The sequence below is a fragment of the Massilia atriviolacea genome, from assembly GCF_003953935.1.
In the GTDB taxonomy this organism is placed as follows: domain Bacteria; phylum Pseudomonadota; class Gammaproteobacteria; order Burkholderiales; family Burkholderiaceae_D; genus Telluria_A; species Telluria_A atriviolacea.
Window position 1 is genome coordinate 1 of the sequence record NZ_RXLQ01000029.1, and the last position, 41,538, is coordinate 41,538.

A 41,538-nucleotide genomic window follows, 5' to 3' on the forward strand; every position below is an offset into this window, starting at 1 on the left:
CCAAACGCGCGCGCCGCGCCGCCGCCGCCATCGGCGCCGCGCTGGCGCTGCTGGCCGGACCGGCCTGGCTCACCGCCACGACCTATCGGCCGGCATGGCTGCTGGCCGACGTGCGCGCCGGCGCCGGCCAGTGGCACAGCCGCACCCTGGACGACGGCAGCCGCATCACCCTGGGCGGCGCCAGCGCCGTCAACCTGCGCTTCGACGCCGGCCGCCGCACGCTGGAACTGGTGCAGGGCGAGATCCTGGTCGACGTGGCCAAGGATGCGGCGCGCCCCTTCGTCGTCGAGACGGCGCAAGGCAGCATGCGCGCCCTCGGCACGCGCTTTACGGTGGCGCGCCAGGACGCGTCCACCGTCCTCACCATGCTGGAATCGCGCGTGGCGGTGCAGGCCGCTGCCGGTGGCGAAACGACGGTGGCCGCCGGCCAGCGCGTGCGCATCGACGCCGCCGGCATCGGCGCCCCGGCCCCGATCGACCCGGCCAGCATCGACGACGCCTGGCGCCTGCACCAGCTGGTGGTGTCCGACCGTCCGCTGGCCGAGGTGCTGGCGCAGCTGAACCGGCACCGGCGCGGGCGCATCCAGTACGACCCGGCGCAACTGGCCGGCATCCGCGTGTCCGCCGTGCTGCCGCTGGACGACAGCGACCGTGCCCTGCGCCTGCTGCGCGAGAGCTTCCCGCAACTGCGCATGCGCAGCGTGACGCCGTGGCTGGTCCTGGTCGACACGAACAAATAGAAAATTTTTGCGATATCGGGTTCCGGTTTTGTTTTTTGCTTCGTCATGTCAATGAAACCCATCAACAAGGAAGCATCGACATGTTTACATCATCCCCTTCGCGCAGCCTGCGCGCCTCCGCCATCGCCATCGAGCTCGCCTGCGGCGCCTTGCTCAGCGCCGGTCCGGCCCTGCACGCGCATGCCCAGGCCCAGGCCCAGGCGCGCCAGTACAGCATCGCTGCCGGCCCGCTGGCCGACGCCCTGAACCGCTACGCCCAGCTGGCCGGCGTCGCCATCGCGGTCGACGCCGCCAAAGTCCAGGGCTTGCGCAGCCAGGGCCTGTCCGGCAGCTACGGCGTGGAACAAGGTTTCGAGGTCCTGCTGCGCGGCACGGGCTACGCGGCCGGCAAGTCGGGCGCCGGTTACCTATTGATCGCGGCGCCGGCGCCAGCGTCCGCCAGGCCGGCCGTCGCGCCTCCTGTACCCGCGCAGACCATGCATGAAATCAAGGTCAGCGCCCAGACCGTGCGCAGCGCCAGCACCGAAGGCAGCAACTCCTACAACAGCAGCCTGGTGACCCTGGGCAAAGGCGAACTGGCGCGCAAGGAGATCCCGCAATCGGTCAGCGTCCTGACGCGCGAACAGATGGACGACCAGGGCCTGGCCGACCTGATGGACGCCGCCAACAACATCACCGGCGTGGTCGGCGTCAAGGGCGTCGGGCAAGGGATGATCATCAACGCGCGCGGCTTCCAGATCGATTCCTGGCAATACGACGGCGTGCCGATTCCGCGCAACACCTATGCGCTGGGCAACTGGGGCACCGAAGGCCTGGTCTATTTCGACCGCGTGGAAGTGCTGCGCGGGGCGGCCGGCCTGCTGCAAGGCACAGGCAGTCCGGGCGGCGTCGTCAACCTGGTGCGCAAGCGCGGCCAGGCCGAACGCACGGTGGCGCTCTCGGCCAGGGCCGGTTCCTGGGATCACGCCGGCGTCCAGCTCGACGCCGGCAGTCCGCTCAATGCCGACGGCACCCTCCGCGCGCGCGTGCTGGCCGATGTCGACAACAGCCACTCCTTCATCGACCAGGTCTGGGAAAAGAACCGCGCCCTGTACGCCGCGCTCGACTACGACATCAGCCGCGATACCAGCCTCGGCCTGGCCGTGAGCAGGACCGACAACCGCACGCGCCCGATGGTGCGCGGCCTGCCGCGCTATCCGGACGGCGGCGACATCGGCCTGCCGCGTTCGACCTACGTCGGCGCCCACTGGAACCGCGCCGAAATCGCGCAAACCACCGTCTACGCCGACCTCAGCCACCGCTTCAGCGCCAACTGGACCCTCAGGGCGGCCGCCGTCCACATGGACGAAAACAATTCCTCGGTACACCAGCGCATGCACGGCAAGGTGGCCGCCAACGGCAGCGGGGTCGACTTTGCCGACTGGTCCACCGACTTCAACTCGGCCAAGCTGGGCGCCGATATCTACCTGAACGGCCGCTTCGATGCGCTCAGCCTGCGCCATGACGTCATGCTCGGGGCCAATTACTCGAAATACACCTCGGACGACCGCTTCGCGCGCACCTTCAATCCGGGCGGCAACATCTTCAACATCGACCACGACCGTCCATGGATGGACTTCGACACCATCGTCGCGCGCGGCGGCCGGGCCACCTACGCCAATTACGATGTCCGCCAAAAAGGCGTCTACGGCAGCTGGCGCGCCAGGGTCGGCGACGCCCTGACCGCGATTGCCGGCGCGCGCGCAAGCTGGTACGACGAACTCTACCGCCAGCCGCGCCTCAACCAGCAGAGCACCGTCACGGCCTCGGGCAAGGTGACCCCGTACGCCGGCCTGGTGTACGCCCTGAACCCGCAATGGTCGGCCTACGGCAGCTACACCGATGTCTTCGAAACCCAGTCCGGGCGCAACGTTGCCGGCCAGGCGCTCGAACCGATCATCGGCAGCAATATGGAAGCCGGCATCAAGGGCGAACTGATGGACGGCAAGGTCAACACCTCGCTCGCCCTGTTCCGCTACGACCACAAGAACCGCTCGGTGGCCGATTACGCCGCCGGATTCGCCTGCGATGGCTGGTATTGCTACAAAGCCAGCGGCAAGGTGCGCAGCCAGGGTGTGGAAGCCGAGGCCAGCGGCGAAGTGCTGCCCGGCCTGCAACTGTCGGCCGGCTACACCTGGAACACCACCAAGTTCCTGCAGGATGCCGACAACCAGGGCAAGACCTTCAGCCAGTGGACCCCGAAGCACCTGCTGCGCGTATGGAGCCGCTACCAGTTGCCGGGCGACTGGAACAAGCTCAGCGTCGGCGCCGGTTTCAGCGCGCAAAGCCATTCCATCGGCTACGAGCGCACCTACAAGATTGCCGGCTTCAAGGTCTGGAACGCGCGCCTGGCCTGGCAGCTCAACCCGGAAGTGTCGCTGGCGCTCAACGTCAACAATCTGTTCGACAAGCGCTACTACATTCCGGCCTTTAACCAAACCGACGGCAACAACGACTACGGCACGCCGCGCAGCGTCATGTTCACCGTCAAATACACGCCCGCACTGTAAACCATGACCCTCAGCCCCACCCTGCAAATGTGGTCCCGCCTGCTCGCCGCCGTGCTCGGCGGCTATGCCTTCGCCGCCGCCCTGGCCGTGTTCCTCGGCGCGGTGTTGCCGATGGCGCGCGCCGAAGCCGTGCTGATGGGCACCTACGCCAGTTTCGCCGCTTACACGGCGGCCGTCGTCTGGGCCTTCTCGCCCTACCCGCTCGGCCGCGTCTGGCTGACACTGGCTGGCGCGAGCCTTGTCCTCGGCGGCGCCGGCATGCTGCTGGCGCGCAGCGGGAGCGGCGCATGAAGGCCGGCTGGCGCCAGTCCATGGCCTGGCTGCATACCTGGTGCGGGCTGTGGTTCTCGTGGCTGCTGTACGCCGTTTTCCTGACCGGCACCCTGGCCGTGTTCGACGAACCGATCACGCACTGGATGTCGCCCGAGCACGCGCTGGAAGAACACGCCGCCGCGCCGGCCGTGCCGGTGCCCCTGTCCGAGCGCAGGCAGCGCCTGGCCCTGGGCGCCGCCTTCATGGCCCAGGCCCACCCGCGCGCCGACATGTGGGAAATCTGGCCCATCAACCGCAACGACAACAACGCGCTGACGGCCTACTGGTTCAACCGGCAAGGCGGCTATGCCGAGGCAAAGCTCGACCCGGCCAGCGGCGCCCCGGTTGCCGCCAGCGCCGCCCACAAGCCGGTGCGCCCGACCCTGGGCGGCCACCACTTCGTCGATTTCCACTACGAGCTCCACGCCGGCAAGGTGGGCCTGTGGATCACCGCCATCGCCGCCATGGCGATGCTGGTGGCGCTGGTGTCGGGCATCGTCACGCACAAGCGCATCTTCAAGGACTTTTTCACCTTCCGCCCGGCCAAGGGCCAGCGCAGCTGGCTCGACGCGCACAACGCGATGGCGGTGCTGACCCTGCCCTTCCTGATCATGATCGCCTACACCGGCCTGGCCATCTCCAGCGTCACCCTGATGCCGGCGCCGCTGCTGGCCCGCTACGGTCCCGGCGTGGACAACATGAAGCAGTTCCTGGCCGACCTGGGCGGCCCGGCGAAACTGGCGCGCAGCGGCGACGCGCTGGCCGTGCCCGACCTGGAACGCTATGCCGCGCGCGCCGAGGCCCTGTTCAGGCAGCCGGTGCGCTGCATCGTCATCGACAACCCCGGCGACAGTTCCATGCGCATCGGCGTCTACGGCTGGGACGACGAAGCCGACTCCATGACGCGCATCGCCAACACCACCGGCATGGTCCTGTTTTCGGCGGCCAGCGGCGAGGTGCTGGCGGTGCGCCAGGGCGGCCAGGTCGACGGCGGCGCCGCCTCGCTGACCCGGCTGGTCATGGGCAGCCTGCACATGGCCAGCTTCGGCGGCCTGGCAATCCGCTGGCTGTATTTTGTGTGCGGCCTGGCTGGTACGGCGATGATGGCCACTGGCGCGATCCTCTTCATGGTCAAGCGCCGCAACAAGCATGGCGCCGAATTCGGCGCGGCCACGGCCCGTGTCTACCGCCTGGTCGAAGGGCTGAACGTGGCCGCGATTGCCGGCCTGGCCGTCGCCTGCATGGCATTTTTGTGGGCCAACCGCCTGCTCCCGCTCGACCTGGAACAGCGCGCCGGCTGGGAGCTGCGGGTCTTCTTCGGCGCCTGGGTAGCGGCGCTGGCGCACGGTTTGCTGCGCGCGCCGGCCGCCGCATGGCGCGAACAGCTAGGGGCCCTGGCCGGCCTGTGCCTGCTGCTGCCGCTGCTGAACTGGATGACCACGGGCGACCACCTGGTGGCGCAAATCGCCGGCCGCGCCGACTGGGAGAGCGCCGGCGTGGAACTGGCGGCGCTGCTGGCCGGTGCGCTGGCCGCATGGGCCGCCCTGAAGACCGGCCGGAGGACAGCATGAGCGACACCGCATTCGCCGGCGCTTTGGCGCTGGCCCTGGCCTACGCCGGCATGGCGCTGCTGTGCCTGGCGATGGACCGCCATCATCAACAGGTGTGGGGGCGCGAACCGTCGCGCAGGCAGCGCCTCGGCCTGCAGGGCGGCGGCTCGGTCCTGCTGGCGCTGGCCCTGCTGCCCTGCGTGGCGGCGTGGAGCGCGACCGTCGGCGTCGTGCTGTGGCTCGGCTTTCTGTCGGCCGGCGTGCTGCCGCTGGTGTTCCTGCTGCCGTACGCGCCGCGCGCCACGGTATGCTCGGCGCTGCTGCTGGCGCCCCTCGCGCTGGCCGGCCTGACGTCGCTCCTGTGAAAGCGGGGCCGTAAAAGCGATCGACTATAATTCGCCCGGAACAGGGCCGTCACTCCCCGAACGGCCCCGCACTGGCGGACATCGTTTTGACTACAGACTCCTTACCCTCCTTACCCTCCTTACCCACGCGCTGGCTGACGCGCAAATACCTCGTTCGCGCAGTGCTCTCGATCATCGCCGCCGGCCTGCTGGCGCTGCTTGGCCTGCTCGGCTACTTCTACGGCGTGATCGTGCCGCGCGTGCCGGCCATCGACGCCGTGGTCGACTACCGGCCCAAGATCCCGCTGCGCATCTACACGGCCGACAATGTGCTGATCGGCGAATTCGGCGAAGAACACCGCGACTTCATGCCGATCGAGAAGGTCCCGGCGATGATGAAAAACGCCGTGCTGGCCATCGAAGACACGCGCTTCTACACGCACGGCGGGGTGGACTGGATCCGCGCCGGCGGCGCCGCGCGCGCCAACCTGCGCGGGGGCTTCCGCGAGGGCGCGTCGACCATCACCATGCAGGTGGCGCGTAACTTCTTCCTCACGCGCGACAAGAAACTCGGGCGCAAGGCCGACGAGATCGCGCTCGCCTTCAAGATCGAGGACGCGCTCACGAAGGACAAGATCCTCGAACTGTACATGAACCAGATTTTCCTGGGACGGCGCTCGTACGGCTTTTCCAGCGCCGCCCAGGCCTACTTCGGCAGGCCGCTCGACCAGCTCTCGATCGCCGAAATGGCGATGCTGGCCGGCGTGCCGCGCGACCCGGTCGGCAACAACCCGGCGGTCAACCCGCGCAACGCCAAGAAGCGCCAGATGATCGTCCTCAAACGCATGCGCGAACTGGGCTACCTCGACGACGCCCAATACGCGAGCGCGAAGGAAGAACCGATCCGGGTCGCCGCCAAGCGCCAGGAATTCGACACCCACGCCGAGTACGTGGCCGAACTGGCGCGCCAGGCCGTGTTCGAACAGTACAAGGAAGAAGCCTACACGCGCGGCATCAGCGTCTACACCACCATCCTCAAGGCCGAACAGGACGCCGCCTACGACTCGCTGCGCCGCAACGTGCTGGCCTACGACCAGCGGCACGGCTACCGCGGCCCGGAATCGTTCATCGAGCTCCCGAGCGATCCCCAGGAACGCGCCGACGAGATTCGCGAAGAACTGCGCAAGCGCCCCGTCAGCGACGGCCTGACGGCCACCGTGGTCACCGACGTGTCGAGCAAGCTGGTGGCGCTGGAAACCATGGACGGCGAACGCATCGAGATCGGCGGCGCCGGCCTGCGCTTCGTGGCACCGGCGCTGGCCGCCAGCGCCAAGCCGGCCATCAGGCTGCGCCCGGGCGCGGTGGTGCGCATCGCCCAGGACAAACAGAAGGACAAGGACAAGGACAAGGACAGGGAGAAGAGCTGGTCGATCGTCCAGCTGCCGCAGGTGCAGGCCGGCTTCGTGGCGATCGATTCGGCCACCGGCGCCTATCATGCGCTGGTCGGCGGCTTCGATTACGGACTGAACAAATACAACCACGTGACCCAGGCCTGGCGCCAGCCCGGTTCCTCGATCAAGCCGTTCGTGTACTCGGCGGCGCTGGAAAAAGGCTTTTCGCCGGGCACCCGCATCCTCGACGAAGCCCTGTCCATGCCGAGCGGCGCGAACGGCGCCACCTGGACCCCGCAAAACGACGACGGCAAGTTCGATGGCGAGGTGACCATGCGGCGCGCCCTGGTGCACTCGAAGAACGTGCCGACGGTGCGCCTGCTGCGCGCCATCGAGGTCGGCTACGGCCATGAGTACCTCGGCAAATTCGGCTTCGACCTGGCGCGCCATCCGAAGAACCTGACCATGGCGCTCGGCACCGGCGCCGTCACCCCGCTGCAACTGGCGGGCGCGTATGCGATCTTCGCCAACGGCGGTTTTTCGGTCAAGCCCTACCTGATCGCCAGGATCACGGACGGCAACGGCACCATTTTGCAGGAGACGCCGGAGCCGGCCGCCGGCGACGAAACGCTGCGCGTGATCGACCAGCGCAACGCCTTCATGACCGACAGCATGCTGCGCGACGTTACCCGCTTCGGCACCGCCGCCGGCGCCACCCGCGCGCTGGGCCGCAACGACCTGGCCGGCAAGACCGGCACCACCAGCGACGCCATCGACGGCTGGTTTGCCGGCTATGCGGGCAATGTGGTGGGCGTGGCCTGGATGGGTTACGACGATCCGCGTTCGCTCGGCGGGCGCGAGTTCGGCGCCACCCTGGCCATGCCGATCTGGGTCGACTACATGCGCGCGGCCCTCGACAAGCGCCCCGCGAAGGAGCGCCCGGTGCCGGAAGGCGTGGTGCGCGAGGACGACGACTGGATCTACGCCGAATACGCGGGCAGCACCGAATTCAAGACGATCGACATGAACGAGCTGCCGCCGCTGCCGGACGACGGGACCGAGCCGGGCGAGCCGGGAGAACCGGACCAGCCGCCGCTGCCGGGTACGCCGCCGGCGCCGGCGCGCCCGCCCCAGCCGCAGTTCAACCACGGCGCCGAATCGCAGGCCGGCGGCTAGCCGGGGTCCCCGGACGCGTTCCCACCCGCGGTCGCGTCGCTCCCGCGCAGGCGGGAACCCAGGCGCGTCGTGCGGCGAGCGGCCAGGAACGCACGCATTTCGCTTTCCCGTTCCCGCTTTGCCAGCTATGATGAGACGCTTTTTTAGCACCCTCATACATACTGGAGCACTGGATGGCGATTGTCGCACTGGCGGGACCGAAAGAAATCACGATCCGAGGAGTCCTCCTCGGCATCGTCATCACCCTGATCTTTACAGCCGCCCAGGTCTACCTGGGCCTGAAAGTCGGACTCACCTTCGCCACCTCGATCCCGGCCGCCGTGATCTCGATGGCGCTGCTCAGCGCCTTCAAGGACGCCACCATCCAGGAAAACAACATCGTCCAGACCATCGCGTCGGCGGCGGGCACGCTGGCGTCGGTGATCTTCGTGCTGCCGGGCCTGATCATGATCGGCTGGTGGGCCAAGGTGCCGTTCTGGCCCGTGTTCGGCGCCTGCGCCATCGGCGGCGTGCTGGGCGTGATGTACACCGTGCCGCTGCGGCGCGCGCTGGTGTCGCAGTCCGACCTGCCCTATCCCGAAGGCGTGGCCGCCGCCGAAGTGCTGAAAGTCGGCACCTCCTCGCGCAGCGGCGCGGCGGAAGGCAAGCTTGGCCTGATGGCGGTGATCTGGGGCGGCCTGGCCTCGGCCTTTTTCGCGGCCGCCGCCGGCGCCAAGCTGATGGCCGCCGAAGTGGCCTTCTACTTCAAGACCGGCAGCGGCGCCACCGGCATCGGCGCGGCCAGTTCGCTGGCCCTGCTGGGCGCCGGCCACCTGATGGGCATCACCGTCGGCGTCGCCATGCTGGTCGGCCTGCTGATCGCCTGGGCCGTGCTGGTGCCGGTATTGACGTCGATGGAACCGGCATCGACCCTGTCGGCCGCCGACCAGGCGCTGGGCATGTGGAGTTCCAAGGTGCGCATGATCGGCGCCGGCGCCATCGGCACCGCCGCCATCGTGACCCTGGCCAGCCTCGGCAAACCGGTCCTGGGCGGCCTGAAATCGGCGCTGGAAGCGGCGCGCAAGGCCAAGGCCGAAGGCGCCGCCATCGACCGCGCCGACCAGGACCTGCCGATCTTCATCGTCGGCCTGGTGACCCTGCTGGCCATGGTGCCGGCCGGCTGGCTGCTGGCCAGCTTCCTGCAAGGCGGCGTGCTGGCCAGCCTGTCGCTGCCGCTGGTGGCGGTGGGCGTCGGCTACATCCTGGTGGCCGGCGTGTTCGCCGCCGCCGTATGCGGCTACATGGCCGGCCTGATCGGCTCGTCCAATTCGCCGGTGTCCGGCATCGCCATCCTGACCATCCTGGGCGCCTCGCTCAGCGTCGGCTTCGTCGGCAAGCACGTCATGGGCCCGGAAGTGGCGCACGCGCTGGTCGCCTACGCGCTGTTCGTCACCACCGTCGTACTGGCGGTGGCCGTGATCGGCAACGACAACCTGCAGGACCTGAAAACCGGCCAGCTGGTCGGCGCGACCCCATGGAAGCAGCAGGTGGCCCTGCTGATCGGCGTGGCCGCCGGCTCCACCGTGGTGCCGCTGGTGCTGGACCTGCTCAATAACGCCAAGGGCTTCGCCGGCGCCGCCAACGTCGGCGTGCCCGGCGACGATCCGCTGGCAGCCCCGCAGGCAGCTTTGATTTCGACCCTGGCCAAGGGCGTCATCGGCAATAACCTGGACTGGAAGCTGATCGGCTACGGCGCCATGCTCGGCCTGGCCCTGGTGGCGGCCGACTTCATCATCCGCAAGTCCAGCAAGGAGCGTTTCAGCCTGCCGCCGCTGGGCGTGGGCCTGGCGATCTACCTGCCGGCGGCGGTCACCTCGCCCGTCATCGTCGGCGCCGTGGCCGGCTGGCTGTTCGAACGCGCAGTCAGCAGCGCGACATGGGGCGAAGCGGCCAAGCGCATCGGCGTGCTGGTGATGTCCGGCTTTATCGTCGGCGAAAGCCTGTTCAACGTCGGCCTGGCCGGCCTGATCGTGGCCACCAACGTGGCCGAACCGCTGGCCATCGACAACGGCATGGGCGAAACCACGCACATGCTGATCGCCCTGGTGCTGGGCGGAGCGATCGTCAGCGGCCTGTATCGCTGGGCCGCCCGCAGCGCGCAAAAAGTCGCGGGCTGACCCTCATCCCGTCGCCATGACGCCGCCCGGTGTCGTGGCGAACCGGGGGCCGGCGTATTCGATGCTACACTTGTTGTCGTTCGAATACTATTTCTCGCGCCCCATGGCTCCCTCCCGTCTCAGTCTCCTCATTGCCGCGCCGGTCGCACTGCTGTCCGCGCTGGCGCTGGGACTGGGCGTCCTGCTGCACCTGTCCCGCCTGGACGAGGCCACCCGCGCCATCGACGAATCGCGCTTGCGCTTTACCTTGGGCGAGCTGCGCGCCGATGTCGAGGCGCGCATGGCGCTCGGCATGCCGCTCGCGGGCTTGCCCGGCGTCGGCGCCGCCCTGGAGCGCGAACTGGGACGCGACCCGGCCATCGCCGCCATCAGCGTCGTCGACAGCGCCGGCAAGACCGTCTTCCACGCGGGCGCCCCGGACCCGGCCGCGCCGGCGCTGCTGGCGCGGCAGACCGCGCGCGACTGGCTGCTGCGCGAAACGGGCGGCGTCACCCTGGGAGCGCGCCTGTCGCAGCGCGACGGCGCGCCGGCCGGCACGCTGCTGCTGCGCCACGCCATGCGCCGCCAGCAGGACGCCGTGGCGCTGGTGGCGCGCGAACTGGCCCTGGCCGCCGTGTGCGCCGCCCTCCTCACCACCCTGTGCTTCGTGTTCGGGGTCGACCTGCTGGTGCGGCGCATGCGGCGCACCCTGGCCGGGATGCACGCCGCCCTCGGCGACGGCGCACCGCCCAAGCAAGCCATACCGCATGCGAACGCGCTGGTGGGCGACGTGAATGTCATGGCGGCGAATGCCCTGCACGACCTGGCGGCGGCGCGCGACACGCTCGCCCCGGCGCACGCCAGCGCCCCGCTGGCCATCGAATGAAGCAGGTACTGCGGCGCGACCGCGAACTGTACGCGCGTCCCGTGCGCCTGCTGTGCGCTTTCATCCTGGGCGTGATGCTGCTCACCCAGGCGGCGCTGGCGGCGTATGCCTGGTCGCTCTCCGGCCAGCGCTTCCTGCCCGCGCTCGAACAAAAGGCGCTCACCATCGCCGAGGCGCTGGCGCAGCGCCAGGCGCGCGCCATCGGCCAGGGCGCGCCGCTGCCGGCCGGCGGCCCGGCCTGGGATGCGATCCTGGCGCAACACCCCGACATCGCCTACATCACGCTGACCGACGCCGCCGGCAAAGTCCTGTACCGGGGCGGCAAGGGCGCCGAAGTGGTCGCGCCAGAAGACCATCTCGACACGCGCGCCGACATCGTGCACCGCTTCGCCAGGCACGGCCAGGTGCACGTGGGCGTGGCGCGCGGCTACGTGCAAAGCCGCATGAGCGCCCTGCGGCCCGAGCTCGCCGTGCTGCTGGTGGCCAGCCTGCTGATCGCCTTCGAGGCGCTGTGGTTCATCCTCACCGTGCATTGTTCGGCGCCGGTGCGCCAGGTGATCGCGGTGATGAGCCGCATGGCCGCCGGCGATTTCCGCTTTCGGGCCGGCGATGCGCAGGCCGATGGCCTGGAGGCGCGCCTCGATCGGCTGGAGGCGCGCATCAACGCCGGCTTTCGCGAGGTGGTGCGGCGCGCCGGCGCGCCGGGACAGCAGGCGCTCGGCGCCATCGTGCTGCGCCGCCTGCGCGCCCGGTACCGCTTCAGCGAAGACGCCGACAGCGCCCAGCTGGCGCGCCAGCGCATCGCCGGCGTGCGCATCCTGGCCTTTTTGTGCGTCTTTTCCGCACTGCTGGTGCAGCCGGTGCTGCCGCAGCACGCCGTCGGCGCCGGCCTGCCTGGCGCCGCGCTGCCGGCCGGCGCCGGCCTGCTGGCCCTCGCGCTCGCGCTGCCCTGGGCCGCGCGCTGGTCGGACCGCGCCGGCCGCCGCCGTGCCTTCGTCGCCGGCGCGGTGGGCGCGGCGGCCGCCCTGGCCTGCGCCGCCTTCGCACCCGATCTGGCGGCCCTGGCACTGGCGCGCGCGGCAGGCGGCGCCGGCGTGGCGCTGATGCTCACAACCTGCCATGGCCACGTGCACGACCACGCCGACAGCGGCGCAACCGCGCGCGGGCTGTCCATGCTGGCCGGCGGCGCCGCGCTGGCGGCCTGCTGCGCCCCGGCGGCGGGCGCGCTGCTGGCCGACCACCTGGGCGTCGGCGGTGCTTACCTGGCCGCCGCCGGCACGGCCTTGCTGGCGGGGGCCGTGGCAGGCTTCGTGCTCGATCCACGCGGCGCGCGTCCGCGCACGGCAGACGGCCGGCGGCGCTTGCTGGCTGCGGCGGCATTGCCGTGCGCGGCGCTGCTGACGGTGATCGTCCCCTCGGCGACGGCGCTGCGCGACGGCGCCGGCCCATGGCCCTGGCTGTCCGGCCTGGCCGCAGCCTTGCTCATTACCCTGTTCGCGCGCGCTGGCCGCATGCCCCGGCGGGTGTCCTGAACCGGTTTTTGCCGTATTCCACCGGACAAAGCGGAACCTGCGTGCTAGGATGGCAATGCGCGAATGGCGTACGCCAGTCCATCTTCAGGAGCCGCCTTGTATTTTTGGAAGCAACTTTCACCGTCCACACCGCACCGCCTCGCCGCCGGTACGGCTTTCGGCATGACCGACACCGGCACCGTACGCCCCTCGAACGAGGATAATTTCCTGATCGATGCCGGGCTGGGCCTGGTGGCCGTGGCCGACGGCATGGGCGGCCACGAATCGGGCGAGATCGCCAGCGCCGAAGCGCTGACCTCGCTGGCCCATTACCTGCGCGCCGCCACCGACCCGGACAGCGGAGCGCTCGCGCCCAACTTCCGCGCCAGCCCGTTCGACCCCGAATCGACCGATCCGGACGCCATCTGGGGCGAGGAGACGCTGGCCAGCATGGTGACGCTGCACGAGGCGGTCGAATTCGTCAACCAGCGCATGTACCAGACCAACCTGGCCGCGCGCCGGGGCGACGGCGGCGGCATGGGCACCACCCTCACCGGCGTATGGCAAGCCGAACCGGGCGCCCCGCTGCTGGTGTTCCATGTCGGCGACAGCCGCCTGTATCTCTACCGCGCCGGCGAGCTGACCCAGCTCACGCGCGACCACACCATGTACCAGGATGCGGTCGACGCCGGCGCCACCGAAAACCTGCCGCCCCGCAACCTGCTGCTGCAAGCCATCGGCCCCTCGGGCGACGTCCTTCCCGAGCTGCACATCCAGGCTGTCCAGCCCGGCGACCTGTACCTGCTGTGCAGCGACGGCCTGTACGGCGCCACCGCCGACGAGCGCATCGCCGCCGTGCTGGCCGACGCCCGCCCGGGCCAACTCGGCGATTGCTGCAAGGAACTTATCGCCACGGCCCTGCACGACGGCAGCCGCGATAACGTCACGGTCGTCCTGTTTCATTGCGATTAAGTCAAGATTAAAGTTCGACAAACATGCGTGCACCAGACACGACGCCGGACAAGGTCAGCCTGAGTTTCTACTGAGTAATCATGTAAAATCCCGGGTACAGCCTTTGTGCAGGAAAAAGAGAACAAGCAATGAAACGGTGGCTGAAGAATTTGTTGGGCGGCGACAGCGAGGAAAGCAAGCCTGCGCCCGTCGCCGTGGCCGCGCCGGCGCCTGCCAGGACGCGGGCGCCCGACGCTGCGCACGCCGCCATGGTGGACCTGCTGTTCTACCGCTGGCTGGCCGGCATCACCCAGAACAGCGGCCCGTCCAGCGACGAAAAAGTGGTCCTGGTCGAACTGGCCTACGTGACCCAGCTGCCGCTTGCCGAGATCGCCCTCGCGCCCAGCCGGCCGGCCGTGTTCACGCCGCTGCTGCGCTCCATGCGCGACAGTTCCGTGTCCGGCGCCGACCTGGCGCGCCAGCTGTCGCAGGACAAGGCGCTGATCGCCGAAGTGCTGCGCGAAGCGAACCGGCCCTGCCACCATCCGCACTATCACGCCAACGACCCGGTGACCACGGTCGAACGGGCCACCATGCTGCTGGGGGTGAACGGCTTGCGCATGCTGGTCGGACGCGCCTCGCTGCTGCCGGTCATCATGAGCATGCATCCGGGGCCGTTTTCGCAATTGTCCACGCCGCTGCTGTGGCGCCAGTGCGAAAAATGCGCGCTTGCCGCCAGCGTGCTGGCGCCCTCGGTGCGCGCCAACCCGGTCGAAGCGTATTTCGCCGGGCTGCTGCACAATATGGGCCTGATCGTCGCCTTCCGCGTGCTGGACCAGGCCAATACCGAAGCGTCGCTGCCGCAGTCGGAAGACTTTGTCGCCGCCCTGCACGCGCAGGCGCGCGCGCTGTCGGTGCGGATCGCCGAAGCATGGGGTTTTCCCGACACGGTGACGAGCGCCATCCGCGAAGCCGGCCGCCTGGACGGCACGCCGCTGTCGCAGGCGGTTGCGCTGGCCGACATGCTCAGTCGCCTGCGCATGCTGGTCGATTCGGCCCACTTCGAAGAGGACGACCCGTTCGTGCTCGAAGGGCTGGACGCGGCCGGCCTGGCCTGTTTCGAGGAACTGCATAGCGACGATGAATAACGAGGATGACTGATGCCGTTCGAGATTGAGCACAAGCTGGTGATCGGCGTGGCGTCGAGCGCCCTGTTCGACCTGACCGCCTCGCACCAGGTGTACCTGGACAGCGGGCCGGACGAATACCGCAGGTACCAGGAGCGCAACCTGGACGTCATTCTCGGCAAGGGCGTGGCGTTTCCCTTCATCCGCCGCTTCCTCAACATCAACAAGGTGTTCCCGCGCCAGACTCCGGTCGAAGTGGTGCTCTTTTCGCGCAACTCGCCCGAAACCGGCCTGCGCGTGATGCGCTCGATCGCCCACTACGGCCTGGATATCTCGCGCGCGGCCTTCATCACCGGGAAGTCGCCCTACACCTACCTGCCGGCCTTCAACGCGGCCCTGTTCCTGAGCGCGAACGAAGAAGACGTCAAGAGCGCCATCGCGGCCAACTATCCGGCCGGGCTGGTGCTGCCGTCGAAGACCGTCGACGACGACGAGGACATCGAACTGCGCGTGGCCTTCGACTTCGACGGCGTGATCGCCGACGACGAATCCGAGACCATCTTCAAGCGCAATAACGACCTTGAGGAATTCCATGCCCACGAGACGCTGCACATGGCGGTGCCGCACCAGCCGGGCCCCCTGGCCGAGATGTTCCGCAAGCTGTCGCTGATGCAGCGGCTGGAGGAACGCGCGCAAAAGCGCGACCCGGACTACAAGCGGGTGCTGCGGATCGCCATCATCACCGCGCGCAACGCGCCCTCGCACGAACGCGTGGTGACCACGCTCAAAAGCTGGGGCGTGTCGGCCAGCGAGACGTTTTTCCTGGGCGGCATGAACAAGACGCGCGTGCTGTCGATCTTCAAGCCGCATATCTTTTTCGACGACCAGCTGACCCACCTGAGCTCCTCGCCGGGCGGCACGATCCCGATGGTGCACGTGCCCTTCGGGATCGCCAACCGGCGCCCGGGCGGGTGACGCAAGCGGGCGTATTCGCGGCCCCGGGCGGGCACAGTCAGCATTATCCAGTTCCAGCTATAATTACCCGTCCCGCTCACAGCCAGCAGCCCGCATGCCCTTCGATTTAAAGAAATCACTCCCAAAAACCGGTAACCGCTTCGCCCTCCCGACCCTGTACGGATCCTCGGATGCGTATGCGCTGGCGGTGGCGGCGCTCGAACTCAAATCCGCCAGGCAGATGCTGACCGTGATCGTGGCCAATGCCAGCGACGGCCAGCGCCTGCTCGACGAAATCCCCTGGTTCGCCGACGGCAAGCTGGCCTGCCACCTGCTGCCGGACTGGGAAACGCTGCCCTACGACGCCTTTTCGCCGCACCAGGACCTGGTCTCCGAACGCCTGGCGACCCTGCACGAAATCCAGAACGGCCAGTGCGACGTGCTGATCGTGCCCGCCACCACGGCCCTGGTGCGCCTGGCGCCGCCGTCGTTCCTGGCGGCCTACACCTTCTTCTTCAAGCAGGGCGAAAAGCTCGACGAAACGCGCCTGAAGGCGCAGCTCACGCTGGCCGGCTACACCCACAATTCGCAGGTCATGTCGCCCGGCGAATACTCGGTGCGCGGCGGCCTGATCGACCTGTTCCCGATGGGTTCCGCCCTGCCCTACCGGCTCGACCTGTTCGGCGACGAAATCGAATCGATCCGCACCTTCGACGCCGACACCCAGCGCTCGATCTTCCCGGTCAAGGAAGTGCGCCTGCTGCCGGGCCGCGAGTTCCCGATGGACGAAGCGGCCCGCACCACCTTCCGCAGCCGCTGGCGCGAACGCTTCGAAGGCGATCCATCGCGCTCGGTGGTGTACAAGGACGTCAGCAGCGGCATCGCCTCGGCCGGCATCGAGTACTACCTGCCGCTGTTCTTCGACCAGACCGCGACCCTGTTCGACTACCTGCCCGCGAAAGCCAGCCTGGCGCTGGTGGGCGACATCGACGGCGCCATCAAGCGCTTCTGGCTCGACACCGAATCGCGCTACCGCTTCCTCAAGGCCGACCGCGACCGCCCGATCCTGGCACCCGATGAACTGTTCCTCAGCGACGAGAACTTCTTCACGCTGGCCAAGGCCTACGGCCGCTGGGTGATCGGCAAGGACGCCGATGCGCAGGCTTCCGAACTGTCGGCGCCGATTCCCAACATCGCGGTCAACCGCCGCATCGACGACCCGCTGACCAACCTGCGCGCCTACCTGCTGCAGAACCAGCGACACGATTCGCGCGTCATGATCTGCGCCGAATCGAACGGCCGCCGCGAAACGCTGCAGCAGTACTTCAACGAATACAGCCTGGCGCTGGCGCCGGTGGAAGGCTTCGCCGGCTTCGTGCAGTCGGACGCCAGGCTGGCGCTGGGCGTGGCGCCGCTGCAGGCCGGCTTCGAACTGTCCGAGGCGGGCACCGGCAACCTGATCTTCATTACCGAGACCGAGCTGTATGCGGGCTCGGGCCGGCGCGCCGGCAAGAAGAAGCAGGAAGGGGTGACCCAGGTCGAGTCGATGGTGCGCGACCTGTCGGAGCTGAAGATCGGCGACCCGGTGGTCCACATCAATCACGGCATCGGGCGCTACATGGGCCTGACCAGCATGGACCTGGGCGAAGGCGAGACCGAGTTCCTGCACCTCGACTACGCCAAGGACGCCAAGCTGTACGTGCCGGTATCGCAGCTGCATGTGATCTCGCGCTACTCGGGCGCTTCGCCCGAAGACGCGCCGCTGCATTCGCTCGGCTCGGGCCAGTGGGACAAGGCCAAGCGCAAGGCGGCCGAACAGGTGCGCGACACCGCCGCCGAGCTGCTTAACCTGTACGCGCGGCGCGCGCTGCGCCAGGGCCACTCCTTCGAATACTCGGCGCACGACTACCAGAACTTCGCCGACAGCTTCGGCTTCGAAGAAACCCCCGACCAGGCCGAGGCGATCAACAACGTCATCAAGGATATGACCGCCGGCAAACCGATGGACCGCCTGGTGTGCGGCGACGTCGGCTTCGGCAAGACCGAAGTGGCGCTGCGCGCGGCCTTCATCGCGGTCATGGGCGGCAAGCAGGTGGCGATCCTGGCGCCGACCACCTTGCTGGCCGAGCAGCATGCGCAGACCTTCGCCGACCGCTTTGCCGACTGGCCGGTGCGCATCGCCGAGCTGTCGCGCTTTCGCACCGGCAAAGAGATCAACAACGCCATCAAGGGCATGGCCGACGGCACGCTCGACATCGTGATCGGCACCCACAAGCTGCTCTCGCCGGACGTGCAGTTCACCCGCCTGGGCCTGGTCATCATCGACGAAGAACACCGCTTCGGCGTGCGCCAGAAAGAAGCGCTCAAGGCCCTGCGCGCCGAAGTCGACGTGCTCACGCTCACCGCCACCCCGATCCCGCGCACGCTCGGCATGGCGCTGGAAGGCTTGCGCGACTTTTCGATCATCGCCACCGCGCCGCAGAAGCGCCTCGCGATCAAGACCTTCGTGCGCAGCGAAGACGGCTCGGTGATCCGCGAAGCCTGCCTGCGCGAACTCAAACGCGGCGGCCAGATCTACTTCCTGCACAACGAGGTCGAGACCATCCAGAACCGCATGGCCATGCTCACCGAGCTGCTGCCGGAAGCGCGCATCGGCGTGGCCCACGGCCAGATGCACGAGCGCGACCTGGAAAAAGTCATGCGCGACTTCGTGGCGCAGCGCTTCAACATTTTGCTGTGCACGACGATCATCGAGACCGGTATCGACGTGCCGACCGCGAACACCATCATCATGCACCGCGCCGACAAATTCGGCCTGGCGCAGCTGCACCAGCTGCGCGGGCGCGTCGGCCGTTCGCACCATCAGGCCTACGCCTACCTGCTGGTCAATGACGTCAGCAGCCTGACCAAACAGGCGCAGCGGCGCCTGGACGCCATCCAGCAGATGGAAGAACTGGGCAGCGGCTTCTTCCTGGCGATGCACGACCTGGAAATCCGCGGCGCCGGCGAAGTACTTGGCGAAAACCAGTCCGGCGAGATGCTCGAAGTCGGCTTCCAGCTGTATTCCGACATGCTCAACGAAGCGGTACGTTCGCTCAAGGCCGGCAAGGAACCCGACCTGGCGGCGCCGCTGTCGACCACCACCGAAATCAACCTGCACGTCCCGGCGCTGCTGCCGGCCGATTTCTGCGGCGACGTGCACGAACGGCTGTCGATCTACAAGCGGCTGGCCAACTGCAACGCGCAGGAAAAGATCGACGACATGCAGGAAGAGCTGATCGACCGTTTCGGCAAGCTGCCCGACCCGGTCAAGGCGCTGATCGAAACGCACCGCCTGCGCATCGCCGCCAAGACGGTCGGCATCATCAAGATCGACGCGCACGGCGAAGCGGCCAGCCTGCAGTTCATGGTCAACCCGCCGATCGACTCGATGCGCATCATCACGCTGATACAGAAGAACCGCCACATCAAGCTGGCCGGCCAGGACAAGCTGAGAATCACCGCCAGCATGCCGGACCTGGCGGCGCGGGTCACGCAGGTCAAGCAAACGATCAAACAACTGTTAGCGTAAAACGAACATGACGACAATGAACCTGGTGCTGCAAAGCCTCGACGCCACCCCCGACACCCTGCGCCGCATCGCCGCGCTGGCCAATCCGGCGCGCGTGACGCAACTCGGCGAGCGCGCCATCCGCGCCGAAGACATTGCATTTTCCGATGTGCTCAAGCAGACCATCGAGGTGGCTGCCAACGCGGCAGGCATCGACGCCACCTTCATCGCGCCCGGACGCACCCTGGCCGATTTCAAGCTGGTGGCGATGGACATGGACTCGACGCTCATCACCATCGAGTGCATCGACGAAATCGCCGACATGCAGGGCCTCAAGCCGCAAGTGGCGGCCATTACCGAGGCGGCCATGCGCGGGGAGCTGGAGTTCGCCGAGAGCCTGACGCGGCGCGTGGCGCTGCTGGCCGGGCTGGACGCTGCCGCGCTCGAACGCGTGTACGAGGAGCGGCTGGCGATTTCGTTGGGCGGCGAAGCGATGCTGGCGGCGGTGCGCGCGGCCGGCCTGCGCACCTTGCTGGTGTCGGGCGGGTTCACCTTCTTCACCGAACGCCTCAAGGCGCGCCTGGGGCTCGATTACACCCATGCGAACGTGCTGGAAATCGTCGACGGCAAGCTGACCGGCCGCGTGCTGGGCGGGATTGTCGACGCCGAGGAAAAGAAGCGCACCGTCGAACGCGTGTGCGCCGATATCGGCATCGACACGGCGCAGGCGATTGTCATGGGCGACGGCGCCAATGACCTGAGCATGATGAGCGTCGCCGGGCTGTCGGTGGCGTTCCGCGCCAAGCCGGTGGTGCGGGCGCAGGCCGATGTGGCGCTGAGCTACACGGGCCTGGACGGCCTGCTCGCCATTCTCGCCTAAGTGCGCTACAGGCGGCGCCCCATCCGGGTCAGCCGCACGATTACCCCGCCGCTCAAGCGCAGGGCGATCGGCTCGATCGCCGCGAAGCCGTGCGCCAGGTACAGCGGCTCGCCCGGCATGGTCGACACCAGTTCCAGCGATGTGAATCCGGCCTGCGCGGCCGCCGCCATGCAGTGATTGAGCAGCATGCCGCCAAGGCCGCGCCGCGCCATCGACGGGTCGACGAAAAACGCGCGGATGCGGGCCGGCTCCGTGGCCGGGTCGAGCAGGCGGTCGGTGCCATGCTTGGCGCCGTCGCCGCCGAAATCCGTCGCACGCCGGCTCCAGCCGCCGCAGGCGACTACCACGCCATCGTCCTCGATGGCGAAATACGTCCCGTCTTCCACCAGCGCGCTGTCGACGCCGAACACCTCGCGCGTAATGGCGAGCGCTTCCTGCGGCGTATAGAAACCGTCGGCCAGGCCGATCCCGGAACGCGCGATCAGCGCCTCCAACAAGGGTTTTTCGGACATGCGGGCAAGGCGGATCGTGAACATACATGCTCCTGTGTGAGTGGACTGCCAAGTATAGACGACACCGGCGGCCAAAAAAAACGCGCACATGATGTGCGCGTTAAAAGGAGACGACCGGTGTGGCGGTGGGCGCGGTGGAACGCCATCCGCCTATCGTCTTGCTGTAATCCTCGTTCGATCGAGGTTATGCGGTGTCGACGCCTGCTCCACTGGCAGCGCGTTGATGGTCAGGATGCCCCAGATGAAATCGTTGGCGACGATATCGGCCGGGAGTTTGACGGTCCCCATCGGGAAGGCCGTCAGTTGTTTGGTGTACGGGCTGCCGTCGCGCCCGAAACCGGCGCTGGCGTGGCAGGAAATGCACGAGGAGCGCGTCAGCGGAATGCCGGCTCCCACGCGCTCGGTGAACGAGTTGCCGTGCATGAGCGGGGCGCCGTCGCGCGCCGTGAAGGCAATCTCGGACGCCTTGAGGCAGTAATTGTCCCAGGCCGCCGCCACGCGTTTGACCTCGAACAGTTTTTTCAGGGCCGCCGTCTTGGCGCAGCCGGCGTACTGGCGGTTCTGCGCCCCGCCCAGCGGCGCGATGCGGCGCCGGGTCGCGCCGTAGCTGTCGTTGCAGCCCATGGTGTCGCAGCGGCCGGGATTGAAGCGGTGCTCGAAACTGGCCCAGACCCAGTTCGGCGCGTCCTTGGAACTGACATGCATGGCCACCAGCGCGTAGCGGCGGCCCTCGACGAGCGTGGTGTAAAACGCTTCGCGCAGCTGCGCCGGGTTCTGGCGCACGCCGTTGCGCGCCAGCCAGGCGGCCAGGGTGTCGAACGGGACCCAGTCGGCCTTGACCTGGACCGCGTCTTCCGGCAGCGACACGCGCCATCCGCCCTGCGCCTTCTGGTACGCGGCGGCCAGCCCGGCCTGGGTATTGAGCTGGTTCTGCACGATGTAGCGGTACGTCGCGCGGTTGCGCCGCACTTCTTCGGCAAAGCACGGGACCTGCCCGGCCCGCCCCGACTGCACCGGAAAATTCCCGGCGGCGGCGTTGGCCACGACGCCGCAGTCGCTCTCGCCGGCCGCCGACTCGGCGCCGTGCGGCGCCAGTAGGCGCCGCAACACGCTCGCGCGCAGGCGCCGCGCCGCCTGTGCCGCCGGGCCGGGCCAGGCCGGGGTCTCGCTGTAGATGTCCTCGTCGGCGGCCCAGGTTTCGAATTCGACCCGGCCGCGCGACGCCGGCGCGACGATGGCGGCGAAGTGCTGCCAGGCCAGCCGGTCCGAGTGCACGCCGGACGCCAGCACGCCGCCGCTGGCGGCCACCGCCTGCGAGGCGCGCGCCGGCAGGTCGGCCGCCAGCGCCAGCACGGCCATGAGGATCAGGATCCAGTCACGCAGCTTCAAGCAAGACTCCATAGGCGGTAATCCCGCTCGGCGGGGCCGACTTCTGCACCTTGCGGGCGGCGAACCAGCCGGTCAGGCGACCGTCCTGGCTGCTGATGATGGGACAGGACGCGCTCAGCATCGTGTTGCGCCCGCTTTCGCCGACCAGCGCGCCGCCGCCGGCGACCACCGCGTTGCCGTGCGGGACAGCCACCAGCGCGCTCGGATAGCCGGTCAGCAGGCTGGTATTGGAAACGATGCGCGCTTCGAGCGCCACTTCCGGGCCGGTGCGGATGCCGATCACGAAGGCGGTGACGCGGGCCTGGTCGGCCGCGTCGTGCTCGCGCCCGGAGGCGCTCCAGCCGCAGATATTGCCGTCGGCCCCGATCAGCGGGTAGCTGGCGGTGAGCATATTGCCGTTGACGGGACTGGCGTAGTTATCCTGGGCGCCGCCGCCGGTGCCGATCCAGCCGGCGCCGAGCTTGACGCTCACGCCCGGGTCGGACACCAGCGCGCTGGTGGCGGAAAACACCTGCTGCTCGATCTTCACCGGTTCGCCGTCGCGGGTGATGCGGATGCCGACCGCGTACACGGCCAGCGGGACCGGGTCGGCCAGGCCGAAGTCGCGTCCGGCCGCCGCCCAGCCGGTGTACACGCCGGACTGGTTGCGGGTCGGGTAGCAGGCGGTCAGCGTGTTCGAGGTGCCGCGGCCCATGTCGTAGGCGCCGCCACCGGTGAGCGTGAAGCCCGGCGGCAGCCACACTTGCGCCGTCGGCCCGGTTGCCCGGGTTGCCACTCCAACGAATGCATAACTTTCGATCACGATACCCATGTTCCCCAACTCTCTTCAACGGATTAGCTTCTTCCTGCCCGACAGGGCCGTGATGACATACTTAGCAACTAGCGTGCCAAGCTGATAATAGGGGGAATATGACATGCAAACTGGGTGTTCCTTGCCTCAACACATGTCAACGAGCATGTAAATCCCGCCGAATTTACATGTCGCACGGAAAGATGGCGCAACGGTGCGTAGCGCGACTTCGACACCCGACGTGTCAAACACGTGTAAGCGTACGCCTCTTTACATGTCAACAATGGATAGCCTTGCTCTATAATTGGCAATTACTAAACGCTGTACCATGGAGCCCTCTGGTGAATGATGTTGATAACACGTTGACGACGCAGCTTTTCTCGCAAAAGAATGGCATCACAAGTGCCTTGCTCGGCCTGACGATCCTGTGGCATCCGGACACCGAACGCATCGGCGAGCAGTTCCTCGGCCCGGCCGAGGAAGGCGCGATCGAGGTGTGCCGCTATACGCCGCTGTTTTTCCGGCCCGGCCAGGATGGCATCGCGCTCGGCCACCGCGCCATTGCGCGCGCGCCGCTGACGGTACGCCGCAACGCCGACGACAGCGTCGACCTGGTCGCGCCCGACAGCCGCATGGCGCTCGAGGTCAACGGCGCGCTGCTGGCCGGCACGCGCCACTTTACACGCGACGACATCGGCGCCGGCGTGGTGCTGGGCCTGGGCGGCCAGGTACTGCTGTGCCTGCATTGGATGACGAGTTTCCCGCGCCCCAACCTGTTCCCCGGTTTGCTGGGCGTGAGCAGCGGCGCCATCGCCACGCGCGAGCTGATCCGACAGGTGGCGGGCACCGACCTGGCTGTGCTGCTGCTGGGCGAAACCGGCACCGGCAAGGATGTGGCGGCGCGCGCCATCCACCAGGCCAGCAAGCGCAGCGCCAATCCGCTGGTGGCCGTGAACATGGCGACCCTGAGCGAATCGCTGGCGGCGGCCGACCTGTTCGGCGCGGTCAAGGGCGCCTACACGGGCGCGCAGGCGCCGCGCCAGGGTTTGTTCGCCGAGGCCGACGGCGGCACCCTGTTCCTCGACGAATTGGGCGATACGCCGGCGTCGGTGCAGCCGATGCTGCTGCGGGTGCTGGAAACGGGCTGCTACCGCCCGCTCGGCGCCAGCGCCGATGCGCGCACCACGGCGCGCCTGATCGCCGCCACCGACCAGGACCTGGACGCGCGCGGCTTCAACCAGCCTTTGCTGCGCCGCATGGAAGCGTTCGTGATCCGGGTGCCGACCCTGCGCGAGCGGCGCGAGGATATCGGCCTGCTGCTGGCGCACATGCTCAAGGGCTGCGACTTGTCCGCGGCCGAGATTGCCGCGTTTCCGCCGGCGCTGGTGAGCGAGATGTGTAATTACGACTGGCCGGGCAATATCCGCCAGCTGGCGAATGTGGCGCGGCGCATGGTGATGGCGCTGCAGGCGGGCGAGCGCCCGGTGCTGTCGCAGTATGTGCATGCGCCGGCGGCGCCGCGTTCGGCCGGCGCCGGCTACGCCATGTCGGCCGAACAGCCGCGCAGCGCCAGCCTGAAAAACCCGGCCGATGCCGCGCCACGGCGCAAGCTGGCCGAGATCAGCAACGACGACCTGCTCGGCGCGCTGGAAGAACACGGCTGGCAGATCAGCGGCGCGGCCCAGCAGCTGGGTTTGTCACGGCCGTCCTTGTACAAGCTGATCGAAGCGCATCCGGCGATCCGGCCGGCGGCCCTGATCCCGCGCGAGGAACTCGACGCCGCCCTGCGCGCCCATGGCGGCGACCTGGCGCTGTGCGCCTCGCGCCTGAAAAACCCGAGCGAGGCGCTGCGCCGCCATTTGCGCGTGCTGGGACTCGATGCCAGCCCCGCGCAGGTCTGATCAGGCCGGCGCTACGCCGCCGCCCACTTCGCTTTCCGGCATGCACGCGACTTCGTCCGCCGCAGCGTCCGGATTGAGCGCCGCGATGGTTGGTGCGACCCCGCCGCCAACCTCGCTTTCCGGATCGAACACGAAGACGCGCTCGGTCGTCTCGCCGGAGGCGCGGGTGATGAGCACGGTGAGGACGAAGGAGACTTCCCAACGCCCGGTACAGGTGCCCACAGTCAGATGGTTATCCCATTTGAGCGCTTTTTTGTAATAGTGGGGATCATCGCTGTCGGCCTTGTCACGCGAGAACTGCTGCGCAGGGATCTGTACGCTGGCGCCTTTGATGCTGACATGCTCATTATCGATAAATGGCGATGGCGGCGCATATGTCGGCAGCATGCCCGGCGCAATCGAACGAATCTGAGGACGCGTGATCAGGGTGCAGTCGAGCACCTGGAACGACTCGAATTTCTCGTAACCGCCGGCGCGGATGCGTACATGCATCCGCTCGCCGATCGTGAAGTAGATGGAGCCGGCATAGCGGCCCTTGACGGGATTGCCGTTGCCGTCCTTACGGCTGAACTTCCATTCCAGGGTCTCGCCGATCTGGTTAATATCGAAGTTCGCTTCCAGTAGCATCGATGTCGGTTTTTTCATTTTTCGCCTTTGGTGGTGGATTGGATATAGCGGGAATCGCGCCGCAACGCGGTCAGGTCGGGCTCGGACCGGATCAGGCTGGCGGGATAACCGCGCTCTTGCGCGATCGTCAACTCAGCCAGGGCAGCGTCCCGGTCACCCATGATTTCGTGCGCCATGGCGGCGCGGAAGCGGACATCCGCATTGCCCGGGTCGGCCTTGAGCGCCCGGCGGGTGTACTCGATGGCGGCCTCGCGGTCTCCCAGACGCGCCGAATACAAGCCCATGCGGGACATCAGCACCGGTTTCGACCCAGAGCGCTCAAGCAGCGGTTTCAATAGATTCACGGCCTGGCGATATGCATTGTTCGACGCGGCGGTGCGTCCGGGTATCCAGCGCAGGGTATCGCCCAGGTTAGCCCAGCGCAAGTAGTCGTTGGGGTTGCCTTTTGTGCCAGAAACCGATTCCTCAAACGCTTGCGCGGCGCCAACATAATCACCGCGATTGAACAGGACGTGTCCGAGGTTGTTGTAGAGCCGGCCGCTCGGGCGAACCTGTAGCCCCTGCTGCAACACTTGCAGCGCTTCATCCGACCGGTTCTGGCGCAACAGCGCCGAACTCAGGTTGGCATAGGCGATCACCGCATCCGGCTCCAGGGCGATGCTGCGGCGAAAGGATTGCTCCGCCGCCGGATACTTGCCCTGGTTATGGTAAAGCGTCCCCAACAGGTCGACAAACAGATGGTCGCGCCCATACATGCGCAGCGCGTCAAGCAGCGTTTGCTCCGCCTCGGGATAGCGCCGCATGCGCGTCAGGGCATCGCCCTTGAGGATCAATCCGAAGCGGTTCATCGGATCGAGCCGCAACGCCTTGTCGGCAAAATCGAGCGCTTCCGCGTCGCGTTGCTGTCCCATCCGGACGACGCCCTGCGCCGCGTACGCCAGGGCCAGCTGGTCGTTCAGTTTCAGCGCAAGCTGGGCGCTGGCGTCGGCACGCTGCAGCCAGACATCGTCGCGCGTGTCCCCCGTGTGGCGAAACGCGTAAGCCAGCGACACGCCGGCCGCCGCGGCGGCATGATCGGGCTGGCGGTCGAGAATCGAAGTGAAGTGGCGAATCGCCAGATCGAGGTTTTCGTCGCGGTCGAAATTCTTCAGCGCCGCCAGTCCGCCCTGCATGGCCGCCGATTCGGAAAAGAAGGGCGTGTGCCGTTCGAACCACTCGGACGAGATCGCCACCTGCCTGGCGCCGATGGCGCAGGCCGCGACGGCGGCGGCGATCAGCGCGTAGCGGCGCGCCGGCGTTTTGAGCAGCAAGGCCGCCGCGCGGCTCCTGAGCGAGCGCACCGGCGGCGACGCAGGCAAGGCCGGCGGATCCGACGGCTCGCCGCCGAGCGCAGCGACGGCCGCGCTGACCGCCTGCATCGACCCGAGCCGCTCCGGCACATGGCGCGCCGTCATGGCGCGCACGAGCGCCACCACAGCGGGCGAGACATCCGGCGGAAACGGCCACACGTTGGACGAGGACTGGATATGGGCCGCCGCCAGCGCCAGCCCGCTCAGGTGCGAAAACGGGCGCGTGCCGGTCAGCAGTTCGTACATCACCACGCCGAGCGCGTACACATCGCTTTGCGCGCTGAGCGTGGAACCCATCATCAGCTCCGGCGCCAGGTAGGCGATGGTGCCTTCGGTCTGGTCGATCACCACCGATTCGGTCGCTTGCGGGTCGATCTTGCGCGCCAGGCCGAAGTCCATGATGCGCACCTTGCCGCCCGGTTCGAGCATCAGGTTGGCCGGCTTGATGTCGCCGTGAATGAGCTTGGCGTCATGCGCTTCGCGCATGGCCTCGGCCACCTGGCTGACGATGTCGAGCACCTGGGCTTGCGGCATCGGCCCGCGCTTGCCCGCTTCGCGCAGGGTGCAGCCGTCGACGAATTCCATGACGATCGATTGCTCGGCGGCGTCGCCCTCGATCGAGAAGATGCGCACGAAGCTCGGGTGGCGCAGGGACGCGGCGAGACGTGCCTCGTCGAGCAGGTTGTCTGGTCGCGTGGAAAGCAGTTGCGGCTTGAGCCGCTTGATGGCGATAATACGCTGGAGTTTGGAATCCCACGCTTCGTATACCTGCCCGAAGCCGCCCTCGCCCAACAATCGCTTCAGTTGATAATGACCGAGTTCCTGCTCTTCATGCTGCAAATTGCGCTCCACGTTATGTTAGTTGCAAAAACATTTCCGTAGTGTACCTGCACGAGGGAGTCAATGACAAAAAAGTTTCATGTCTTGTCATGAGTGTAACAAGGTGTAAGTAGCAGCGCCGGCATGCGCCGTTTGCCTATAGTGATCGGATCGGAATAAGGAGTCCCTTGCCATGAAAAACCTCTTGCTTATCGGAACGCTGGTCGCGCTGGGCGGCTGCGCCACCTACCCTTCGTCGCCAGGCTACGCCAACCGCGGCTATGCGCAGCCATCCGATCCCTCGCAATGGCGCGTGGTGTCGGTGACGCCGGTTGCGCCCGGTACCGGCGACAGGGTGGCGGCGGCCTCGCCCAACGGCTCGCGCGTCGAGTATTCCTCGCGTCCGGTCACGGTGACCCAGCCGGTCTACGTGCCGGCGCCGGTCTACGTGCAGCAGCCGGTGTATGTACCGGCGCCGGTGTACATCGAGGAACCGTTGTGGTATCCGCCAGTCTCGCTGAGCCTGGGGTTCGGCTTCGGCCGCTCGTGGGGCCGGCATGGATTCGGCAGCGCCCATGTGGGCACCGGCTGGGGCCACGGCTACGGACGGCGCGGCTGGCGCCATCGTTGATGGCCGCTTACAGGTAGCCCGTTTCGGCGGGCGGCTTGTCCCACTCGTCGTTGCGTCCATCCACGTAGCGGATCGGCACCCACGACAATTCCTCGTCGGTCACGCCGTCCAGGCAGGCCACGTTCACGCCGTAAAACTTGCCGAGCCGGGCCGACTGGCCGATGCCGAACGGGCGCACGCCGCAGTGGCGGCAAAACAGGTGGTGCTCGACCCGCCGCTGGAACTGGTAGTCGCCCAGCTCGGAGGCGCCGCACAGCAGGCGGAACGATTCCGGCTTCACGATGGCCGCCCACCAGCGGATCTTCTTACACAGAGAACAATTGCAGCGCAAGGTTTCCGCGCTCAAGTCGATATCGGCCTCGAAGCGCACCGCGCCGCAATGGCAACTTCCTTGATACGTTTTCATCGTCAGTTCACCGCCCCGCCAAGTCGCCTGGTGTTCATTTAAGTTTCAGTTAAGCATCCCGCATGAGTGTACCAGCAAGCGCCGCGATCGCGCCACCCGCTTGCGATGGACAAGCACCATGCCAGCTTGTATGCTTGCCAGCATGAACATCACCCAGCAGATCGCCCTGACCCTGAGCACGGTCGCCCAAGCCCATGCCGCCAACTGGCGCGCCTACGCGGCGCTGGCCGGCATGCTCCTGACCATCGGCGGCATGGTCGCGATGATGTGGTTCCTGTCCTCGCAACCGACCCTGGACCTGCGCGGCTGGCTGTGCGGCGGCGCCAGCCTGGCCGGCCTGGCCCTGTGGCGCGCGACGCTGCCGCGGGCGGTGCAGCAGGTGGAGCAGCGCCGGCTGCGCGGCGGCGGACGCTGACGCCATGTGCGGGGGCGCGCCGGCGGCTGCGGTAAAATCGCGCCTTGCTCCCCTCACCCAGCCCCACCCATCCATGCCAGCACCCCATCCTGTCCACGTTCGCGGCACCGTCCACTGATGCGCCTGCGTTCCCATTACCTCGTCCTGGCCCTCTCGATCGTCGTTCCGCTCGCCGTCTTCGGCGGCATCGCGCTGCACGTGCTGCAGGATACCCAGCACAGTTCCGCCATCGGCCGCATCGAACAGAGCGCCATCCTGACCGCGCGCGCCGTCGACGCCGATATTTACCGCGCCCAGTCGGTGCTCAAGGTGCTCGGCCGCTCGCACGCGCTGGCGCAGGGCGACCTGCAGCGCTTCTATGAAGAAGCGCGCGAAGCGAGCGCCGCGCCGGGCGGCTGGATTATCCTGTACGACACCGGCGGCCAGCAACTGCTCAACACGCGCCGCCAGTATGGCGTCGAGCTGCCGAAGCGCCCCGATCCCGAGCAGATCGGCACCATGCTGGCCTCGGGCCGGGGCCAGGTCACCGGCATCAAGTGGGGCGAGGTGCTGAAAAACCACTTCGTCATGGTGGAAGAGCCGATCCGGACCCCGTCCGGGCAGCGCTACGTGATCGGACAGGCGTTTTCGCCGGCGTTTTTTGCGCACTCGTTTACCGGCCGCGCCCTGCCGCCGGGCTGGCGCGTGGCGATCCTCGACAGCGCCGGCATCATCATCGCGCGCAGCGAGAACGCCGACAAATTCGTCGGCCGTTCGGTCCGCCCCGACACGCTGGCCGTCATCAACAAGACCCGCAGCGGCGTATTTACCCATCTGTCTGGCGACAACAGGGAAGTGGTGGACGCCTTCACCCGCTCCGAGCGCTCCAACTGGTCGATCGTGATCGGCGCGCCGGTCGACGAAATCAACGCGGCCGTCTGGCGCGGGGTGCCGTTCATGAGCGCCGGCCTGGTGATCGCCCTGGTGGCGGCGCTGGCGCTGGCCATGCTGGCCGGACGCCACCTGGTGCGCTTCGTGGCGCGCGCCTCGCAGGCGGCCGCCCTGCTCGGCCAGGGCGGCGAAGTGCGCGAACTGCCGCGCTCCGGCATCCACGAACTGGAACGGCTGAACATCGCGATCCGCGAAGCGAGCGACCGCCTGCAGGCCGAAATGCGCTCGCGCAGCGACGCCGAAAGCGAGCGCAATGCCCTGCTGGTGTCCGAAAAAACCGCGCGCGCCCGCGCCGAAGAGCAGAACGCGGCCAAGGACGAATTCCTGGCCATGCTCGGCCACGAACTGCGCAACCCGCTCAGCGCGGTGGCCAGCGCCGTGTCGATCCTCGACAACGCGCGCCAGGTCGACGACGCCATGGCCCAGCGCGCGCGCGACGTGCTGCGGCGCCAGACCGACCACCTGCGCAAGCTGGTCGACGACCTGCTCGAAGTCAATCGCGCCCTGATGGGCAAGCTGGAACTGCAAAAAGCGCCGGTCGACCTGGCCGAGGTGGTGCAGCGCTGCGTCGATACGCTCAAGGCCAGCGGGCGCACGGCGGCCTTCACGGTGCGCGTCGACAGCGTGCCGGCGACGGTCAACGCCGACCCGACCCGGCTGCTGCAAATCATCGACAACCTGCTCGACAACGCCATCAAGTACAGTCCGGGCGGCGGCGAGATCGCACTGACCGTGCGCCAGGTGGGCGACGCGGCGGAGTTTTCGGTGCGCGACTCGGGCCTGGGTATCGCGCCCGAGCTGCTGCCGCACGTGTTCGATATTTTCGTGCAGGGCAAGCAAAGCCTGCAACGCGCGCACGGCGGGCTGGGGATCGGCCTGTCGCTGGTGCGCCGCCTGGTCGAGCTGCACGGCGGCTTCGTGCGCATCGACAGCGAAGGCAGCGGCAAGGGCAGCACCGCCACCGTCACCCTGCCGCGCCTGGCCGGCCCCGCGCCCGCAGCCCCTGCGGCCGCAAGTGCCGCAGCCTCACGCCTGCGCCGCGTGCTGCTGGTGGAAGACAACCCGGATGCGCGCGAGATGATGTCGATGCTGCTGCAACTGCGTTCCTGCGACGTGGTCAGCGCCGCCAGCGGGCCGGAGGCGATCGCCAGCGCGCTGGCCGCGCAACCGGAACTGGCCTTCATCGATATCGGCCTGCCCGGCATGGATGGCTACGCGCTGGCGCGCGCGCTCAAGGCCGACGCCCGCACCGCCGCCATCGAACTCATTGCGCTGACCGGCTACGGCAGCGAGAAGGACCGCACCCAGGCGGTCGACGCCGGGTTTGCGCGCCACTTCACCAAGCCGATCAGGCTGGAAGACCTGGACCAGGCGCTGGCATGAGCGCCTGCAGGTCGAGCGCATTCGGCAGCGCGGCGCCGGACGCCGTGTTATCGAAGACCACCCAGACGTCGCGCCCCTGGCGCGCATGGATCGCCATGTCGCGCGCCAGCTGCGCGATGTAGTCCGGCGAATACGAGGAATAGTAGATGCGCGGCGCGCCGTGCAGGCGCACATAGATCGCCTGCGTGGTCGGCACGTGCGGCCCCTCCTGCCCCTTGGCCGGATCGGCGATCACGCGCGTGATGCCGCAGCGCCGCAGCAGCTCGGTCGCATCCTCGCCGAACCAGCTCGGATGGCGCGCTTCGCAGGCGACCATGCAGCCGAAGCGCTCGCTCACGCGCGCGAAAAAGTCGCCGGCGATGGCGCTGTCGAAGGCGGATGCGGAGGGCAGCTGCACCAGCAGGCAACCGAGTTTTTCGCCCAGCGCGCTTGCCTCGCCGGCGAACCGGTCGAGCAGCGGGTCGATGCCGGCCAGGCCCGCATCGTGCGTGATGGTGCGCGGCAGCTTGACCGCGAAGCGGAACGCCGGCGGCACGCTGGCGGCCCAGCGCGCGTAGGTCTTGGCCTGGTGCGGACGATAGAAGGACGAGTTGATTTCGACAGTGCCGAGCACGCGCGCATAGCGCTCCAGGTGGCTGCCTTCGGTATCGAAGGCGGCGGCCGCCTCGCGCGAGATGGCCCAGCCGGCGCAGCCGATGCGCAGCACGCCGGGCGCTTGAAGTGGTTCGGTTCTCATGGCGGGAAAGTGTAGCAGCCCGCGCGCGCGAGGCCGAACACGCTTGGACGGCGCCCGGTCTACAATGGCGTTTTACCAATCTGTCCGCAGGAGGATTCCATGACCGACCCCGTCCACATCGTCTGCCCGCATTGCGAAGCGGTCAACCGGCTGGCCCGCGAGCGCCTGAACGACACGCCGGTGTGCGGCAAGTGCGCCAAGGAGCTGTTCGTGGGCGCGCCGATCGACGTCAACACGGCGCGCTTCAACAAGCATATCGAACGCAACGACATTCCGGTGCTGGTCGACTTCTGGGCCGAATGGTGCGGGCCGTGCAAGATGATGGCGCCGGCCTATCTGCAGGCGGCCAGGCGGCTGGAGCCGCGCGTGCGCCTGCTCAAGGTCGATACCGAGCATCTGCAGGACCTGGCGGCGCGCTACAACATCCGCAGCATCCCCACGCTGGCGCTGTTTCGCAACGGCCGCGAAGTGGCGCGCCAGCCGGGCGCGATGGATGTCAACGGTATCGTGTCCTGGGTCGATGCGCTGATGCGGCACGCATGATATGCATGCAAAAGTTGCGGATCGGGCGCGGCGGGACTGCTACAATCGGGTCACATTGCTAAAGGAGCATGCAACATGACGCAAGACCTGACCTTGGAGCGGAATATGGAAGAACATAAAAACATGGCGCGCATTCTGTACATCGTGCATGCGCTGGCACTGGTTTTCTCGCTGGGCCTGCTGTCGATCATTCCGCTGATCGTCAACTACATCAAGCGCGGCGACGCCCAGGGCACCTTCGTCTACAGCCATCACAGCTGGATGATCCGCTCGTTCTGGTGGTATGTCTTCTGGATGGTGGTCGCCATCATTTTCCTGGTGGCGCTGGGCTGGCTGTTCGGCCTGGGCGTGTTCATCGCCTGGATCATCGGCGGCGTGGCGTGGATCTGGAAAGCGTATCGCCTGCTGAAAGGCTTCTTCGACCTGGAAAAAAACCAGGCGATGCCGGCTTAAGGCTATATACGGCCGTCCCGCGCCGGGCGCGGGAAGGCCGCCATCACAGCCGCGCCAGCCCCTGCGCCAGGTCGGCGATCAGGTCGTCGGCATCTTCCAGCCCGATATTGAAGCGCACCAGTATTCCCGCATCCTTCCACGCCTTGCGCATCGCCTGCATCCGGTACGGCATGACCAGGCTGTTCGCCCCGCCCCAGCTGTAACCGATCCCGAACAGCGCCAGGCTGTCGACGAAGCGGTCGGTCTGCGCCTCGCTGTAGCGCGCGTCGAACACCACCGAAAACAGGCCGCCCGCGCCGGTGAAGTCGCGCTTCCAGTGCGCGTGTCCCGGGCAGTCGGCAAAGGCCGGATGCAGCACCCGCGCTATTTCGGGACGGGCCTTGAGCCAGGCCGCCACCTTGCGCGCCGCCGCATCGTGCGCCTCGAAGCGCAGCTTCATGCTGCTCAAGCCGCGCAGCACCAGGTAGGCGTCGTCGGCGCTCACGCCCATGCCGAGCCGCATATGCGCCATCGCCAGGCGGTCGTTGAGCGCGCGCTCGCGCGTGATTACGGCGCCCATCAGCACGTCCGAACCGCCCGACTGGTACTTGGTCAGCGCCTGCATGACGATGTCGACCCCATGCTCGAAGCCGCGCAGCGCCAGCCCGGCCGACCAGGTGTTATCCAGCGCCACCAGTGCGCCGGCCGCATGCGCCGCGGCGCAGATAGCCGGCAGGTCGGGCACTTCCATCGACACCGAGCCGGGCGCCTCGGTCCAGACCAACCTGGTATTAGGCTGCATGAGTTGCGCGATGCCGGCCCCGATCAGGGGATCGTAATAGCGCGCGCTGACGCCGAAGTCCTGGCTCAGCCAGCGCCCCAGTTCGCGGTTCGGGTTGTAGACGTTATCGGGCAGCAGCACGTCGTCGCCGCTCTTGAGCAGCGCAAAGTCGACCATGGCGATGGCCGCCAGCCCGCTCGGCGCCAGCAGACAGAACTGGCCGTCTTCGATGGCGGCCAGGCGCGCTTCCAGGGTGAAGGTGGTGGGCGTGCCGTGCAGGCCGTAGGTATAGGCGTTCTTGTCTTTCCAGTCGCCCGAGCGCATGGCCGCGACGTCCTTGAACAGGACCGTCGAGGCATGATGGATCGGGGTGGGAAAGGCCGCGAAGCCGGCGGGCGGCTCGTAGGCGTTGTGGATCAGTTGCGTCTGGAGGGAGGTCGTCATCTGGCTGGCGGCTTTGCAGTGGCGGCGCGGCCGCTTGCTTCGGCCGTGCCAGCCGGGTTGGACTAGACCACCGATGCCCAGAGGTCGTGGGCGTCGGCGGCGGTGATGGTGACGTCGGCGAATTCGCCGACGCTGAGCTTCTTGCCCGGTACCAGCGAACGCTTGATGTGGACCACGCCGTCGATTTCGGGCGCGTCGGCCCACGAGCGGCCGATGGCTTCCTTGCCGCCGACTTCATCGACCAGCACGCGCATGGTCTTGCCGACCTTGGCCTGCAGGCGCTTGGCGGAGATTTCTTCCTGCAGCAGCATGACGCGGCCGCGCCGTTCTTCGCGCACTTCTTCCGGCACCGGATTGTCGAGCAGGTTGGCGGTGGCGCCTTCCACCGGCGAATACGCAAAGCAGCCGAGGCGGTCGATCTGGGCTTCCTTGAGGAAGTCCAGCAGGTATTCGAATTCGGCCTCGGTCTCGCCCGGGAAGCCGGCGATGAAGGTCGAGCGGATCGTCAGGTCCGGGTTCATGGCGCGCCATGCCTGGATGCGGTCGAGGTTTTTTTCGCCGCTGGCCGGGCGCTTCATGCGCTTGAGCACGTCCGGATGGGCGTGCTGCATCGGGATGTCGAGGTAAGGCAGGACCGAGCCGCCGCTCATCATCGGGATGACCTGGTCGACGTGCGGATACGGATAGACGTAGTGCAGGCGCACCCAGGCGCCGAACTGCGCGGCCAGCTGGCCCAGCGCTTCGACCAGTTGCGTCATGTGGGTCTTGACCGGGCGTCCGTTCCAGAAACCGGAGCGGAACTTGACGTCGACGCCGTAGGCGCTGGTGTCCTGGGAAATGACCAGCAGTTCCTTGACGCCGGCCTTGAACAGGTTTTCGGCTTCCAGCATCAGGTCGGCGATCGGGCGCGACACGAGGTCGCCGCGCATCGACGGGATGATGCAGAAGCTGCAACGGTGATTGCAGCCTTCGGAAATCTTGAGGTAAGCGTAATGTTTCGGGGTCAGCTTGATGCCTTGCGAGGGCACCAGGTCGAAGAACGGCTCGTGCGGCTTGGGCAGGTGCAGGTGGACCGAATCCATGACTTCGCCGAGGGCGTGGGGACCGGTCACGGCCAGCACTTTCGGGTGCACCTTCATGATGATGTCGTCGCCGGCGGCATCTTTCTTGGCGCCGAGGCAACCGGTGACGATGACCTTGCCGTTTTCGGCCAGCGCTTCGCCGATGGCGTCGAGCGATTCCTGCACGGCGGCGTCGATGAAGCCGCAGGTGTTGACGATGACCAGGTCCGCGCCTTCATAGGACTTTGCGGTATCGTAGCCTTCGGCGCGCAGCTGGGTCAGGATCTGTTCGGAGTCGACCAGCGCCTTGGGGCAACCGAGCGAGACAAAGCCGACTTTGGGAGCGGCGGCAGGAAGGGGGATACGGCGAAGTTCGGACATGATGGAGGCACAATAAGGCAGGGTAATCTGCGATTATACCTGTTTGGGAGGGGGAGTTGGTGGTTTGAACGTCCGCCAGCCTCCTGAAGGTCCAGCGCCCTCGGCGACGTCGTCCCCGAGGGCGCGCGGACGACGCCGCCGAGGGCGGCGGCAATCACGCCGGACTTACTTCTTCTCCACCGGCGGGAACGGAAACGCCGCGCCGAAAATACTCTTGCTCTGGCTCTGCATCTGCTCCTGCATCTGCACGAACAGGTTCTTGCTCTGGTCGATGTAGTTGTTCATCATCCCCTGCATCATCGGTCCCTGCACATTCATGAACTGGGTCCACATCTCCGGACTGAAAGGCTTGCCTTCGAAGGCGCCGGTCGAGCCGGTGGTGAACTTGTTCTGGATATCGGTGAACGCCTGGACATTCTTCTCCAGGTAAGACCCCATCATCCCCTGCATGGCATGGCCGTAGTAGCGAATAATCTGCGACAACACCCCGCTCGAAAACATCGGCGCGCCGTTCGCTTCTTCTTCCAGAATGATCTGCAGCAAGATGCTGCGGGTCAGGTCTTCGCTGGTCTTGGCATCGACCACGGTGAACTCATCGGCGTCGAGCACGAGCTGCTTGACGTCGGTCAGGGTGATGTACGAACTGGTCTGGGTATCGTACAGACGACGATTCGGGTACTTCTTGATCAGGCGTTCCGTACTTTTTTTTGCACTACTCATCTCAAGGTTCCACTTATTGCGCCGCAGCGCATGTTGACTGATCACGAAAAAAAAGCGGACCGGGGTCCGCTCCTGACAGGCCTGCTTTTTGCATTATAGAGTGGATATTCGCCAAAATACCACTTTACGCGGCCGTGTGCAGCAAATAGTGCGCCGCACCCAAACCGTAAGTACCGGGCAACGCCCGTTGCCCGGCCTCATTGCACGGCTCAGTCGGCCCGCACCTTCACGTAACGGCCCGGCGCCGGCTCGATCGGCTGGTAATCGGCATTCCCGGGTTTCTTGGGAGCACTGACGTCCTTGCCGCCGTTGGCAGCCAAAAACGCCGCCCATTCCGGCCACCAGCTGCCCGCATGCTCGGTGGCGCCGTCGAGCCATTGCCCGGCCGGCGCAATCGCCGCGCCCGCCGCGGCCTCTCCCTCGACCCTGGCCCTGGCTTTCCCCTTGCCCTTGGCCGGTGCCGCGACCGGCGCCGGATCGTTGGTCCAGTAGCTGCGCTTGTTTTTCGATGCCGGATTGATCACGCCGGCAATGTGCCCGGACGCGCCCAGCACGAAGCGGTTGGCGCCCGCCTTGCCCGGATTGAGCAGATGCATCGACGCATAGCTGGCCTTCCACGGCACGATATGGTCTTCGCGCGAGCCGTACACGAACACCGGCGCATCGATGGCGCCCAGGTCGACCCTGGAGCCGGCCACGGTCAGCTTGCCCGGCTGCTTGAGGCTGTTTTCCAGGTAGGTATTGCGCAAATACCAGCAAAACATCGGCCCCGGCAGGTTGGTGCTGTCCGAATTCCAGTACAACAAGTCGAACGGCGGCGGTTCCTTGCCCTTCAAATAGTTCGACTGCACGTAATTCCACACCAGGTCGTTCGGCCGCAGCGAGGAAAAGGTCGTCGCCAGGTCGCGTCCCGGCATCAGCCCGCCCTTGGCCAGCGCCTGTTCGCGCAGGGCCACCTGGGCCTCGTCGATGAACACTTCCAGCACGCCGGTGTCCTCGAAGTCGAGCAAGGTGGTCAGCAGGGTCAGGCTGGCGGCCGGCTGTTGGCCGCGCGCGGCCAGCACCGCCAGCGCCGTGCTCATGATGGTGCCGCCGACGCAGAAGCCGAAGGCGTTGACCTTGTCGGCGCCGGAAATGGCGCGCGTGACCTCGATCGCCTTGATCGCGCCGGTTTCCACGTAATCGTCCCAGGTCGTGCCGCCCAGCGAGGGATCCGGATTGCGCCACGAGACCAGGAACACGGTGTTGCCCTGCTCTACCGCGTAGCGCACGACCGAGTTTTCGGGCTGCAAATCGAGGATGTAGAACTTGTTGATGCAAGGCGGCATCATCAGCAGCGGCACCTCGCGCACGGTCGGCGTGGCCGGGCTGTACTGGATCAGCTGGAACAGATGGTTTTCGAACACCACCTGGCCCGGCGTGGTGGCCACGTTGCGGCCCACTTCGAAGGCCGACTCGTCGGACAGCGAAATGCGCCCTTTCTGCATATCGGACAACATGTTCGACAGGCCGCGGGTCAGGCTCTCGCCCTTGGTTTCGATGAGCTTTTGCTGCGCTTCCGGATTGGTCGCCAAGAAATTGGCCGGCGACATGGCGTCGACCATCTGCTGCACGGCGAAGCGGATCTTCTGGCGTTCGCGCGGGCCGGCCTCGACGGCATTGGCCATGGCGGTCAGGAATTCGGCGTTTAACAGGTATGATGCGGCACTGAAGGCGGACATCGGGTTGGACAGCCATTCCGGCGCGGCGAAACGGCGGTCGGCCAGCGCGGGGGTTTTACCAGAAAGAAATTCCTGCCACAATCCCGCTGCCTTTTGCAGATAGTCGTTGCGCAGCGTTTCCAGCGCCTGGGGCGGGATGGTGGCGCCGGCGTCCTTGAGCAGGCTGGCGACCGGGCTGGCGTCGAGGGCCGGGGCTTTGAACATCGCCTGCCAGGCGGACGGATCGGTCATTTGCGACATCCATGCGGAGGCCATCGCTTGCGGGTCGGGCATATTCATGTTTGCGTTCATTGTTTCAATCTTTTCCAAGGAAAGTTGTATGTGGCTTGTCGCTATTGCATGGATCTATGTGGTCGGACTGATGGCGCTGACCGAGCACAGTATTGTCGCAGGGATTATGACCTTTTTGGGCTACTGTGTGTTCCCTTTGTCAATAGTCTGGTACATCGCCGGGTCCAGGATGCGGCGCATGAAGATCGCACAGAAAGAAGAAATGGCGCGCCGCCTACGCGCGGGACGCCAGCCGGACGGTGTCGACGCCACCGGCGAGCGCGAGCACCTGCGCTCTTCGCGGGGCCGCCGCGACAACGACAACGACAATGACAATGACAGCGGCAGCGACGGCGGCGACAGCGGTGCTGGCGACGGCGGCGGCGGCGGCGACTGAGGCCGCGCCTTATTTAATCCAGATCAGGCTGGCCTGGCGGCCTGTGACATGGTCGCGGCGGTAGGAATAAAAGCGGCCGCGCTCGCTGGCAGTGCAGTAGGTCCCGCCGGAAACACGGTGCACGCCATCGCGTGCCAGCACGATGCGCGCCAGCAGATAGATATCGGCCAGATACTTGCCGGGATGGCCGGCCAGTCCGGCGAAGGCTTGCGTGATCGATGCCGCCTCGGCAGCATCGCGCGCGGCGCCGACAAAACTGTCCAGCACATCGCTGCCGACCTCGAACTGGCTCGGACCGATCGCCGGCCCCAGCCAGGCGGTGATCTCGCCGGCGCCGGATGCGCGCATGGACGCTACCGTTTCGCCCAGCACCCCGGCAGCCAGCCCGCGCCAGCCGGCGTGGGCCGCGCCCACCACCTTGCCATCGATGGAGGCGAACAGCACCGGCAGGCAATCGGCCGTCATGATCGCGCACACCACCCCGGGTGCGGCGGCAATGCTGGCGTCGCCCACCTGTACCGGCTGGCCTTGCTCCACGGTGGCGGCGTCGACCACCCCCACCCCGTGTACCTGGGAAATCCAGGCCGGCTCGCCCGGCAGCGCCTGGCGCAGGCGCGCGCGGTTCAGGCCGACCAGCACCGGATCGTCGCCGACATGGTTGCCCAGGTTCAAGCCACCGCCGCCGGCGCCATCGTCGTACGGCGCCGGACTGACGCCGCCGCTACGCGTGGTCGCCATGGCCCCGACCGTGGCCGGCAGGTCCGGCCAGTCGGGCGTGATGACATGCACGCCGCTCATCAGACCTGCTCGGGCTCGGGAATCCCGGCGCGGGCGATCAGTTCGGCAAAATCATCGGCCAGCGGCACGATCCACTCCATGTCCTCGCCGGTTTCCGGATGCACCAGCCCCAGGCGGCGCGCCTGCAGCGCCTGGCGCGGGAATACCGGCGTCAGGTGCTGCTTGCCGTACACGGCGTCGCCCACCAGCGCAAAGCCGATCGACAACATGTGCACGCGGATCTGGTGGGTACGGCCGGTCTCCAGCTGGCATTGAACCAGACTGACGGGACGACGGTCCAACATGCCGGTGGCGATGCGCTGGTAATGGGTAATGGCCGGCTTGGCCGAAAAATTGGTCGACACCGCCATCTTGACGCGGTCTTTCGGGTGGCGGCCCATCGAGGCATCGATGGTGCTGCTCAGTTGCGGCGTGCCCCACACCAGCGCAAAGTACTCGCGCTTGACGCTGCGCGCCTGCAGCTGGCGCACCAGGTCGGTTTGCGCCGCCAGGGTCTTGCCGATCACCATCAGCCCGCTGGTGTCCTTGTCGAGCCGGTGCACGATGCCGGCGCGCGGCACGCCGGCCAGTTGCGGGCAATGGTGCAGCAGGCCGTTGAGCAGGGTCCCGGCCCAGTTGCCGGCGCCCGGATGCACGACCAGTCCGGCCGGTTTGTTGATGACGATGATATGCTCGTCCTCGAAGACAATGTTCAGCGGCATCGCTTCCGGCGTGTAGGCCTCGTCTTCCGGCGCGCTTTGTGGCAGGATGACGACCGCTTCGTCGCCATAGGCCGTGTCTTTGCCGCGTGCGGGCTTGCCGTCGACCAGCACGTGGCCGGCGTCGAACCAGAGTTGCAGGCGGCTGCGCGAAAATTGCGGAACCAGGCCGGCGATGACCTTGTCCAAACGGTGACCGCAGGCTTCCGGGGTCAGCGCAAGGTGGATCGGAGAGAGGTCGATGCCGGGGGCGGCGGGGACGTCTTCGTCACCCGCTTCGTCGTCGAGGTCGATCTCCAGATCGGGGTCTAAGGGCAAATCCGCCGAATTCGGCGTTGGAGTTAATATCACAGCAGTCCCATCGGCTATAATCAGCCTTTCGTTGAATCTCAGTTAATACTCTCTTGCAAAAAGTTATGCAAAAAAAATTATCGCGTGTTGTTGCCAGTACAGTTGCTACTACTCTTCTGCTCGGTTTATCCGCTTGCAGCTTGTTGCCGGAAAAAACCGACGAGACCAAAAACTGGCCGGTGACGAAATTATACGCTGAGGCACGCGAAGAAATGGCGGGTGGTCACTACGAGGCGGCAATCAAGCTGTTCGAGCGCCTCGAAACCAACTACCCGTTCGGCAATTACGCAGCGCAGGCGCAGATGGAGATTGCCTACGCTTACTACAAGAGCCAGGACCAGGCGCAGGCGCTGGCGGCGGTGGAGCGCTTCATCAAGCTGCACCCGAACCATCCCAACGTCGACTATATGTACTACCTGCGCGGGCTGATCAACTTCAACGACCAGATCGGCTTCCTCAGTTTCGTGTACGAGCAGGACCCGACCGAGCGCGACCCGAAAGCGACGCGCGAAGCGTTCGCCGCCTTCAAGGCCCTGGTCGACAAGTTCCCCGACAGCATCTACGCAGCCGATTCGATCGCCCGCATGAAGTACCTGGTGAACGCGATGGCGCAGTACGAAGTGCACGTGGCCAACTACTACCACGACCGTGGCGCCTACCTGGCGTCGCTGAACCGGGCGATGGCGGCGGTGGCGGACTACCAGGACGCGCCGGCACGCGAAGAAGCGCTGTTCCTGATGATGCGCAACTACGACAAGCTCGGCATGCCGGAGCTGCGCGACGACACCAGGCGCATTTTCGTGCGCAACTACCCGAACAGCAAATACCTCGACCCGAATTCCGGTGAGCAAGCCTGGTGGAAATTCTGGGCCAAGTCGAGCCGTCCTGCCCGATAACAGCGCGTTGGCGAGGACCTGAAAGACCGGGGAAACCCGGTTTTTTGTTGCCCTACCCACCAGTTTGATGTCCACCCCGGTGCCAGGTCTGACAATCGGAC

General features: G+C 66.9%; 35 protein-coding genes. 22 read left to right on the top strand and 13 right to left on the bottom strand.

Annotation, left to right across the window (positions count from 1 at the left end; genetic code table 11):
• From EJB06_RS30185 to serB, 14 genes are all read left to right on the top strand, one after another.
• Positions 1–740 (top strand): FecR family protein (locus EJB06_RS30185; protein WP_126077732.1); only part of this gene is annotated, 740 nt, incomplete at its 5' end.
• Positions 741–820: 80 nt separating this feature from the next.
• Entirely contained in the window at positions 821–3,289 is a 2,469-nt protein-coding gene (locus EJB06_RS30190) for a TonB-dependent siderophore receptor (RefSeq protein WP_126077733.1), read from the top strand.
• A 3-nt stretch (positions 3,290–3,292) separates the two neighbouring features.
• A complete protein-coding gene (locus EJB06_RS30195) occupies positions 3,293–3,580 on the top strand; it encodes a hypothetical protein (protein WP_126077734.1) in 288 nt (95 codons plus the stop codon).
• Entirely contained in the window at positions 3,577–5,172 is a 1,596-nt protein-coding gene (locus EJB06_RS30200; RefSeq protein WP_229427358.1) for a PepSY-associated TM helix domain-containing protein, read from the top strand. The genes EJB06_RS30195 and EJB06_RS30200 overlap by 4 nt, the downstream gene beginning before the upstream one ends.
• A complete protein-coding gene (locus EJB06_RS30205) occupies positions 5,169–5,516 on the top strand; it encodes a DUF3325 domain-containing protein (protein WP_126077735.1) in 348 nt (115 codons plus the stop codon). Before EJB06_RS30200 ends, EJB06_RS30205 begins: the two co-directional genes overlap by 4 nt.
• Before the next feature lie 134 nt (positions 5,517–5,650).
• Positions 5,651–8,062 carry a penicillin-binding protein 1A gene (locus EJB06_RS30210; RefSeq protein WP_126077765.1) on the top strand — a complete coding sequence of 804 codons (2,412 nt, stop codon included), beginning with the start codon at positions 5,651–5,653 and terminating at the stop codon, positions 8,060–8,062.
• Positions 8,063–8,235: 173 nt separating this feature from the next.
• Positions 8,236–10,218 carry an OPT family oligopeptide transporter gene (locus tag EJB06_RS30215; protein ID WP_126077736.1) on the top strand — a complete coding sequence of 661 codons (1,983 nt, stop codon included), beginning with the start codon at positions 8,236–8,238 and terminating at the stop codon, positions 10,216–10,218.
• Between the two features lie 103 nt (positions 10,219–10,321).
• The gene (locus EJB06_RS30220; protein ID WP_126077737.1) at positions 10,322–11,083 is read left to right on the top strand and encodes a hypothetical protein; all 762 of its coding nucleotides are present in this window, start codon (positions 10,322–10,324) and stop codon (positions 11,081–11,083) included.
• Positions 11,080–12,615 (top strand): MFS transporter, encoded by a 1,536-nt coding sequence (locus EJB06_RS30225; RefSeq protein ID WP_126077738.1) that lies wholly within the window; start codon positions 11,080–11,082, stop codon positions 12,613–12,615. The genes EJB06_RS30220 and EJB06_RS30225 overlap by 4 nt, the downstream gene beginning before the upstream one ends.
• Before the next feature lie 162 nt (positions 12,616–12,777).
• Complete coding sequence (locus EJB06_RS30230) at positions 12,778–13,566, top strand: PP2C family protein-serine/threonine phosphatase (RefSeq protein ID WP_198420953.1); 789 nt, start codon at positions 12,778–12,780, stop codon at positions 13,564–13,566.
• A gap of 128 nt (positions 13,567–13,694) precedes the next feature.
• Positions 13,695–14,693, top strand: a complete 999-nt coding sequence (locus EJB06_RS30235; protein WP_126077740.1) for an HDOD domain-containing protein — start codon at positions 13,695–13,697, stop codon at positions 14,691–14,693.
• Positions 14,694–14,705: 12 nt separating this feature from the next.
• Positions 14,706–15,647 (top strand): 5'-nucleotidase, encoded by a 942-nt coding sequence (locus tag EJB06_RS30240; protein ID WP_126077741.1) that lies wholly within the window; start codon positions 14,706–14,708, stop codon positions 15,645–15,647.
• A gap of 94 nt (positions 15,648–15,741) precedes the next feature.
• Positions 15,742–19,197, top strand: coding sequence for a transcription-repair coupling factor (gene mfd / locus EJB06_RS30245; protein ID WP_126077742.1), 3,456 nt, complete (start codon positions 15,742–15,744; stop codon positions 19,195–19,197).
• Between the two features lie 16 nt (positions 19,198–19,213).
• A complete protein-coding gene (gene serB / locus EJB06_RS30250; protein WP_126077766.1) occupies positions 19,214–20,056 on the top strand; it encodes a phosphoserine phosphatase SerB in 843 nt (280 codons plus the stop codon).
• Between the two features lie 5 nt (positions 20,057–20,061).
• Here the strand turns inward: serB and EJB06_RS30255 are convergent, their stop codons facing one another.
• The 3 genes from EJB06_RS30255 to EJB06_RS30265 all read right to left on the bottom strand — a co-directional run bounded on the left by EJB06_RS30255 (position 20,062) and on the right by EJB06_RS30265 (position 22,768).
• Positions 20,062–20,592: a GNAT family N-acetyltransferase gene (locus EJB06_RS30255; protein ID WP_126077743.1), complete on the bottom strand. Its 531-nt coding sequence runs from the start codon at positions 20,590–20,592 to the stop codon at positions 20,062–20,064.
• 126 nt (positions 20,593–20,718) lie between these two features.
• A complete protein-coding gene (locus EJB06_RS30260; protein ID WP_126077744.1) occupies positions 20,719–21,957 on the bottom strand; it encodes a hypothetical protein in 1,239 nt (412 codons plus the stop codon).
• Positions 21,944–22,768, bottom strand: coding sequence for a hypothetical protein (locus EJB06_RS30265; RefSeq protein WP_164558077.1), 825 nt, complete (start codon positions 22,766–22,768; stop codon positions 21,944–21,946). Before EJB06_RS30265 ends, EJB06_RS30260 begins: the two co-directional genes overlap by 14 nt.
• A 341-nt stretch (positions 22,769–23,109) precedes the next feature.
• On the opposite strand from EJB06_RS30265, the gene EJB06_RS30270 reads away from it, so the two are divergent.
• Entirely contained in the window at positions 23,110–24,648 is a 1,539-nt protein-coding gene (locus tag EJB06_RS30270; RefSeq protein ID WP_164558078.1) for a sigma 54-interacting transcriptional regulator, read from the top strand.
• Here EJB06_RS30270 and EJB06_RS30275 read toward each other — a convergent pair whose 3' ends face one another.
• Positions 24,649–25,293, bottom strand: coding sequence for a hypothetical protein (locus EJB06_RS30275; protein WP_126077747.1), 645 nt, complete (start codon positions 25,291–25,293; stop codon positions 24,649–24,651).
• Entirely contained in the window at positions 25,290–27,464 is a 2,175-nt protein-coding gene (locus EJB06_RS30280) for a serine/threonine-protein kinase (protein WP_164558079.1), read from the bottom strand. Before EJB06_RS30280 ends, EJB06_RS30275 begins: the two co-directional genes overlap by 4 nt.
• A 172-nt stretch (positions 27,465–27,636) precedes the next feature.
• Between EJB06_RS30280 and EJB06_RS30285 the strand changes: the two genes are divergently transcribed.
• A complete protein-coding gene (locus EJB06_RS30285; protein ID WP_126077749.1) occupies positions 27,637–28,074 on the top strand; it encodes a hypothetical protein in 438 nt (145 codons plus the stop codon).
• A 7-nt stretch (positions 28,075–28,081) separates the two neighbouring features.
• Here EJB06_RS30285 and EJB06_RS30290 read toward each other — a convergent pair whose 3' ends face one another.
• Positions 28,082–28,480: a GFA family protein gene (locus EJB06_RS30290; protein ID WP_126077750.1), complete on the bottom strand. Its 399-nt coding sequence runs from the start codon at positions 28,478–28,480 to the stop codon at positions 28,082–28,084.
• 118 nt (positions 28,481–28,598) lie between these two features.
• Between EJB06_RS30290 and EJB06_RS30295 the strand changes: the two genes are divergently transcribed.
• A complete protein-coding gene (locus EJB06_RS30295) occupies positions 28,599–28,895 on the top strand; it encodes a hypothetical protein (protein ID WP_126077751.1) in 297 nt (98 codons plus the stop codon).
• Between the two features lie 117 nt (positions 28,896–29,012).
• The gene (locus tag EJB06_RS30300) at positions 29,013–31,208 is read left to right on the top strand and encodes an ATP-binding protein (protein WP_126077752.1); all 2,196 of its coding nucleotides are present in this window, start codon (positions 29,013–29,015) and stop codon (positions 31,206–31,208) included.
• Here the strand turns inward: EJB06_RS30300 and EJB06_RS30305 are convergent.
• Positions 31,174–31,944 (bottom strand): DUF72 domain-containing protein, encoded by a 771-nt coding sequence (locus EJB06_RS30305; protein ID WP_126077753.1) that lies wholly within the window; start codon positions 31,942–31,944, stop codon positions 31,174–31,176. The two genes, EJB06_RS30300 and EJB06_RS30305, sit on opposite strands and share 35 nt — an antisense overlap.
• Positions 31,945–32,043: 99 nt before the next feature.
• Between EJB06_RS30305 and trxC the strand changes: the two genes are divergently transcribed.
• Complete coding sequence (gene trxC / locus EJB06_RS30310; RefSeq protein WP_126077754.1) at positions 32,044–32,487, top strand: thioredoxin TrxC; 444 nt, start codon at positions 32,044–32,046, stop codon at positions 32,485–32,487.
• 75 nt (positions 32,488–32,562) lie between these two features.
• On the top strand, positions 32,563–32,940 hold the full coding sequence (locus EJB06_RS30315; protein WP_126077755.1) for a DUF4870 family protein: 378 nt from the start codon (positions 32,563–32,565) through the stop codon (positions 32,938–32,940).
• A gap of 43 nt (positions 32,941–32,983) precedes the next feature.
• Here EJB06_RS30315 and EJB06_RS30320 read toward each other — a convergent pair whose 3' ends face one another.
• The 4 genes from EJB06_RS30320 to phaC form a co-directional block, all read right to left on the bottom strand.
• A complete protein-coding gene (locus tag EJB06_RS30320; RefSeq protein ID WP_126077756.1) occupies positions 32,984–34,144 on the bottom strand; it encodes a cystathionine beta-lyase in 1,161 nt (386 codons plus the stop codon).
• 62 nt (positions 34,145–34,206) lie between these two features.
• Complete coding sequence (gene rimO / locus EJB06_RS30325; RefSeq protein WP_126077757.1) at positions 34,207–35,586, bottom strand: 30S ribosomal protein S12 methylthiotransferase RimO; 1,380 nt, start codon at positions 35,584–35,586, stop codon at positions 34,207–34,209.
• Positions 35,587–35,751: 165 nt separating this feature from the next.
• Positions 35,752–36,306, bottom strand: a complete 555-nt coding sequence (gene phaR, locus EJB06_RS30330; protein ID WP_126077758.1) for a polyhydroxyalkanoate synthesis repressor PhaR — start codon at positions 36,304–36,306, stop codon at positions 35,752–35,754.
• 209 nt (positions 36,307–36,515) lie between these two features.
• The gene (gene phaC / locus EJB06_RS30335; protein WP_126077759.1) at positions 36,516–38,306 is read right to left on the bottom strand and encodes a class I poly(R)-hydroxyalkanoic acid synthase; all 1,791 of its coding nucleotides are present in this window, start codon (positions 38,304–38,306) and stop codon (positions 36,516–36,518) included.
• On the opposite strand from phaC, the gene EJB06_RS30340 reads away from it, so the two are divergent.
• Positions 38,305–38,694: a hypothetical protein gene (locus tag EJB06_RS30340; RefSeq protein ID WP_126077760.1), complete on the top strand. Its 390-nt coding sequence runs from the start codon at positions 38,305–38,307 to the stop codon at positions 38,692–38,694. The genes phaC and EJB06_RS30340 overlap by 2 nt on opposite strands.
• 9 nt (positions 38,695–38,703) lie before the next feature.
• Here EJB06_RS30340 and pgeF read toward each other — a convergent pair whose 3' ends face one another.
• Both pgeF and EJB06_RS30350 read right to left on the bottom strand, forming a co-directional pair.
• On the bottom strand, positions 38,704–39,492 hold the full coding sequence (gene pgeF / locus EJB06_RS30345; protein ID WP_126077761.1) for a peptidoglycan editing factor PgeF: 789 nt from the start codon (positions 39,490–39,492) through the stop codon (positions 38,704–38,706).
• The gene (locus tag EJB06_RS30350; RefSeq protein ID WP_370660165.1) at positions 39,492–40,508 is read right to left on the bottom strand and encodes an RluA family pseudouridine synthase; all 1,017 of its coding nucleotides are present in this window, start codon (positions 40,506–40,508) and stop codon (positions 39,492–39,494) included. Before EJB06_RS30350 ends, pgeF begins: the two co-directional genes overlap by 1 nt.
• A 98-nt stretch (positions 40,509–40,606) precedes the next feature.
• On the opposite strand from EJB06_RS30350, the gene EJB06_RS30355 reads away from it, so the two are divergent.
• Complete coding sequence (locus EJB06_RS30355; RefSeq protein ID WP_126077763.1) at positions 40,607–41,437, top strand: outer membrane protein assembly factor BamD; 831 nt, start codon at positions 40,607–40,609, stop codon at positions 41,435–41,437.
• Positions 41,438–41,538: the final 101 nt, after the last annotated feature.

Excerpts from the sequence above, each read along its gene's own strand:
- EJB06_RS30190 (WP_126077733.1), top strand. The coding sequence starts at position 821 with ATGTTTACATCATCCCCTTCGCGCAGCCTGCGCGCCTCCGCCATCGCC.
- EJB06_RS30195 (WP_126077734.1), top strand. The coding sequence starts at position 3,293 with ATGACCCTCAGCCCCACCCTGCAAATGTGGTCCCGCCTGCTCGCCGCC.
- EJB06_RS30200 (WP_229427358.1), top strand. The coding sequence starts at position 3,577 with ATGAAGGCCGGCTGGCGCCAGTCCATGGCCTGGCTGCATACCTGGTGC.
- EJB06_RS30205 (WP_126077735.1), top strand. The coding sequence starts at position 5,169 with ATGAGCGACACCGCATTCGCCGGCGCTTTGGCGCTGGCCCTGGCCTAC.
- EJB06_RS30215 (WP_126077736.1), top strand. The coding sequence starts at position 8,236 with ATGGCGATTGTCGCACTGGCGGGACCGAAAGAAATCACGATCCGAGGA.
- EJB06_RS30220 (WP_126077737.1), top strand. The coding sequence starts at position 10,322 with ATGGCTCCCTCCCGTCTCAGTCTCCTCATTGCCGCGCCGGTCGCACTG.
- EJB06_RS30225 (WP_126077738.1), top strand. The coding sequence starts at position 11,080 with ATGAAGCAGGTACTGCGGCGCGACCGCGAACTGTACGCGCGTCCCGTG.
- EJB06_RS30230 (WP_198420953.1), top strand. The coding sequence starts at position 12,778 with ATGACCGACACCGGCACCGTACGCCCCTCGAACGAGGATAATTTCCTG.
- EJB06_RS30235 (WP_126077740.1), top strand. The coding sequence starts at position 13,695 with ATGAAACGGTGGCTGAAGAATTTGTTGGGCGGCGACAGCGAGGAAAGC.
- EJB06_RS30240 (WP_126077741.1), top strand. The coding sequence starts at position 14,706 with ATGCCGTTCGAGATTGAGCACAAGCTGGTGATCGGCGTGGCGTCGAGC.
- mfd (WP_126077742.1), top strand. The coding sequence starts at position 15,742 with ATGCCCTTCGATTTAAAGAAATCACTCCCAAAAACCGGTAACCGCTTC.
- serB (WP_126077766.1), top strand. The coding sequence starts at position 19,214 with ATGAACCTGGTGCTGCAAAGCCTCGACGCCACCCCCGACACCCTGCGC.
- EJB06_RS30255 (WP_126077743.1), bottom strand. The coding sequence starts at position 20,592 with ATGTTCACGATCCGCCTTGCCCGCATGTCCGAAAAACCCTTGTTGGAG.
- EJB06_RS30265 (WP_164558077.1), bottom strand. The coding sequence starts at position 22,768 with ATGGGTATCGTGATCGAAAGTTATGCATTCGTTGGAGTGGCAACCCGG.
- EJB06_RS30275 (WP_126077747.1), bottom strand. The coding sequence starts at position 25,293 with ATGAAAAAACCGACATCGATGCTACTGGAAGCGAACTTCGATATTAAC.
- EJB06_RS30285 (WP_126077749.1), top strand. The coding sequence starts at position 27,637 with ATGAAAAACCTCTTGCTTATCGGAACGCTGGTCGCGCTGGGCGGCTGC.
- EJB06_RS30290 (WP_126077750.1), bottom strand. The coding sequence starts at position 28,480 with ATGAAAACGTATCAAGGAAGTTGCCATTGCGGCGCGGTGCGCTTCGAG.
- EJB06_RS30295 (WP_126077751.1), top strand. The coding sequence starts at position 28,599 with ATGCCAGCTTGTATGCTTGCCAGCATGAACATCACCCAGCAGATCGCC.
- EJB06_RS30300 (WP_126077752.1), top strand. The coding sequence starts at position 29,013 with ATGCGCCTGCGTTCCCATTACCTCGTCCTGGCCCTCTCGATCGTCGTT.
- EJB06_RS30305 (WP_126077753.1), bottom strand. The coding sequence starts at position 31,944 with ATGAGAACCGAACCACTTCAAGCGCCCGGCGTGCTGCGCATCGGCTGC.
- trxC (WP_126077754.1), top strand. The coding sequence starts at position 32,044 with ATGACCGACCCCGTCCACATCGTCTGCCCGCATTGCGAAGCGGTCAAC.
- EJB06_RS30315 (WP_126077755.1), top strand. The coding sequence starts at position 32,563 with ATGACGCAAGACCTGACCTTGGAGCGGAATATGGAAGAACATAAAAAC.
- EJB06_RS30320 (WP_126077756.1), bottom strand. The coding sequence starts at position 34,144 with ATGACGACCTCCCTCCAGACGCAACTGATCCACAACGCCTACGAGCCG.
- rimO (WP_126077757.1), bottom strand. The coding sequence starts at position 35,586 with ATGTCCGAACTTCGCCGTATCCCCCTTCCTGCCGCCGCTCCCAAAGTC.
- phaR (WP_126077758.1), bottom strand. The coding sequence starts at position 36,306 with ATGAGTAGTGCAAAAAAAAGTACGGAACGCCTGATCAAGAAGTACCCG.
- EJB06_RS30340 (WP_126077760.1), top strand. The coding sequence starts at position 38,305 with ATGTTTGCGTTCATTGTTTCAATCTTTTCCAAGGAAAGTTGTATGTGG.
- phaC (WP_126077759.1), bottom strand. The coding sequence starts at position 38,306 with ATGAATATGCCCGACCCGCAAGCGATGGCCTCCGCATGGATGTCGCAA.
- pgeF (WP_126077761.1), bottom strand. The coding sequence starts at position 39,492 with ATGAGCGGCGTGCATGTCATCACGCCCGACTGGCCGGACCTGCCGGCC.
- EJB06_RS30355 (WP_126077763.1), top strand. The coding sequence starts at position 40,607 with ATGCAAAAAAAATTATCGCGTGTTGTTGCCAGTACAGTTGCTACTACT.